This window comes from Nakamurella sp. UYEF19 (assembly GCF_040546275.1).
Taxonomy (GTDB): Bacteria; Actinomycetota; Actinomycetes; order Mycobacteriales; family Nakamurellaceae; genus Nakamurella.
This window is the reverse complement of record NZ_JBEPNO010000002.1, coordinates 171861-229531: the sequence shown is the minus strand read 5'-3', so window position 1 is coordinate 229531 and position 57671 is coordinate 171861. Positions and strand designations below refer to the sequence as shown.

The 57671-nt window shown below is 68.9% G+C and carries 47 protein-coding genes and 2 tRNA genes (1 of these 49 only partly in view); 8 read left to right on the top strand and 41 right to left on the bottom strand.

Features of this window, described 5'->3' with window-relative positions:
• The 15 genes from ABIB25_RS04220 to ABIB25_RS04150 all read right to left on the bottom strand — a co-directional run.
• Positions 1 to 1540, bottom strand: partial view of a ComEC/Rec2 family competence protein gene (locus ABIB25_RS04220; protein ID WP_354527167.1) — the 5' portion only. 875 nt of this gene lie to the left of the window's left edge; the window shows 1540 of its 2415 coding nt (coding positions 1–1540); the start codon lies at positions 1538 to 1540; its stop codon lies off the left edge, out of view.
• Positions 1541 to 1605: 65 nt separating this feature from the next.
• On the bottom strand, positions 1606 to 2334 hold the full coding sequence (locus ABIB25_RS04215) for a ComEA family DNA-binding protein (protein ID WP_354527166.1): 729 nt from the start codon (positions 2332 to 2334) through the stop codon (positions 1606 to 1608).
• 855 nt (positions 2335 to 3189) lie between these two features.
• Positions 3190 to 3690: a metallophosphoesterase family protein gene (locus ABIB25_RS04210; RefSeq protein WP_354527165.1), complete on the bottom strand. Its 501-nt coding sequence runs from the start codon at positions 3688 to 3690 to the stop codon at positions 3190 to 3192.
• A 540-nt stretch (positions 3691 to 4230) separates the two neighbouring features.
• Complete coding sequence (locus ABIB25_RS04205) at positions 4231 to 4878, bottom strand: histidine phosphatase family protein (protein ID WP_354527164.1); 648 nt, start codon at positions 4876 to 4878, stop codon at positions 4231 to 4233.
• Complete coding sequence (gene rsfS / locus ABIB25_RS04200) at positions 4875 to 5348, bottom strand: ribosome silencing factor (RefSeq protein ID WP_354527163.1); 474 nt, start codon at positions 5346 to 5348, stop codon at positions 4875 to 4877. The genes ABIB25_RS04205 and rsfS overlap by 4 nt, the downstream gene beginning before the upstream one ends.
• Positions 5349 to 5385: 37 nt before the next feature.
• Positions 5386 to 6018, bottom strand: a complete 633-nt coding sequence (gene nadD / locus ABIB25_RS04195; protein ID WP_354527547.1) for a nicotinate-nucleotide adenylyltransferase — start codon at positions 6016 to 6018, stop codon at positions 5386 to 5388.
• A gap of 74 nt (positions 6019 to 6092) precedes the next feature.
• Positions 6093 to 7412, bottom strand: coding sequence for a glutamate-5-semialdehyde dehydrogenase (locus ABIB25_RS04190; protein WP_354527162.1), 1320 nt, complete (start codon positions 7410 to 7412; stop codon positions 6093 to 6095).
• Positions 7409 to 8608: a glutamate 5-kinase gene (proB, locus tag ABIB25_RS04185; RefSeq protein ID WP_354527161.1), complete on the bottom strand. Its 1200-nt coding sequence runs from the start codon at positions 8606 to 8608 to the stop codon at positions 7409 to 7411. Before proB ends, ABIB25_RS04190 begins: the two co-directional genes overlap by 4 nt.
• Positions 8605 to 10230, bottom strand: coding sequence for a GTPase ObgE (gene obgE, locus ABIB25_RS04180; protein ID WP_354527160.1), 1626 nt, complete (start codon positions 10228 to 10230; stop codon positions 8605 to 8607). Before obgE ends, proB begins: the two co-directional genes overlap by 4 nt.
• 206 nt (positions 10231 to 10436) lie before the next feature.
• Complete coding sequence (rpmA, locus tag ABIB25_RS04175) at positions 10437 to 10727, bottom strand: 50S ribosomal protein L27 (RefSeq protein WP_354527159.1); 291 nt, start codon at positions 10725 to 10727, stop codon at positions 10437 to 10439.
• 16 nt (positions 10728 to 10743) lie between these two features.
• Positions 10744 to 11058: a 50S ribosomal protein L21 gene (gene rplU / locus ABIB25_RS04170; RefSeq protein WP_354527158.1), complete on the bottom strand. Its 315-nt coding sequence runs from the start codon at positions 11056 to 11058 to the stop codon at positions 10744 to 10746.
• A gap of 337 nt (positions 11059 to 11395) precedes the next feature.
• Positions 11396 to 14989: a translation initiation factor IF-2 N-terminal domain-containing protein gene (locus ABIB25_RS04165; protein ID WP_354527157.1), complete on the bottom strand. Its 3594-nt coding sequence runs from the start codon at positions 14987 to 14989 to the stop codon at positions 11396 to 11398.
• Between the two features lie 329 nt (positions 14990 to 15318).
• Positions 15319 to 16149 (bottom strand): ABC transporter permease, encoded by an 831-nt coding sequence (locus ABIB25_RS04160; protein WP_354527156.1) that lies wholly within the window; start codon positions 16147 to 16149, stop codon positions 15319 to 15321.
• On the bottom strand, positions 16146 to 16970 hold the full coding sequence (locus ABIB25_RS04155) for an ABC transporter permease (RefSeq protein ID WP_354527155.1): 825 nt from the start codon (positions 16968 to 16970) through the stop codon (positions 16146 to 16148). The genes ABIB25_RS04160 and ABIB25_RS04155 overlap by 4 nt, the downstream gene beginning before the upstream one ends.
• Positions 16970 to 17899 carry an ABC transporter ATP-binding protein gene (locus ABIB25_RS04150; protein ID WP_354527546.1) on the bottom strand — a complete coding sequence of 310 codons (930 nt, stop codon included), beginning with the start codon at positions 17897 to 17899 and terminating at the stop codon, positions 16970 to 16972. The genes ABIB25_RS04155 and ABIB25_RS04150 overlap by 1 nt, the downstream gene beginning before the upstream one ends.
• A 341-nt stretch (positions 17900 to 18240) precedes the next feature.
• Here ABIB25_RS04150 and ABIB25_RS04145 point away from each other — a divergent pair, with 341 nt between their 5' ends.
• Entirely contained in the window at positions 18241 to 18516 is a 276-nt protein-coding gene (locus ABIB25_RS04145) for a hypothetical protein (RefSeq protein WP_354527154.1), read from the top strand.
• A 22-nt stretch (positions 18517 to 18538) separates the two neighbouring features.
• Here ABIB25_RS04145 and ABIB25_RS04140 read toward each other — a convergent pair whose 3' ends face one another.
• From ABIB25_RS04140 to ABIB25_RS04110, 7 genes are all read right to left on the bottom strand, one after another.
• Positions 18539 to 19132, bottom strand: coding sequence for a GNAT family N-acetyltransferase (locus ABIB25_RS04140; protein WP_354527153.1), 594 nt, complete (start codon positions 19130 to 19132; stop codon positions 18539 to 18541).
• Entirely contained in the window at positions 19129 to 19539 is a 411-nt protein-coding gene (gene ndk / locus ABIB25_RS04135) for a nucleoside-diphosphate kinase (RefSeq protein WP_354527152.1), read from the bottom strand. Before ndk ends, ABIB25_RS04140 begins: the two co-directional genes overlap by 4 nt.
• Before the next feature lie 86 nt (positions 19540 to 19625).
• On the bottom strand, positions 19626 to 20054 hold the full coding sequence (locus ABIB25_RS04130; protein WP_354527151.1) for a DUF4233 domain-containing protein: 429 nt from the start codon (positions 20052 to 20054) through the stop codon (positions 19626 to 19628).
• A gap of 28 nt (positions 20055 to 20082) precedes the next feature.
• Positions 20083 to 21459 (bottom strand): bifunctional folylpolyglutamate synthase/dihydrofolate synthase, encoded by a 1377-nt coding sequence (locus ABIB25_RS04125; protein WP_354527545.1) that lies wholly within the window; start codon positions 21457 to 21459, stop codon positions 20083 to 20085.
• Positions 21460 to 22033: 574 nt separating this feature from the next.
• Positions 22034 to 24682: a valine--tRNA ligase gene (locus ABIB25_RS04120; RefSeq protein ID WP_502919754.1), complete on the bottom strand. Its 2649-nt coding sequence runs from the start codon at positions 24680 to 24682 to the stop codon at positions 22034 to 22036.
• A gap of 67 nt (positions 24683 to 24749) precedes the next feature.
• Positions 24750 to 25907 carry an acyl-CoA dehydrogenase family protein gene (locus tag ABIB25_RS04115; protein ID WP_354527149.1) on the bottom strand — a complete coding sequence of 386 codons (1158 nt, stop codon included), beginning with the start codon at positions 25905 to 25907 and terminating at the stop codon, positions 24750 to 24752.
• Positions 25908 to 26047: 140 nt separating this feature from the next.
• A complete protein-coding gene (locus ABIB25_RS04110; protein ID WP_354527148.1) occupies positions 26048 to 26323 on the bottom strand; it encodes a hypothetical protein in 276 nt (91 codons plus the stop codon).
• Between the two features lie 151 nt (positions 26324 to 26474).
• Between ABIB25_RS04110 and ABIB25_RS04105 the strand changes: the two genes are divergently transcribed.
• On the top strand, positions 26475 to 27515 hold the full coding sequence (locus tag ABIB25_RS04105; RefSeq protein ID WP_354527147.1) for a nicotinate-nucleotide--dimethylbenzimidazole phosphoribosyltransferase: 1041 nt from the start codon (positions 26475 to 26477) through the stop codon (positions 27513 to 27515).
• A gap of 55 nt (positions 27516 to 27570) precedes the next feature.
• Here ABIB25_RS04105 and ABIB25_RS04100 read toward each other — a convergent pair whose 3' ends face one another.
• The 4 genes from ABIB25_RS04100 to ABIB25_RS04085 all read right to left on the bottom strand — a co-directional run bounded on the left by ABIB25_RS04100 (position 27571) and on the right by ABIB25_RS04085 (position 32421).
• Positions 27571 to 28299 carry a YqjF family protein gene (locus ABIB25_RS04100; RefSeq protein WP_354527146.1) on the bottom strand — a complete coding sequence of 243 codons (729 nt, stop codon included), beginning with the start codon at positions 28297 to 28299 and terminating at the stop codon, positions 27571 to 27573.
• A 118-nt stretch (positions 28300 to 28417) separates the two neighbouring features.
• Complete coding sequence (locus ABIB25_RS04095; protein ID WP_354527145.1) at positions 28418 to 30802, bottom strand: molybdopterin-dependent oxidoreductase; 2385 nt, start codon at positions 30800 to 30802, stop codon at positions 28418 to 28420.
• 13 nt (positions 30803 to 30815) lie between these two features.
• The gene (locus ABIB25_RS04090) at positions 30816 to 31490 is read right to left on the bottom strand and encodes a uracil-DNA glycosylase (RefSeq protein WP_354527144.1); all 675 of its coding nucleotides are present in this window, start codon (positions 31488 to 31490) and stop codon (positions 30816 to 30818) included.
• A 10-nt stretch (positions 31491 to 31500) separates the two neighbouring features.
• Positions 31501 to 32421, bottom strand: a complete 921-nt coding sequence (locus ABIB25_RS04085; RefSeq protein ID WP_354527544.1) for a thiamine-phosphate kinase — start codon at positions 32419 to 32421, stop codon at positions 31501 to 31503.
• A gap of 557 nt (positions 32422 to 32978) precedes the next feature.
• Between ABIB25_RS04085 and ABIB25_RS04080 the strand changes: the two genes are divergently transcribed.
• Both ABIB25_RS04080 and ABIB25_RS04075 read left to right on the top strand, forming a co-directional pair.
• Positions 32979 to 33212, top strand: a complete 234-nt coding sequence (locus ABIB25_RS04080) for an Lrp/AsnC ligand binding domain-containing protein (protein WP_354527143.1) — start codon at positions 32979 to 32981, stop codon at positions 33210 to 33212.
• A 21-nt stretch (positions 33213 to 33233) separates the two neighbouring features.
• Entirely contained in the window at positions 33234 to 33815 is a 582-nt protein-coding gene (locus tag ABIB25_RS04075; RefSeq protein WP_354527142.1) for a DUF3515 domain-containing protein, read from the top strand.
• A 242-nt stretch (positions 33816 to 34057) separates the two neighbouring features.
• Here ABIB25_RS04075 and ABIB25_RS04070 read toward each other — a convergent pair whose 3' ends face one another.
• The 3 genes from ABIB25_RS04070 to ABIB25_RS04060 all read right to left on the bottom strand — a co-directional run bounded on the left by ABIB25_RS04070 (position 34058) and on the right by ABIB25_RS04060 (position 37062).
• Positions 34058 to 35137, bottom strand: a complete 1080-nt coding sequence (locus tag ABIB25_RS04070; RefSeq protein WP_354527141.1) for a D-alanine--D-alanine ligase family protein — start codon at positions 35135 to 35137, stop codon at positions 34058 to 34060.
• An 84-nt stretch (positions 35138 to 35221) separates the two neighbouring features.
• Positions 35222 to 36232, bottom strand: a complete 1011-nt coding sequence (locus ABIB25_RS04065; RefSeq protein WP_354527140.1) for an NAD(P)H-dependent glycerol-3-phosphate dehydrogenase — start codon at positions 36230 to 36232, stop codon at positions 35222 to 35224.
• Positions 36229 to 37062: a lysophospholipid acyltransferase family protein gene (locus ABIB25_RS04060; protein ID WP_354527139.1), complete on the bottom strand. Its 834-nt coding sequence runs from the start codon at positions 37060 to 37062 to the stop codon at positions 36229 to 36231. Before ABIB25_RS04060 ends, ABIB25_RS04065 begins: the two co-directional genes overlap by 4 nt.
• 328 nt (positions 37063 to 37390) lie before the next feature.
• On the opposite strand from ABIB25_RS04060, the gene ABIB25_RS04055 reads away from it, so the two are divergent.
• Positions 37391 to 39883 carry an RNA degradosome polyphosphate kinase gene (locus tag ABIB25_RS04055; protein ID WP_354527138.1) on the top strand — a complete coding sequence of 831 codons (2493 nt, stop codon included), beginning with the start codon at positions 37391 to 37393 and terminating at the stop codon, positions 39881 to 39883.
• A complete protein-coding gene (locus ABIB25_RS04050) occupies positions 39873 to 40955 on the top strand; it encodes an NUDIX hydrolase (RefSeq protein ID WP_354527137.1) in 1083 nt (360 codons plus the stop codon). Before ABIB25_RS04055 ends, ABIB25_RS04050 begins: the two co-directional genes overlap by 11 nt.
• Before the next feature lie 89 nt (positions 40956 to 41044).
• Here ABIB25_RS04050 and ABIB25_RS04045 read toward each other — a convergent pair whose 3' ends face one another.
• From ABIB25_RS04045 to leuC, 3 genes are all read right to left on the bottom strand, one after another.
• On the bottom strand, positions 41045 to 41665 hold the full coding sequence (locus ABIB25_RS04045) for an HU family DNA-binding protein (protein ID WP_354527136.1): 621 nt from the start codon (positions 41663 to 41665) through the stop codon (positions 41045 to 41047).
• A 253-nt stretch (positions 41666 to 41918) separates the two neighbouring features.
• Positions 41919 to 42512 (bottom strand): 3-isopropylmalate dehydratase small subunit, encoded by a 594-nt coding sequence (leuD, locus tag ABIB25_RS04040; RefSeq protein WP_354527135.1) that lies wholly within the window; start codon positions 42510 to 42512, stop codon positions 41919 to 41921.
• Positions 42513 to 42514: 2 nt separating this feature from the next.
• On the bottom strand, positions 42515 to 43936 hold the full coding sequence (leuC, locus tag ABIB25_RS04035) for a 3-isopropylmalate dehydratase large subunit (RefSeq protein WP_354527134.1): 1422 nt from the start codon (positions 43934 to 43936) through the stop codon (positions 42515 to 42517).
• A gap of 121 nt (positions 43937 to 44057) precedes the next feature.
• Here leuC and ABIB25_RS04030 point away from each other — a divergent pair, with 121 nt between their 5' ends.
• Positions 44058 to 44759, top strand: a complete 702-nt coding sequence (locus tag ABIB25_RS04030; protein WP_354527133.1) for an IclR family transcriptional regulator — start codon at positions 44058 to 44060, stop codon at positions 44757 to 44759.
• 34 nt (positions 44760 to 44793) lie between these two features.
• Positions 44794 to 45291: a hypothetical protein gene (locus ABIB25_RS04025; RefSeq protein ID WP_354527132.1), complete on the top strand. Its 498-nt coding sequence runs from the start codon at positions 44794 to 44796 to the stop codon at positions 45289 to 45291.
• 57 nt (positions 45292 to 45348) lie between these two features.
• Here the strand turns inward: ABIB25_RS04025 and ABIB25_RS04020 are convergent.
• The 9 genes from ABIB25_RS04020 to serA form a co-directional block, all read right to left on the bottom strand.
• Positions 45349 to 45424 (bottom strand) — tRNA-Glu (locus ABIB25_RS04020).
• 131 nt (positions 45425 to 45555) lie between these two features.
• A tRNA-Gln gene (locus tag ABIB25_RS04015) sits at positions 45556 to 45627 on the bottom strand.
• Between the two features lie 123 nt (positions 45628 to 45750).
• Positions 45751 to 46515 carry an HAD family hydrolase gene (locus tag ABIB25_RS04010; RefSeq protein ID WP_354527131.1) on the bottom strand — a complete coding sequence of 255 codons (765 nt, stop codon included), beginning with the start codon at positions 46513 to 46515 and terminating at the stop codon, positions 45751 to 45753.
• A gap of 61 nt (positions 46516 to 46576) precedes the next feature.
• Entirely contained in the window at positions 46577 to 48181 is a 1605-nt protein-coding gene (gene gltX, locus ABIB25_RS04005) for a glutamate--tRNA ligase (protein WP_502919743.1), read from the bottom strand.
• Between the two features lie 119 nt (positions 48182 to 48300).
• Entirely contained in the window at positions 48301 to 49089 is a 789-nt protein-coding gene (locus ABIB25_RS04000; RefSeq protein WP_354527129.1) for a fumarylacetoacetate hydrolase family protein, read from the bottom strand.
• Between the two features lie 86 nt (positions 49090 to 49175).
• On the bottom strand, positions 49176 to 50870 hold the full coding sequence (cimA, locus tag ABIB25_RS03995; RefSeq protein ID WP_354527128.1) for a citramalate synthase: 1695 nt from the start codon (positions 50868 to 50870) through the stop codon (positions 49176 to 49178).
• Positions 50871 to 50960: 90 nt separating this feature from the next.
• The gene (locus ABIB25_RS03990) at positions 50961 to 51983 is read right to left on the bottom strand and encodes a 3-isopropylmalate dehydrogenase (protein ID WP_354527127.1); all 1023 of its coding nucleotides are present in this window, start codon (positions 51981 to 51983) and stop codon (positions 50961 to 50963) included.
• 176 nt (positions 51984 to 52159) lie between these two features.
• Entirely contained in the window at positions 52160 to 55639 is a 3480-nt protein-coding gene (locus ABIB25_RS03985; RefSeq protein ID WP_354527126.1) for a S8 family peptidase, read from the bottom strand.
• Positions 55640 to 55883: 244 nt separating this feature from the next.
• Positions 55884 to 57494, bottom strand: a complete 1611-nt coding sequence (gene serA / locus ABIB25_RS03980; RefSeq protein WP_354527125.1) for a phosphoglycerate dehydrogenase — start codon at positions 57492 to 57494, stop codon at positions 55884 to 55886.
• Positions 57495 to 57671 lie beyond the last annotated feature (177 nt).

Below are 57671 nucleotides of genomic sequence, written 5' to 3'. Positions count from 1 at the left end.
CCAACAGCAAGGCACGCACCTTCCGATGCCGCAGGATCAGCATCCCGACCATCAGCAGTCCGGCCAGGGCCAGCACGCCGGGCACGCTGGCCGGCCAGGGCAGAGAGGCGGACTGCCAACTCGCCAGACGGTGGGCCACGAAGGCGATCCATTCCAGCAGCGGCTGGTCGATCCCGGCGAGTGACCGTGCTGCTCCCGGCCACCACGGACCGAGAAGCGCAGCCGCCATGCCGATCACCAGAGCCGGTGGAACGACGGGTGCCGCCAGCAGGTTGGCTGGGATGGAGGCCAACGAGACGGCACCGCTGAGAGCGGCGATGACCGGCATGGTGGCGACATGCGCCGCCACCGGAACGGCCAGCAGATCCGCAAAGCCGGCCGGCCACCCGCGACGCTGCAGGGCTTTGGACCAGACCGGCGCCAGCAGGATCAGGCCGGCGGTTGCCTGGACGGACAACGCGAAGCCCACGGACCGGGCCAGGGTCGGGTCGTAGAGGAGGAGCAAGATGGCGGCGGCCGCGAGCGCCGGAAGCGCCGTTCGATTGCGGCCGACCGACATCGCCAGGAGCGCAATCGATCCCATCACCGCGGCTCGGAGCACCGACGGCCCCGGTCCGACCAGTACGATCAATCCGATCACCACGACGGCGCCACCGGCGGCCGCAATCCGCGGGCCGGCTCCGCGCAGCAGCAGGACGGCCAGTCCACACAGGAGGGCGAAGTGCGACCCCGACACAGCCAGCAGGTGCGTCAGGCCGGTGACCTTCGCGTCGGCGGCCAGGTCCGGTGGAATGCCATCGGTGTTCCCCACGACCAGCCCCGGCAGCAGGCCCTTGGCATCAGGGCTGAGACCGGAAGCGCTGCGCACCAGACGTTCCCGGACCGTGGCACCGGCCCGGTGCCACCAAGGGGCGCGCGCCAGCATCTCCGGACCACTACGCGCCTTGAGCGTGACACCCGGGAGGATCGAGTAGTCGTCGGGAGTCAGGAGGCCGGCGGCACGGATCCGCTCACCCGGGACCAGGTGTGCCCATCGATCTCCGGTAGCCATCAACGAGATGTCCATCGCCGGCTCGAATTCGGTGTCGGCGATGCTGGCCAGGTCGGCGTGGCCGGACACCAACCACTGGCCCGGCGGACTTCCGTCAGGGTTCGGAGCAGCGTCAGCAGCTGGGAATCTGCTCGCGATCTGCTGCGGTGCAACACCGATGGTGATCTCGACGACCGCCCATGATCCCTTGGCGGACGCGATGGTCAACGGGTTGTGCTCGGCGAAGTGCCAGTCCAGGGCCGAGATCGTCAGCGCAGCAACAAATCCGGCACAGACGGCGAGCCAGCCGGACCACCAGACGACGCCGCGGCGATGCAGTGCGACCGCCACGGACCCGCCGAAAGCAGCTGCGCCCGCGATCACCGCCGGCCCGATCCAGCTGACGCCCGAGAGGCCGACCAAGGCGCCGGCCCACACCGCCAACGCCGTCGGAACCAGCCGGAGGTCAAGCGGAGGCGGTGTGTCCTCCTCGACCCAGCGTCTACCCACCGGCCCTCACCGGGTCGCGCTCCCCTGGCATTCAGCGGTGCTGTCGCTGAGCGCATTGTTCTCTTTCACACCGTCACCAATGGCGAGAGGGCAGCAAACTTTGCCGGACCGATCCCGGGGATCTCCTGCAGCTGTTCGACCGACGTGAATCGGCCGTTCTTGTCGCGCCACGCAATGATCCCTGCTGCCGTCACCGGGCCGACGCCGGGCAGCGCATCGAGGCCCGCCACGTCGGTGGTGTTCAGATCGACCTTGGCGGTCGGGCCACCGGTGGTGGTCGGGCTGCTCCCACCCGATACTCCCTGGCCGCCGCCACCGGACACGGTGGACCCGTCGCCGTCGGACCCGGCAACACCCACCTCGGCGACGACCACCGACGCCCCATCCGTCAACTTCTCGGCAAGGTTCAGTCCGGTCAGGTTCGCGGCGGCGGTGGCGCCACCGGCCTTGTCGATCGCATCCGCCACCCGCGCCCCGGCCACCAGCCGGACGAGGCCAGGACGATGGACCGCGCCAGTCACCGACACGACGATGATTCCGACGGATGTCGCCGGCGAGGTAGGCAGGACGCCGCCCGCTCGAACGGAAGTTCCTTTGGCGGTCGAGAAGGACCCTGAGATCTGTCCAGCCCGAGTGGCTGCACCGGTCGGCGACGGATCCGACACCGTTGACAGCGCCACCGACTGCACCGGCCGTGGGACCGGTTGGTCACGCCAGACCCCGACCGCAGCGACCAGGGCGGCAATGGCCGCGACCACCGTCAGCAGGAGTGCGCCACGCTTGCCCGGATCCACGCGGCTGTCCCGGAGCGGCTCCGGAACCCACCTCCGGGCCAGCCGTCCCCAGGGCTGGTGGGGTGAGTATCGCGACCGCCGGGCCCGATGACCAGGGACTTGATCGAACTCGCTGCCTGGGCTGCCCTCATCCACGTCGGCAATCTGTTCCGGGTCGTCGTCCCGATTCGTTTCCGCTGAACCGGTCGCTGCGGAGGCGGGCAGAGCAGGGACGGAGATCGTGGAACCGAACTCGCTGCCGTCATCGGGAATCCACCCGCCCGGCACTGGATTGTCGGAGGGACGGTCCAGCCGTTGATGCCGAGCGGTCGCAGGCCTCCGGTGCGGCTCGGCGGGAACATGCGGTGTCCCATCGCTATCGACGGGTCGCCGGACTGCGGGGATCCCCTCCGTCGGGCCCGGAAGGCCAGGTGCGACCGGCCGATCGACGGCGCTCGCAGACGCCTCTTCAGACAGCCGTCCGGCGGCGAGCTCGCTGAGCCGATGGCGGGAGTCGGGACGGATTCGCACGGCCCGGACGCTACGGACGCCGAACACGACACGTCATCCGCCGTACGACGAATGTGGACAACCCGGAGCATGGGGATGGGCGCCCACGGGTTGTCCACATCGCGGCCGATGTGAGCCCGGACCAGGGCCGCCACGATCCTTTTCGACGGCCGGTGCAACCTGGCCGCACCCCGAAGCGTCACCCACGTATCAGGAGTCGCTCTGCGTGCTCTTGAGGATCACAGGCCTGGCGGGATCACCCCCGACTGGTTCCGCCAGGCCTGGTCCGCCACCGCTTGTCACCCGCCCCCTGCCAGCAGACGATCGAAATCGCTGATGTGTCATGAGACTCAGGCGGCGGGTCCGCTACCTCCCCGCCGGGACCTCGACGATCTGCGACCTGACCAGCGTTGCGCCCTGGACGTCCAACAGCGCCATGGTGCCGGTCGGCTGCCGTCGCCTGTCGGTGGGTGAGCCCGGATTCAGGATGCGGAAGCCGGCGCAGGTCTCCTCCAACGGAATGTGGGAGTGCCCGAAGATCACCAGATCAGCGGCCGGGAACCGTCTGCGCATCCGCTGGAGCCGACCTGCCTTCTGTCCGCTGTCGTGGATCATCGCGACGGGCAGACCTTCGATGACGAACTCGACGGTCTCGAGCGCCCCGCAGGATGCGATGCCAGGGCCGTCGTTGTTCCCGAGCACCACCCGCACGGGCGCGAACTGCGCAAGCTGTTGCAGCACATCGGGTGTGCAGACGTCCCCGGCGTGCAGGATCAGCTCAGCGGTCTCCAGGTGCTGGGCCACCCCCGGCGGGCACGTTTTCCAGAAGCGGGGAGCGTGGGTGTCTGACAGGACGGCGACGCGCATCGCACCATCATGCGGTGTGAGACAGCGACCAACCTGCACCGACGGCCCCGCCCGGATCGAGCGGCGTGACTGCCTACCATGACGAGTGTGCACAACGACGCAATCATCTCGGCCGCGGCGAACCACCTCAGTCCGCATCGTCACGGCGACAGGCTGTTCGGCGATGTCGCCGCCGCTCTCATCACTGTCAGCGGGGACTGGTTCTACGGCGTCTGCATCGACACCGGCTCCGGCACCGGATTCTGTGCCGAGGCATCAGCGATCGGTGCGATGGTCACCGCGACGCAGTACCGCATCAAGCAGATCGTCGCAGTGTGGCGAGATGACACCGACGGTCGACTGTCGGTGCTCCCACCCTGCGGACGATGCCGGGAGTTCCTGAGGCAGATCGACGATTCCAACATCGACACCGAAGTAGTGCTGGGACGCGCAACGAGTGCGACTCTTCGAGACCTGTTGCCTTACCACGAATGGCCGCTGCCGCTCGACGAGAACGACGGATGGTCGGCTCAGTCCGAGCTCTCACGGTCGAGCTGGACGTCAAGCGCCGGCCAGTTCCTCGTCGCCGCCGGGCAGGATCACTCCGCCGAGGCCGGCGTTGTAGGAGTGCAGGCGCCAGGAACCCATGAACCGGTGCAGGACCACCCAGTGGCAGTTCCCGATCCCGATCAAGGTGGCCCAGGCATCCTCGGGTAGGTCCAGCAGCAGACCGGTCAGGCCGACGATGAGGCCGCCGTGTGCCACCAGCAGTGCCCGTTCGGCGTCGGACGCATCGACCTCCGCGACCACCTCGGCCGCCCGCTGGGCGACCTGCCACCGCGACTCACCCTCGGGCGGCGAGCTGTGGGCGGATGTGGTGCGCCAGCGCTCCCACTCCCCCGGCCAGCCCGCCGTCACGTCTTCCCTGGTCAATCCTTCCCAGCGGCCCATCGAGGTCTCCCGCAGGCGGACGTCGATGCCGACGGTGAGACCGAGCAGACCGCCCACCGGAGCGGCGGTCGACCTCGCCCGCGAGAGGTCCGAGGAGATGACGAGTTCCGGGGACAGCGCGGCCACCGACGGTGCTGCGGCCAGCGCCTGCCGCTGCCCCACCTCGTTGAGCGGGATGTCCCGGTGTCCCTGCAGCCGCGCCTGGGCGTTCCAGTCCGTCTCGCCGTGCCGCATCAGGATCAGATGGCGGAGAGTCACGCGGGCATGTGCCCTTCGCGTTCGTCGTCGTCGAAGTCGTCCGGGTCGTCACCGGTGTCGACGGCCGCGACGCTCACCGGAACGGCCGCGCCATCACCGTCGGCCGGCGCGTCCGCGTCGACCCACGGAATCGTCGGGCAGTCCTTCCACAGCCGGTCGAGCGCGTAGAAGACCCGCTCCTCGGAGTGCTGCACGTGGACGACGACGTCGAGGAAGTCCAGCAGGACCCAGCGCCCGTCCCGCTCGCCCTCACGACGGACCGGCTTCACACCGGCCTCGCGCATCTTGTCCTCGACCTCGTCGACGATGGCCGACACCTGACGCTCGTTGGCGCCGGTGACGATCACGAAGATGTCGGTGATGGCGAGCCGATCGGACACGTCGACCAGCAGCACGTCCTTCGCCAGCTTGTCTGCGGCAGCCTGGGCGGCCACCTTGGCCATCGCGATGGCTGAATCTGTTGCGGTCACTGCACTCCCTCGATTGTTCCGGCACGTGGTGCGCCGTTCACTGCGGTGGCCAGTTCGGCCGACTGCAAAGCCTCTCGTTCGGCGGGCCTACCGGCGCCGTGGACGGCAGGACCGACCCGGCGTAGAGCCCGTACTTCCCGATGTACTGCACGACGCCGTCCGGAACCAGGTACCAGACAGGTGCGCCGGCGGCGACCCGACGGCGGCAGTCGGTCGAGGAGATCGCCAGCGCGGGCACCTCGACCATGGTGACGGCGCCGGTCGGCAGCGGCAGATCTCCCACCACGTACCCGGGCCGGGTCACCCCGATGAAGTGCGCCAGCTCGAAGAGCTTCTCGACGTCCTTCCAGCCCATGATCGCCGACAACGCGTCGGCGCCGGTGATGAAGAACCACTCGGCGTCCGGCTCCCGGCGGCGCAGGTCGGTCAGGGTGTCCCTGGTGTAGGTCGGCCCGGCGCGGTCGATGTCGACCCTCGAGACGGAGAATCGCGGGTTCGCGGCGGTCGCGATCACGGCCATCAGGTAGCGGTGCTCGGCGGGGCTCACCTCGCTCTTCTGCCACGGCTGCCCGGTCGGTACGAACAGCACCTCGTCCAGTTCGAACCGGTCGGCTACCTCGGAGGCGGCCACCAGGTGACCGTGGTGGATGGGGTCGAAAGTGCCACCCATGACGCCGATCCGGCGCGGACGCGACGGGTCCGTACCCGCCAGCACGCCGGTCGGACGGTCCGGCCCGGGGCCGGTCACGAGGCCGACCTCGTCTGGCCGGTCCCGACGAGGATGTACTTGGTGCTGGTCAGTTCGGCCAGACCCATCGGACCTCGGGCGTGCAGTTTCTGCGTCGAGATGCCGATCTCGGCACCGAACCCGAACTCGCCGCCGTCGGTGAACGCGGTCGAGGCGTTGACCATGACGGCCGCTGCGTCGACCCGGGCGCTGAACAGCCCGGCATGCGCAATGTTCGAGGTCACGATCGCCTCGGTGTGCCCGGTGCCGTGGATGTTGATGTGGTCGATCGCAGCATCGAGGTCGTCGACGACCGCGGCGGCAATGTCGAGCGTCAGGTACTCGGTGTCGAAGTCCTCCGGGACGGCCGGGACCACATGTGATGCGCCACCGGCGATCTCGTAGATGTGGCTATCGGCATGCACCGTCACTCCGTGGTCGGCCAGTGCGCGCAGCGCCAGCGGCACGAAGACCGTTGCGATATCGGCGTGCACCAGCAGGTTCTCGGCCGCGTTGCACACGGACGGACGGCGCACCTTCGAGTTGATCAGGATGTCGATCGCCATCTGCAGATCCGCGCCGGCGTCGACGTAGACGTGGCAGTTGCCGACTCCGGTCTCGATCACCGGGACCGTCGACGACTCGACGACGGCCTTGATCAGGCCGGCACCGCCCCGCGGGATGATGACGTCGACCAGTCCACGGGCCGTCATCAGATGACGCACCGACGCCCGGTCCGTCCCCGGCACCAGCTGGATCGCGTCCCGCGGAACGCCCTGGGCAGCAGCCGCTTCGGACAGGATCTCGGCCAGCACCGTGTTGGAGAAGTGCGCCGACGCGCTCCCCCGCAACAGAGCGGCGTTGCCCGACTTGAGGGCGATGCCGGCGGCATCGACGGTGACATTCGGCCTGGCCTCGTAGATGATCGCAACCACGCCCAGCGGAACCCGCACCTGGGACAGCTGCACACCGTTCGCCAGCACGCTGCCGCGGACGACGGTGCCGATGGGATCGGGCAGTCCGACGAGAGCTTCCAGCCCGGCCGCCATCGACTCGATCCGACCGCCGGTGAGCCGCAGGCGGTCGACCAACGACTCCGGGGTGCCGGCCAGCACGGCCAACTCGACGTCACGATCGTTGGCCGCCAGCACCTCAGAAGCTCTGACGCGCAGGGCTTCCGCCATCGACAACAGGGCGGCGTCCTTGACCGGGGCGGACAACAGCCCGACGGCGGTGGAGGCGACCTTCGACCGGCGGGCGGCGTCCAGCACCTGCTCGCGGCTGGCCGGCCCTGACGTCGCATCCACGGCGCGTGGCGACGGATCGGTCTTCGTCATGTCAGTCCTCCAGCGGCATCGGTGGTGGCGATCAGATCGTCGGCGTGGACGACCTCGTGACGCAGATCCGGGGGCAGATCGGCGAGCGTTTTCCCGATGATGCCAGGGAGGGCGGCGGCATCGTGCCCGACGAACCCTCTGGCCACCCGGACGCCGTCGGGACCGAGCAGGTCCACCACGTCGCCCGACTCGAAATCACCGACCGCACCGATGATCCCGGCCGGCAGCAATGACTTCCGCCGGTCGATGACGGCAGCGACGGCGCCGGAGTCCAGGGTCAGCGAGCCGGCACTGGTCGCGGCGTGGCGCAGCCAGAACAGCCGCGCACCGGTCCGCCGGGTGGCCGGGGCGAAAGCTGTACCCACCAGCGGGATCTCGTCCGGCGAGTGAGGGTTGCCGATCAATGCGGACGCGGCCTGGGCGGCAGAGGCGAGGAGCACCGGGATACCGGCTCCGGTGGCCATCGCGGCGGCCGACAACTTGGACGCCATGCCTCCGGTACCGACATCGCTGGAGGGCGCTGCGATCTCGATGTCGACGAGATCCGCCGGGCCGTCGACGTGATCGATGCGTCGCGATGCGGGCAGCCGCGGATCACCGGTGTAGAGGGCATCGACGTCGGAGAGCAGGACCAGCGCGTCGGCCGCGACGAGGTGGGCCACCAGGGCCGCCAGCCGATCGTTGTCGCCGAAGCGGATCTCGGCGGTCGCCACCGTGTCGTTCTCGTTGACCACCGGCACCACCCCGAACGACAGCAGCTTGGCGAAGGTGCGCTGCGCGTTGCGATAGTGGGCCCGACGCACGACGTCATCCGTGGTGAGCAGCACCTGCCCGACCTTGAGCCCGTGACGCGCGAATGATCCGGCATAGCGCTGGGCGAGGAGTTGCTGGCCCACCGAGGCGGCAGCCTGCTGGGTGGGCAGGTCGCGGGGCCGGCGCTTGAGACCCAGCGGCGCCAGGCCGGCAGCGATCGCGCCCGAGGACACCAGGACCACCGAGGTACCGGTCGCGGCCCGGAGCGCAACGGCGTCGACCAACGCGTCCAGACGAGCCGGATCCAGACCGCCGGCCGAGGTCGTCAATGACGAGGAACCGACCTTCACGACGATGGTTTTCGCTGCGCCGATGGCTGCTCTGGTGCCACTGTGGCCAGCAATCGGGTCGACCCCGGCCGCTGACACGGCCGGCACCGTCATCGCCGTTGCTCTTGCTCCCGGGGTTGCTCCCCCTCGGCCGCAGGCTCGGTCTCGTTCCGCGTCGATTCCGTCGCTTCGTGCAAATCCCACTTGGGATCGGCCCAGCCCTCGTCGTCCCAGGCCGCCTGATCGCCTTCACGCGGCGCCAGCCGGGCGCGGAGCACCTCGATGTCGGTGTCGACCAACTCGGGGTTCTCCACCTCCAGGCCACGTCGCAGCCGGTGCAGAGCCTTGCGGTCCGCGGCGCCGACACGATCGATCTGCTCCAGGCGCGGGTCGAAACCGCGCTCGATCGGCTCGAGATTGACGCCGGCCAGCGTGGTCGGCTCCCAGTCGAAGCTGATCGGCCCGATCTGCACCGGAGCACCGGCCTTCGCGCCGAGCTTGGAGAGCTTGTCCTCGACACCCAACCTGGCCAGCCGGTCGGCCAGATACCCGACCGCCTCGTCGTTGTTGAAGTCGGTCTGCAGGATCCAACGCTCCGGACGACTGCCGGTGACGATGAACCCGCCGTCGACCTCGGGATCGACGACGACCTTGAACTGCTCCTCGTCGAATGCCGCGGGACGGACGATCAGGCGCGGTGCGACCTTGACCGGGCGGGCCGTGCGGTCGGCGGCGACCACCTCGGCCATCGCGTACTTCAGGGCGTTCAGGCCCTCGTGGCTCGCGGTGGAGATCTGGAAGACCCGGTAGCCGGCCTCCTCCAGATCGGCCTGGACGAACTCGGCCAGCTCGCGTGCCTCCGGGACGTCGATCTTGTTGAGGACGACCAGCCGGGGACGCTCGGCGAGATCGTCGGACAGCGACGGCGTGTACTGGGCCAACTCGGCCTCGAGGGCCTCGATGTCCGAGACGGGATCGCGGCCGGACTCGAACGTCGCGCAGTCGACGACGTGCACGAGGACCGAGCATCGCTCGATGTGGCGGAGGAACTCCAGTCCGAGTCCCTTGCCCTGGCTCGCACCCGGGATCAGGCCGGGGACGTCGGCGATCGTGTAGATCTCGCCGCCCGCGGTGACGACGCCGAGGTTGGGCTCGAGGGTGGTGAAGGGGTAGTCGGCGATCTTCGGCTTCGCCGCCGACAGCACGGACACCAGCGACGACTTGCCCGCAGAGGGGAAGCCCACCAGGCCGACATCGGCCATCGACTTCAGTTCGAGCGTGATGTCGGCGACATCGCCCGGCTCGCCGAGCAGCGCGAATCCGGGGGCCTTGCGGGCCCGGGAAGCCAGCGCCGCGTTGCCGAGACCACCGCGCCCACCCTTGGCGGCGACATAGCGGGTGCCGGCGCCGATCAGGTCGGCCAGCATGTTGCCGTGCCCGTCGAGCACGACCGTGCCCTCGGGCACGTTGAGCTCGAGGCCGGTGCCGTTGGCGCCCTCGCGGTGATCACCGGCGCCGCCCTTGCCGTTGCCGGCCTTGGCGTGCGGGTGGAAGTGGAAGTCCAGCAGGGTGTGGACGTTCGGGTCGACGATCAGGGTGACGTCGCCCCCGTTGCCGCCGTTGCCGCCGTCAGGACCACCGAGTGGTTTGAACTTCTCCCGATGGACGGACGAACAGCCGTGACCGCCATCGCCGGCCTGCAGATGCAGGACGGCCCGGTCGACGAATCGCGCCATGGGCACCTCCTACCGACAGTTGTTGCAGGGAAAAATGCGGGTGTTGCAGGAACAATCGTGATGACGCACGGCTCAACAGTGGGCTGCCACGCCAGATTCCGCCGTGACGCCGTTGCCTCTTGAATGCCGAAGAGGGGCGGGCCCGGGAAGCCCGGATCCGCCCCTCTGTCAAAGTGCTCGCTCGACCGCCGAAGCGGTGAGAGCCGTCAGGCGCCGACTGCCTCGGCGGCAACCGTCTCGACCACCGCGGCCGGGACGATGTTGACGGTCTTGCGACCGCGCTTGCTGCCGAACTCGACGCTGCCGGCCGCGAGGGCGAACAGCGTGTCGTCCTTGCCACGTCCGACCAGATCGCCCGGGTGGAACTTGGTGCCGCGCTGGCGGATCAGGATCTCGCCGGCCTTGACGACCTGGCCGCCGAAGCGCTTGACGCCGAGGTACTGGGCGTTGGAGTCGCGACCGTTACGAGAGCTGGAAGCTCCCTTTTTGTGTGCCATGTCTGTTCAGCCTCTCTCAAGCGCCAGCGGTGATGCCGGTCACGCGCACCTGGGTCAGCGGCTGGCGGTGCCCCTGGCGCTTGTGGTAACCGGTCTTGTTCTTGAACTTGTGGATGACGATCTTCGGGCCCTTGGTGTGGGCGACAACCTCGCCCGACACCGTGACTCCGGCCAGTTCGGCGGCCGTGGTGGTGATCTGGATGCCATCGACGAGGAGAACAGCCGGGAGGGTGACGGCAGCGCCGGGCTCGCCCTCGAGCTTCTCGATCTCGATGACGTCGCCCTCGGCGACCTTGTACTGCTTGCCGCCGGTCTTGACGATCGCGTACATCGTGGACGCGCCTTCCTCAACTGTTGTCAGTGCTGGTTCATGTGGCTGATGCTCATGTCGGTGCGCCTCCGGCTGCCGCCAAGAGTTGCGGCGACCTTCGGTGACCCGTGCCCCGAGGTCTGCTCGTGGTGCGGAGTGGCCCTGCGCTCCGGAGACCGCGCGTGACCTGCACCTTCGAGGTTTCCCCCACCGATGCCGGCGATGCCGCAGTCCCAAGATGATGCAGGGCAGTACAAAACCCGCTGCTGTGCAGCGGGCAGACTCCCTACTCTACCTTTGGCAGGGCTGCCAGGACAAACCAGCGATCACCAGCCGCTGAACCGCCCGTATTCCAGGCTCAGCTGGTGGTCGCGCCGGCCGGTCCGGCGGGACGGGACGCGGCCCGCCGACGACGGGGCGCAGCCTTCACCACGACCGGTTCCGCCTCCGGCGCAGCAGTCGCTGCGCTCTCAGGGGGTCCTGCTACTGCTCCGTTGATCTCGACCGAACCGTTCGCGAGCCCGCCGCTCACGGTGGATCCCGCCTCCGGCGCTGACACCTCGGGAACCTGCGGAGTGGAGATCTCCGGCGCGGCGGTCGCTGCGCCGGCAGCCCGACTGCCCCGGCGCCGCGGCTGCGACCGTCCGGCGCGGGCCGGCTGGTCGGGGGTCGCCTCGGGCGTCACCGCCTCGGACTGCGTCACTTCGAGCTCGGTCACTTCGAGCTCCGTCACTTCGGGCTCCGTCACTCCAAGTGCAGCCACCTCCACCGGGACGACCTCGACGACGTCGGGGACCTCGGCGGCAGCGACCACCACCTCAGGGATGGCGGCTTCGCGAACGTCTGCTTCCGTCGTCGGGATGTCCAGGACTTCGGCGGTCAGCGCAGCATCGGCCGCTACCTCGACCGGCGTGATCTCGACCGCACCGGTCGCGTTCGGCGCACCGGCCGGACGACCGGCGGCCCGACGACCACGACGCCGCCCGCTCGGAGCGGACGCCTCCTCGGCGGCCGGTGACGCAGCCGGGGCTGCCGACGACTCTGCGGCAACCGAGCTCTCGGCCTGACGCACTGCGCGTGCATCCAGAGCGGCCAGCACTGCGGATACCGCGTCAGACGCGTCTCGGGACAGCGGCGCGTTGAACGAGGAGTCCGGCGCCGAGGACTGGGCGTCCGAGGATGCATCTGCAGCGGACGCGGCCTGCGCAGACTCGGACGCAGCGATCGGCTCGGCGTGCTCGTCATGGGATTCGTTGCTGCCACGGGTCGGCGGCTTGGGCCCACGCGGGTCCGGCGGCCGGACCGTGGCCGCCACGATCTTCACGATCGGCTCGGCCTCGGCCACCGCGTCCTGGCGACCACGGCCACGACGACCACGCCCGGCGCGGCGATCGGCGTCGCTCTCGCCCTGGTCCTGGCCACCGGAGCGGTCCTCCATCGGCACGTCGTGCAGCACGATGCCACGACCGTGGCAGTGCGGGCACGGCTCCGAGAACGCTTCGACCAGGCCGGTTCCCATCTTCTTCCTGGTCATCTGGATGAGGCCGAGCGAGGTGACCTCGGCGACCTGGTGACGGGTGCGGTCGCGGCCGAGGCACTCGGTCAGCCGTCGCATCACCAGTTCCCGGTTCGACTCCAGCACCATGTCGATGAAGTCGACGACGATGATGCCGCCGATGTCACGCAATCGCAGCTGACGGACGACCTCCTCGGCCGCCTCCAGGTTGTTCTTGGTGACGGTCTCCTCGAGGTTGCCGCCGGATCCGGTGTACTTGCCGGTGTTGACGTCGACGACCGTCATGGCCTCGGTGCGGTCGATCACCAGCGAACCACCGGAAGGCAGATAGACCTTGCGCTCCAACGCTTTCGCGATCTGCTCGTCGATGCGGTAGGCGGTGAAGACGTCGTTCGGGCCGTCGTAGCGGGAGACCCGCTCGGACAGCTCTGGGGCCACTGCGTCGATGTAGGAGGCGACCGGCTCGTAAGCGCGTTCGCCGTCGAGGACGAGCCGGGAGATGTCGGAGTTGAACAGGTCGCGGACGACCTTGATCAGCGTGTCGGGCTCGGCCGAGAGCATCAGTGGCGCATTGGACTTCTTCTCCGCCTGGCGGGAGATCTCCTCCCACTGGGTCTTCAGCCGTTCGACGTCGCGCGCCAGCTCTTCCTCGGCCACCCCTTCGGCCGCCGTCCGGATGATGACGCCGGCGTCCTCGGGGACGATCCGGTCCAGGATCGACTTGAGACGCTTGCGCTCGGTGTCCGGCAGCTTGCGAGAGATGCCGGTGGCGCCGCCACCTGGCACGTAGACCAGGAAGCGACCGGGCAGCGAGATCTGGGTGGTGAGACGCGCGCCCTTCTGGCCGACCGGGTCCTTGGAGACCTGCACCAGCAGGGTGTCGCCGCCGGACAACGCGGTTTCGATGCGCCGGGCCTTGCCGGCCAGACCGGCCGCGTCCCAGTTGACCTCACCGGCGTAGAGCACCGCGTTGCGGCCCTTGCCGATGTCGACGAACGCCGCCTCCATCGAGGGCAGCACGTTCTGCACCCGGCCGAGGTAGATGTTGCCCATCAGCGATTCCGAGCCGGCCCGCGAGACGAAGTGCTCGACGAGCACACCATCCTCGAGCAGCGCGACCTGGGCGAGATCGCCGCGCTGGCGTACTGCCATCACCCGGTCGACGGCCTCGCGGCGGGCCAGGAACTCGGCCTCCGTCAGGATCTGCGGGCGGCTGCGCGAACCGCGGGAGTCACGGCGGCGCTGGCGCTTGGCCTCCAACCGCGTGGATCCGCGAACGCCCTGCACCTCGGAACTGCTCGAGCCGGCCGGCTTGTCGCCGCCGCCCGAGGAAGAACCGGCGGAACGCGGTTCGCGGACGTGCACGACGGTGTTGTCGGGATCGTCCTCGCGGCCCGATTCCTCGCCACCGGATTCTGCGGACCCGGTACGGCGACGGCGACGACGACGACGACGGGTGCCACCCTCGTCACCTGCATCGTCGTCGACGGAGTCTTCCTCGTCGTCCTGTCGCGCGGGACTGTCCGAGCTCGTGCCGTCGGCCTCGCTCTCGCCTTCGGCCGTGCTGCTGTCGGACTGCTCGTCCTCGGCGGCGTCGTCCTGACGATCGTCGCCGGTCCGGCCGCGACCGCGACGTCCACGACGACGACGACGCCTGGCGGCCTGGTCGTCCTCGTCGGTGCCGTCGACCTCGGAGGCTTCGGTGGAATCGTCTGCTTCCGACGGGGAGTCGGAGGACAGGTCGGCCGAGCCGATGCTCGCGACTGCTTCGACTGCTGCGCCTGCATCACCTCTGACCGCCTCGGCATCGGCGTCCTGGTCGCTCTGGGCGTCGTTCTGACGTCCACGCGACCCGGAGCGTCCGCGCCGGCGACGGCCGGAACGCGAGGTACCGGTCTCCTGGCCGGCAGCATCGGGCGCGGTGTCGTCCGCGCTTCCGTCGGCATCGACCAGAGCCTCCGGTGTCTCCGGTGATTCGAAGACAGGAGCCGTGACGTCCGGGGGCGAGGCCGCCTCGGCAAGTGTCGGGTCGGCCGGAGCGGCCGACCGGGTCGCGCGGCGGCGGCGCGGGGCGGGAGCTTCGGTGGGAGGCAGGAACAGCGGCGCCGCGAAGAAGCCGGGATCTTGCTCGGGCGCAGCCTGCTCGACCGCGTCTCGAAGATCAACCGGCTCGGGCGCTGCGACGGCGTCCGGCTCCGGCGAGGCGTCCGGCTCGGCCGACAACAGCGAGGTGAGGACCGCGGTGGCGTCGGCGGCGCCAACGGAAGAAGCCGCCGACGAGACCACGACGCCGGCAGCGGCCAGCGCTGCGATCAGGTCCTTGGAGGCGAGCCCGGCCCGTTTGGCCAACTCGTGGACCCGCAATTTTGCCGGTAGGTCGACGAGCGCCTGCTCCAGGGAAACGACGGTGGGTGATGCGTTCTTGGTGGGTGACACGATGAGTTGGTTCCTCTCTCAAGACCCCCGGGCGCGTTGTGAAACGCGTCCGCACAGGGGCCTTCATGAATATGGTGTCCGGAACGCGAGCGTTCCGGGGAAGTCTGCGGTGGTCCAGCCGTTCCGTCCGCCCCGGTCCCCCGACCGAAAGCTGCCGATGTCTCACTCATCGGGAATCTTCTCGTCACAGGTGCTCGTCTGGCGCACTGGCTGAGTTCGGAACCGGGTTGTTCCCGATGGCGAACCGACTCCACTATCCCATACGCACGCCGCGACCCTCCGACCAACGGCCTGTGGCGCGGCCGATGGGGTGGGCCGGCGCGTGCCCGTCAGCGCAGCAGCAACCTCTCCAGACGTCGGGACGCAACGGTCACGCCGACGCCGATCATGCCGGCGAAGTAGAGGAGATGCAGGAAAAGACCGGGCGAGACCAGACCGAGGCACAGCCCCCGGATCAGCTCGATCCCGTGGTAGAGCGGCAGGCACTCGACCAGGATCTGGACCGCCCTCGGATAGACGCCGAGCGGGTAGAAGGTGGTCGAGAACAGGAACATCGGCAGCAGCGCTGTGGTGATCCAGTCCATCTGCTGGAACGTCTTCATGAACGTGGTGATCGCCATGCCGACCGCCGCGAACCCGAACGCCACGATCAGTGCGACCGGCACGGCCAGCAGCGCCCACCAGGAGGCCAGCAGACCCATGACGAGCATGACCAGCACGAACGCGACGGAGTAGAGGCCGCCGCGGATCAACGACCAGACGATCTCCCCGAGCGCGACATCGACCGGCCCGAGCGAGGCTGCCAACATGCCGTCGTAGAGCTTGGCGTACTTGAGCTTGAAGAAGACGTTGATGGTGGAGTCGAAGATCGCGCCATTCATCGCCGAGGTGGCGAGCAGCCCGGGAGCGATGTAGGCCGCGTAGGCCACTGGGCCGGCCACCGTCGACACCTGGCCGATCAGGGATCCGAGACCCTGACCCATGGCCAGCAGGTAGAAGACCGGCTCGAAGAAACCGGTGAGGACCACCAGCCAACTCCGTTGGTAGGCCAGCAGCGAGCGTTCCAGGATCACGTGGGTACGGCCCGCGTACAGGTGCAACGGCACGATCCGCAGCAGCAGCGTGGTCCGGACCTGCGGTTGCAGCGTTGCCCCTGTCACACGATCAACCTCGTCGAGAAGGCATGGCGTGCGGTCACCAGGCCGGCGCCGCCCAGCACCACCAGGAACACCAGATGTCCGAGCACGGCCAACCCACTGCCGGTACCGAGCATCGCAGCCCGGGCCAGTTCGTTGCCGTGCCACAGCGGCGAGATATATGCCAACCAGCGGATCGCACCCGGCATCCGTTCGATCGGGAAGAACGACCCGGAGAAGAGGGTCATCGGGACGACGACGAACCGGAACACCACGTTGAACGCCGTGCCCTCCCGCCGCATCCTCCCGGCCAGGGCCATCACCCACACCGCACAGGACGCGCCGGTCAGCACGGCGATCGGGATCACCAGCAGCCCGGCCCATCCGCCGGCCGCCCCGAAGACCAGTACGACGACGTAGTAGAGGGCGGAACCGATGGCCAGTCGCGTGGCCAGGAACAGCAACTGGCCGTTGGTGATCTGCGCGGTCGACACCGGGGTCGACGAGATCCCCCAGAACACCCGCGACCACTTGAAACGGCTGTAGACCGGGTACGCGGCCTCGCCGACGCCCGCCTGCAGTGCTGCAGCCGTGACCAGCGCCGGTGCCAGGTACTTCACGTAGCTGACGCCCCCGAGCGAAGCCGCCCCGGGACCGGAGTTGACCAGCGTCCCCAGCCCGAAGCCGAGTGCGAGCAGGTACAGCAGCGGCGTGACGATGCCGGCAATCACCGTGGAGAGGGCGGAGCGTCGCCAGACCAACATCAGGTACTGCCAGACGAGCACCGTGCCCGACGTCCGCGAGGGCGACGCCTCGGTGACAAGAGGCCGCAAGGTCGGTGCCATCAGTCGACCAGACTGCGGCCGGTCAGCCGGAGGAAGACATCCTCCAGGGTGGACCGGCGCACCAGGGTGGAAACCGGTCGCAAACCGGCGGCGAGCACCGTGTTCAGTGTCGCCTCGCCGTCCGGGGTGTAGAGCAGCAGTCGGTCCGGCAGTACCTCGATGCGTTCGGCCAGGTCTGCAACCCGCGGTTCGGCGGCCTCCTGCGCCCCCGGCGTGAACCGCAGCTCCAGCACCTCTCGCGTGGAGAAGCGCTCGATGAGCTCGGCGGGTGATCCCTCCGCAGCGATCCGGCCGTCGTCCATCACCACCAGGCGGTCGCAGAGCTGCTCGGCCTCGTCCATGTAGTGGGTGGTCAGGATCAGCGTCACTCCCTGCTGCTTCAGCCGGAACAGTCGGTCCCACAGCACGTGACGCGCCTGCGGGTCCAAACCGGTCGTCGGCTCGTCGAGCAGCAGCAACTCCGGATCGTTCATCAGGGACCTGGCGATGGTCAGTCGTCGCTTCATCCCTCCGGAGAGCGCATCGACCCTGGCCCTCGACTTCTCCTGCAGCTGGGCGAATTCCAGCAACTCGTCCGCCTTGGCCCAGCAGGCCCGGCGGGGGATGCCGAAATAGCGGCCGTAGATGAACAGGTTCTCGCGAACCGAAAGCTCCTCGTCGAGGTTGTCCTGCTGCGGCACCACTCCCAGCCTGGCCCGGATCCGCACGCCGTCCCTGGCCGGATCGAGACCGAGGATTCGCAGGTCACCACCGGTGCGGGGCGAGACGCAGGCAATCATCCGCATGGTGGAGGACTTGCCGGCGCCGTTCGGCCCGAGGAATCCGAAGGCCTCCCCCCTGGGGACCTGCAGGTCGATCCCTCTGACCGCCTCGACGTCGGGCCCTGACTTCACCGGGAAGGACTTGCGCAGGCCGATGGCCGAGATCATCGAATCGGTCGACTGCGACCCCTGAGCGGGTTCGGCCCCCGGCTCCCGGCTGTCCAGTTCCGGGCGTCCCCCCGACGGCGTGCTCTTCACGACTGCGGAGGCTACCCCCGACCACCGACTCTCGACATTTCCTATCCATGGCCGGTGCTGTCGGTTCATGGCGCAGCTGGACCAACACCACGCCGTCAAGACACGGTCAAGAAGCCGTCGTGACGTCCGATCGGCAGTAGGATCAGGCGAAGGAATCACCCGAATGGACGCAACCCCCTGGCCCCCGCCATGCGTCTTCAGACGAGCACCGTTCACGAACAGCCATCGAAAGCAGCAGGAGGTGACCAGCAATGAGCCGCATCCGACGGATTTCCGCCGCAGCGGGCCTGCTGGTCTTCACGCTGTTTGCGCTTCTCCTCGTCACCCCCGCCGCGACCGCTGCCACCATCGACGACCTCAGCCCGGCGGTCACCCCCAACGGCCTGCCCCGCGAGCCGATGGCACTGGCCACGACGGGTCTCGACATCACCGTGCCGGTCATCATCGGGATCACCATGCTGATCCTCGGGATCGGTGTCGTGTCCTGGGCCTTCCTGCGCACCGGGTCCACGCACCAGCGTCACTGACCGATACGGGTCACCGCACCGATCACCGCACTCGCGCGCCCACCTGCTTCACCATCAGGATCTCGTCTCGATCGTCCCCGGGGCCGACTCTGATCCAGCCGGGTAATCGCCCGACCTCCACGAAACCCATTGCCGCGTAGAACTTCTCCAGACCGACGCCGCCCCGCGCCCCGATGCTCACCTGCTCCAGCCCGAGCTCCGCGGCGAGCCCGACGATCGCCTCCATCAGCGAGACGCCGAGGCCCTTGCCCTGGTGCGCGGGATCGACCATCACCGAGGTGATCGCCCCGATGTGAGCCTGGGTGCGGACGCCGGGGGTGATCATCGCGAAACCGATCACATTCCGCTTGCTCGTCAGAGCGAACGCCGACGCGCGACCGGACCGGAGACCGTCGATCACCACCGCGACCGCCGGGCCGACGTCGGAGCGGTCGACGGGCGGTACGAATCCGACCGCGCCGCCCGCCTCTGACACCCTGTGCCACAACGTCAGGAGCGCGACGGCGAAGGCATTGTCGGAGGCCATGGATCCGCCGGGACCGACCCGCCGGACCTGGACAGCCTCCTCGGTGGCGGCCGGGCCGACCTCGGTGACCTCCGAGAGCTCCTCGCTCACAGGTTGGGGAACCACAGACCGATCTCGCGAGCGGCCGACTCGGCCGAATCCGAGCCATGCACCAGGTTCAGCTGCGTCTGCAGTCCGAAATCACCGCGGATGGTGCCAGGGGTCGCCTTCTCGACCGGGTCGGTGCCACCGGCCAACTGTCGGAACGCCGGGATCGCCCGATCGCCCTCGACGACCATCGCGACCAGCGGGCCGGAGGTGATGAACTCCAGGAGCGAAGGGAAGAAACCCTTGCCCGCGTGCTCGGCGTAGTGCGCGGTAGCCGTCTCCTCGCTGACCGACCGGAGTTCCAGGGCCGCCAGGTGCAGGCCCTTCCGCTCGATCCGGGCGATGATCTCGCCCACCAGACCGCGGGCGACGCCATCGGGTTTGATGAGGACCAGGGTGCGTTCGGACACGACAATTCCCATTTCTCTTGCTCGGCGCCGGCCGGTGCCGACGCGGATGACGGATCAGCCGGTCGTGACGATCTGGGCACGAACGCTCAGGCCGCGCCACCGGCGGCGGGTGGTAGAGGCCCCGGCAGCGTACCGGCCGCGAGCCGGCGCCGGAATTCGTTCCGGAACCAGATGACGAGCGCCCAGACCAGACCGAAGACGACACCCATGATGCCCAGCGTGGGAGTGATGAACCAGCCCAGCACCATGAGCCCCTGCAGCGTGAGGACCACCGTCAGGAACCACGGCCGGCTGACGTACACGCAGGCGGCGATCAGGGCGAGCGCCAGCAGGCAGATCAGGACGACACCGAGTGCGCTGGTACCGGACCCGACGTTCTTGGCCACCGGGATCGCCAACAGCGCGACGATGGCCTCGAGGACCAGGGTCGCCGACATGACACCGCGCAGCCCGCGTTCCGGGTCGTAGGGCCGGGTCGACGGCGGCTCGTCGGGTGTTTGCGATGCAGAACTCATACCTGATGATGCCCTTCCGTGCAGGCACTCACGCCGGCATCAGCCCGGCGAGGGAGCGACCGTCGCCCGCGGAGACCACCGAGCCCGTGACCACGACGCCAGTGCCGGCAGCGCCCTCACCGGGTTCGGCGGAACCCTCCGCCAGGTCGACCGCCAGCGCGATCGCATCGTCCATCCGGTCTGCGGTGTGCACCTTCTCCTCACCGAAGATTTCGACGGCCAACTCGGCCAGATCAGCGACCGGCATCGACCGGGGCGACGAGTTCGTGGTGACGACCACGTCGTCGAACGAGTCGGCGAGCGCCGTCAGGATGCCCGCGACGTCCTTGTCCGCCATGACGGCAACCACGCCGACCAACCGGGAGAAGGAGAACTCCGCCGCCAGGGCAGCCGCGAGAGCGGTTGCTCCATCAGGATTGTGGGCCGCATCGATCAGGATGGTCGGCGAGGTCCTGACCCGTTCCAACCGTCCGGGCGAGGCCGCGGCCGCAAAGCCGTCCTGGATCGCCGGCACGTCCAGCTGCCGCCCGGCCCCGGCACCGAAGAAGGCCTCGACGGCAGCCAGCGCGACCCCGGCGTTGACGGCCTGATGCTCGCCGGCGAGCGGCAGGAAGATGTCGTCGTAGACGCCGCCGAGCCCCTGCAGCGTCAACCGCTGACCGCCGACCGCGAAAGAGCGCTCCAGCACATCGAACTCGCTACCCTGCCTGGCGACCGCGACGTCCAATGCGACGGTACGCCGCAGCAGGGCATCCATCGCCTCGGGCTTCTGGAGCCCGATGATCGCGACCGAATCCTTTTTGATGATCCCGGCCTTGTTGCCCGCGATCTCGCTGATCGTGTCGCCCAGGAAGTCGGTGTGGTCGATCCCGATCGGGGTGATGACGGCGATCTTCGCGTCGGCGACGTTGGTGGAGTCCCAGGTGCCCCCCAACCCGACTTCGACGATCGCCACGTCGACCGGGGCGTCGGCGAAGGCGGCAAAGGCCATGGCGGTGAGGATCTCGAACTTGGACAGGGCGATCCCGCCATCCTGCGCGCTGGCCGCGTCGACCAGGTCGACGTAGGGCGCGATGTCGCTGTAGACGGAGACGTAGTGCTCGGGGTCGATCGGTACCCCGTCCAGACTGATCCGCTCGGTGACCGACTGCAGGTGCGGCGACGTGAACCGGCCGGTCCGCAGGCCGACGCGGGTGATCAGCGAGTCGATCATCCGGGCTGTGGAGGTCTTGCCGTTGGTTCCGGCGATGTGGATCACCGGGTAGGCCTGCTGCGGGTTCCCGATCAGGTCCATCAACGCGACCATCCGCGCTGTCGTCGGCGAGATCTGGGTCTCGGAGCGGCGGCCGTTCAGCAGCTCTTCCACCGCGGCCAGCGTCAGCGGCGGTGAATCGGGCACGATCATCCCTGCGTCCTCGTCGAGATCGGCCGTAGCAGCTGCGATCTCGGCATCGTGGTCGATCACGGCGCCGACCAGGGCAGGCTCGAGCCCGTCCGGGTTGTCGTCGTCCCAGTCGTCGTCGGCATCGCGGGCCGGCGGGATCGGCGTTCCGCCTCCGGGAGCCTCGGGTCGGTCCTCCGGGTTGACGTCGTCGGGGTGGTCGCCCGGCTCGATGTCGCCCTTGGCGCGGCGGCCACGGTCGTCCTTGCCGAAGGCGTCACGCTCGACGCCGGACTGGTCGTCGTTCACGAAAGGTCGAAAAGCCCCGTCCGCCTGCTCGTCATCCCACTCGCCGGTTGTCATGCTGTGACACCACTCTTCGCACAGGCGCTCATCGTCCGGTTCGCTCCGCTCCTCGCTCGTCCCTCGCCACGATGCTCACTCAACGCTGATGGCTCTTCGCGCAGGCGCTCATCGCTCTTCGCTCCGCTCCTCGCTCGTCCCTCGCTACGATGCTCACTCAACGTTGACGGCTCTTCGCGCAGGCGCTCATCGCTCTTCGCTCCGCTCCTCGCTCGTCCCTCGCCACGATGCTCACTCATGCGCTACCTCTCAAATCCCTGATGCGTGCACTCAGTCGCTCGACGTCGGCGGCTGCCTTCGCCGCCCTGGTCCTGATCTTGTCGACCACCGGCGCCGGCGCCCTGCCCATGAACGATTCGTTGCCCAGCTTCTTGTCGGTGTCCTCGATCTCCTTCTTCGCGACGGCGAGATCCTTCTCCAGCCGGGCGATCTCGGCCGGGACGTCGACCGTCGACGAGGTGTCCAGCTCCACGTGCACCGAACCGCGTACCAGCGCCGCCTCGATCGACGCGGTAGCGGCGAACTGCTCGCCGGCCTCCGTCAGCCGGGTCAACGCTGCGGCGAAAGCGCTCACCGTCTCGTCGCCGCCCACCAGTCGGGCCGGCACCTTCCGCTTCGGGTCCAGACCCTGGTCAGAGCGGAACCGCCGCACCTCGGTCGTCAACGTCTCGACGTCGGCAACCCACGCCGCGGACGCGCTGTCCGTCGACCGCCCGGAGGGCACCGGCCACGGCGCGATGACCAGCGACTCGCCTCCGGTCAGCGCGGTCCACAACGTCTCGGTGACGAAGGGGACGAAGGGGTGCAGCAGTTTGAGCAGCGCGTCCAGCACGGTGCCGAGGACTGCTTTCGTGGTGGCCAGGCGTGCGGGATCGTCTGCGCTCGCGGAGATCTGGATCTTCGCCAATTCCAGGTACCAGTCGCAGAACTCGTCCCAGGCGAAGTGGTAGAGCCCCTCGGCGGCCTTGCCGAACTGGAAATCGCCGAGCAGGTTTGTGGTCTCGGCGATCACCTGGTCGAGCCGGTCCAGCACCCAGCGGTCGGCAGGAGCCAGATCCTCGGCGGCCAAGGGGCTTTCGGGGAGTACCGCACCGTTCATCATCGCGAATCTGGTGGCGTTGAACAGCTTGGTGCAGAACCTGGCGGAGCCGCCCACCCAGTCCTCGGCGATGGCCTGATCGGCCCCGGGGTTGGCGCCGCGGGCCAGCGTGAACCTGACCGCGTCGGCGCCGAACTTCTCGATCCAGGCCAGCGGGTCGACGCCGTTGCCCTTGGACTTCGACATCTTCTTGCCGAACTGGTCGCGGACGAGTCCGTGCAGCGCAACGGTTTCAAAGGGCACCGACGGCAATTCCGCCTTGTCCCCGAGGTAGGTGCCGAACATCATCATCCGGGCCACCCAGAAGAACAGGATGTCGTAGCCGGTGACGAGCACCGAGGTCGGGTAGAACGCCTCGAGCGTGTCCGACTGCTCGGGCCAACCCATGGTCGAGAACGGCCAGAGCCCCGAGGAGAACCAGGTGTCGAGCACGTCGGGATCCTGGACCCAGCCGTCGCCCGGCGGGGTCTCGGCCGGCCCCACACAACGGATCTCGCCATTCGGACCGTAGTACACCGGGATCCGGTGCCCCCACCACAGCTGACGGGAGATGGTCCAGTCGTGCATGTTGTCGACCCAGTCGAAGAACCGCGGTGCCAGCTCCGGCGGGTGGATCTTCGTCCGGCCCTCACGCACGGCGTCACCCGCGGCCTTCGCCAGCGGCGCAACGTTCACGAACCATTGCAGGGACAGGCGCGGCTCCACCACGTCGCCCGAGCGCGAACAGTGTCCGACGGCGTGCAGATACGGCTTCTTCTCGCCGACGATCCGGCCCTGCCCGCGCAGCGCCTCCTTGACTGCGGAGCGCGCTTCGAATCGATTCATCCCGTCGAAAGCGGTTCCGGTGCTGACGATGTCGGCTTCCTCGCTCAGGATGGTGATGGCCTTCAGGCCATGGCGCTGCCCGATCTCGAAGTCGTTGGGGTCGTGGGCGGGTGTCACCTTGACTGCGCCGGTCCCGAACTCGGGGTCGACGTGGGCGTCGGCGACGATCGGGATCTGCCGACCGACGAGCGGGAGTTCCACCGTCGTCCCGATCAGGTGCGCATAGCGTTCGTCGTCAGGGTGCACCGCGATGCCGGTGTCGCCGAGCATGGTCTCTACCCGGGTGGTGGCCACCACGATCGCGGAAGATCCGTCACCGTAACGGATCGAGACGAGTTCGCCCTCGTCGTCGGAGTGGTCCACCTCGATGTCCGACAGCGCTGTCACACAGCCTGGACACCAGTTGATGATCCGCTCGGCTCGATAGATCAGGCCGTCGTCGAACATCTTCTTGAAGATGGTCTGCACCGAGTCGGACAGTCCGTCGTCGAGGGTGAACCGCTCGCGACTCCAGTCGACGGAGTCGCCGAGGCGCTTCATCTGGCCCAGGATGGCGCCGCCGGATTCGTGCTTCCAGTCCCAGACCTTCTCGATGAACAGTTCACGGCCGAAGTCGTGACGGGTCTTGCCGTCGACGGCCAGCTTCTTCTCCACCAGGTTCTGGGTGGCGATCCCGGCGTGGTCCATGCCGGGCAGCCACAGCACCTCGTCGCCGGACATCCGGTGCCACCGCGAGAGGACGTCCATCAGCGTGTGGTCGAGGGCATGCCCGACGTGCAGGTCGCCGGTGACGTTGGGCGGCGGCAGCACGATGGAGAATGGCTTCCGCTCGCCGGACAGGACCTTCTGCTCATCCGCCTTGAAGTAGCCGGCAGCAAGCCACCGCTGGTAGAGGGGTACTTCGACCGCCGCCGGATCGTAGTGGGTCGGGAGGACCTGTTCGCCTGGGTTCGAGGGCAGCGGAGATGCATTCACCGCTCCAGTTTAGGTCCGCAGGCGAACGCGTTCTCCCGGCGCGCAATCGCCTCTAGTACGAGCGGGGCAGCCCGAGGGTGTGCTGAGCGACGTAGTTGAGCACCATCTCGCTGTTGACCGGGGCGATCCGCAGCAGGCGAGCCATGCCCCACAGCGGGACCAGTCCGTACTCGACGGACAGTCCGTTGCCTCCGTGGGTCTGCATCGCGGCATCGACAGCCGCCAGGGCAGCCTCGGACGCCGCGTACTTCGCCATGTTCGAGGCCTCGCCGGCAGGGAGTCCGTTGTCGTGCTGCCAGGCCGCCTTGGCCGTCATCAGGGCCGCGACCTCGACTGCGATCTTCGCGCGGGCCAACGGGTGGGACACGCCCTGATGGGTGCCGATCGGCGTGCCCCAGACGTTGCGGGTCTTCGCGTAGGCGGCCGCGACCTCGACGGCATAGCGGCCGATGCCGACACAGATGGCCGCCGTGGCGATGCGCTCCGGGTTGAGACCGTCGAACAATGGCCGCAGCCCCTCCCCCTCGGCGCCGATCAGCGCCGACGCGGGCACCCTGACCTGGTCGAAGAACACGGTGAACTGCTTGTCCGGGATCTGCGCGGCGACCGGGAGCACATTCCAGCTCAGGCCGGGAGTGCTCGTCGGCACGACGAACAGCGACATCCGGGCCTTGCCCGTGACCTCGTCGACGCCGGTCCGGACGACCGTCAGGATTGCCGCCGACTCGTCGACCCCGGAGATGTAGTACTTGCTGCCGGAGATCAGGTAGTCGTCACCGTCACGCACGGCGGTGGTGGTGATCTGGTGGGAGTTGGACCCGGCGTCCGGCTCGGTGATGGCGAAGGCCATCTTGATGCTGCCGTCGGACAACTGGGTCAGCCATTCCTGCTTCTGGGCGGCCGAACCGTGCCGGGCCAGCACCTCGACGCCGATCGCGCTGGAGACGAGCAACAGCAGCAGGGGGCAACCGCCCGCTGCCGATTCCTCGGTGACGATGGCCAGCTCGCTCATCCCGGCGCCACCACCGCCGTACTCGGTCGGCACGTTGATGCCGATGAACCCGGCCTTGCCCAGATCCGACCACAGGCCCGACTGCGGGGTGGCCGTCCTGGCGTGCTCGGCGTACTCGGCGGCGCCGTGGGCGTCGGTGATCTCCCGGACGGCAGAGCGCAGATCTGCGTACTCGGACGGATCGGAGAAGTCGGCCATAACTGTCATTCCCTTTCGGACCGCCCGGTCGGCGCACGGCCAGGTAATCCTGGCCGTCTCCGGCATCGTCGCCGGAAGCGGTCACCCCAGCGTGCCAGATGTGAACGGCGGTTAACAAGAGCAGAGCTGTTACGAACCGGTCAGAATTCGGCCTCGGCCACAGCTCCGTCGCCGTCCGGCGCAAGGAACATGGGGCCGTACACGGCGTGCTCCCCGTCCATCAGCGTGACAGCGGCGATCCCGTCATCTGCCAGTTGCGCGAAGCTCTCCCGCAACCAGTCCTCGGCCGCCTCCTGCGACTCGAAGGCAACATCCGGCTCGGCGACCGCCACCCCGGCGACGTCGGCGAAGAGCCATCGCCAGGCCGGTGTTCCGTCTCCGTCGAGGAGAGCGGGCAGGTCGGGTTCAACGGTCATCTGCGGCTCCGGGTCTTGTTGCGGGGGATGTCTGGGCTCGTCACGGATCTGCTCGCGGGCGACAGCCCGAGTCCAGGTGCGGACCGGCGCACAGACCGACGGTAGCGTGATCGCGAGGCGCGCACCCGCGCAGCCGGTGAAGGGAAGTCGAGTGACCGTCGAATTCGGACAGGTGAAACCGCCGTTCCAGGGCAGTAGTGGACCATCGCACCCGATGCTGGGTAGCTTCGGACCGCTGGTGCGGCTGCTGGAGGCCTGCGTTCCGGTCGGTCACAGCATGCTCGAGCGCCCGCGGCTGGTGGTCTTCGCCGGCGACCACGGAGTTGCGCAACTGGGCGTCTCCGCCCATCCGGCCACCGAGACAGCCAGGCGCGCCATGGATCTGGCCATGGGCTCCGGCCCGGTCGCGTCGATCGCGGCAGACGCCGGGGTCGGTGTCCGGGCGGTCGACATCGCCGTCGACTCCGATCTCACCGGCACCGGTGTCGACACCTCGGTCAAGGTCCGCCTCTCGTCCGGCCGGATCGACGTCGAGGACGCCCTGAGCTACGACGAACTCGATGCAGCACTCGAGGCCGGCAGGAAGATCGCCGACACCGAGATCGACGAGGGCGCCGACCTGCTGATCGGCGCGCTGTGCGGGGTCGGGGCAAGCACCGCGACCGCCGTCATCACCGCCGGGCTGACGGGCATGGAGCCGGTGGAGACGACTTCGCGGGGCTCCGGGATCAGCGATGCCGCATGGATCCGAAAGGCCGCGGCGGTCCGGGATGCGCTCTACCGCACCCGGTTGTCCGGCACCAATGCGCTGATCATGCTGCGGTTGACCGGCGGCGCAGATCTGGCCGCGCTCACCGGTTTCCTCGCCCAGGCCGCAGTCCGCGGAGTACCGGTGATGGTCGACGACGTCGCCAGCACCGCGGCTGCCGTCATGGCCAACCGACTGGCTCCCGGCGCCGATGCGTTCGCCGTGGTCACCTCGTCGGCACCCGAACGAAGCCACCGGAGGCTGCTGGATCTGCTCGGGCGCGATCCACTGACGGCCTGGTCGCTCCGCCTGGGTGACGGCGTCGGCGCCATGCTGCTGGTGCCGGTACTCCGGGCCATCACCAGATCGGCCGCCGCCACCGACGGCGCACTGGGCAGCAGGACGAGCGACGCGATCGACAGCTGGGACCCCGACCTGTTCTGACGGGCCGTCGTGTTGTCGAGAAGTTCTATCGGAAAGCCGTTCTCGATCGTCCTGACTACCGGCTGACGACGATGGGCAGCCCGAAGGTGGTGCGCACCCCCGGCGAGAACAGTGGTCGGAGCATCTCCCCTGTCACCGGAATCCCGGTACCCGCGACGAGATCGTCATCCAGTCCGAGGATGTCGGCCGAGTGCAACGGCCAGGCACCGTGTTCGTTGGGGATCCAGACAGTCCGTCCGGCGAGTCGGGTGTGCAGACCCCAACGTGCCGTGAGCCACACCTCCAACGGCGTCGGCTCGACGGGATCGCCCACCCGGACGGTCAATTCGCTGCGCAGCGGGTGGCGTCCCGTTCTCGGCCAGCGACGTGCCGACGTGTAGCGCCAGAGATCACCCGCATGCACCGCCCGCATCTTCGACCAGGTGTAGGGCAGCCCCAGGCCCCACCTGGCCAGCAGGGTCGTCGAGAGGCGGTCCGATTCCAGGGTCCGGAAGACGATGCCGCTGCGGCCCTCGTCATCCACCGAGTAGAGACGGACGTTGGTCTCGCAGAAGTCGCCGAAGTACGGAACCCGGAGGCGGCCGCCGGGACCGGCGCCGCGCATCTGGAACGGCACCAACGCCACGTAGGTGACGCCGTCGATGACATCAGGTCGCACCCCGGCGGGCATGAAGCGCTGCACCGCGTCCGGCTCCACCGGCCAGTGCAGGAAGGTCAGGTTCGCCCACCGCTGTGCGGACAGCGCCGCCCCACGCAGGGGCGGGGCGACCGCTTGGACCACCACCTCGCGCCCCGCTCTCCCACTACCAGTGTCTGCTGCTGAAGTCCGATGTCGCCGTCGGCGGATGATGTGCAGGATCGATGCGCACAGCCGACGTCCGGTCTCGAGTGTGCCACCGGTTTCAGCCGGGCAGGGGCCCGAAGACGGTGACGGGCGGCACCGGCCCGGTCCACGCCTCCGCCTGCACCAGCGCACTGTGGGCGCTGGGCCCCTGGGCCAGCGCGGACGTACCGTGATCCGCCGTCAGGACGTTGGGATTCCCGTGGACGTCCAGACCGCCCGGCGTCAACGGGTCGTACCAGGCTCCGGTGGAGAGCCGGACGACCCCTCGCCGCACGTCGGCCGAGACCACGGCTCCGGCAAGGCATTGACCGCGGTCGTTGAACAGCCGCACCACCGAGCCGTCGACGATCCCGCGCTCGGCAGCGTCGTCGGTGTTGATCGTGACCGGTTCGCGGCCGTGGATCTTGCCGGCCCGGGAATGGGCTCCGTTGTCGAACTGGGAGTGCAGGCGGCGCTCGGGCTGCCCCGAGACCAGGGCCAGCGGGAACCGTTCCGCCGCTGTGGATCCCAGCCATTCCTGGGGCTCCAGCCAGGTCGGGTGCGGCGGGCAGTCGGCGTAGCCGAACCCCTCGATGGTCGTGCTGAAGATCTCCAGCAGCCCGGACGGGGTGCCGATCGGATGAGCCGACGGATCCTCGCGGAGAGCCTCGTAAGGCTTCGCCGGACGGTCCAGATCGGGCAGCGCGATCCGACCGACCTCGACCAGCTCCGGCCAGTCCGGGAGTTGGACGTCGAGGGTGGCAGCACGTTTGCGGGTGCGCTCGTAGAGTTCGGCGACCCACTCCCCGGCTGTTCGGTTCTCGGTGAACCTCTCGGCGAGCCCGAGTTCACCGGCGATGCCGGCGAAGATCTGGTAGTCGGTCAGCACGTCGCCCGGCGGCTCGGCGGCCTGCGCCATCGCCATCAGGAACGGGTCCTCCCGGCCGGCGGCGAAATCGGTCCGTTCGGCGAAAGTAGCTGCCGGCAGCACGATGTCGGCATGACGGGCCATCGCATTGGCGAAGTGCTCGTGCACGATCACGGTGTCGGGCCGCTGCCAGGCCCGCACCAACCGGTTCAGGTCCTGGTGATGGTGGAAGGGATTCCCGCCGCACCAGTAGACGAGGCGGATGTCGGGATAGGTGTGGCGGCCGCCGTTGTAGTCGAACTGCTCGCCCGGGGAGGTCAGCAGGTCGGAGATGCGCGCCACCGGGATGAAGTCCGGAACAGCGTTGACGCCTTGTGGGAACGAGGCGACCGGGACCTTCGCCAACCGCATCCCGTTGCGGTGCAAGGCCCCGAGTCCGCACCCGAAGCCGCCGCCAGGACGGCCCATGGAGCCCGAGAGAGCGGCCAGGGTCAGCGCCATCCAGGGCACCTGCTCGCCGTGATCGGCGCGCTGCACCGACAACGACGCGGAGATCACCGTGCGTTCGGCGGCGATCCGCAGGCCCAGGGCGCGAATCGTCGCCGGCGGCAGTTCGCAGATGGCCGCGGCCCAGTCGGCGTCCTTGGGCACCCCGTCCGCCCGGCCCAGCAGGTAGGACTCGAAGGTCCCCCACCCCGTCGTGCAGCGCGTCAGGAAGTCCAGGTCGTGACGGCCGGCGCTGACGATGGTGTGGGCCAAGCCGAGCATCAGGGCGACATCGGTCCCCGGCCGGATCGGCAGCCAGGTGGAGTCCAGGAAGTCCGCGGCGTCGGTGCGCAGCGGAGACACCGAGATGAAATCGACCCCGGCCAGTCGGGCGCCCCGTTGCGCGCCCGGAGAGGTGTGCGCCCCCAGGCCTCCATCGTTGACCTTGCTGTTGCGCAGGGCCAGGCCACCGAAGGCGACGACCAGCGAGCCGTGTTCGGCGATCTCGTCGAACGTCGGCGTCGAGTCCATCGCGGACTGCCAGCCGCCGGCCACCCGCGACAGCAGCACCGAGACCGCCGCCGAACTGTAGGTGTCGACCGACCGGGTGTAGCCGCCGACGGTGTTGAGGAAGCGGTGGATCTGGGACTGCGGATGGTGGAACCGCCCGGCGGACCCCCAGCCGTACGATCCGCCGAAGATTGCCTTGTTCCCGTGCACGGTCCTGACGCGGTCGATCTCGCCGGCGACGAGGCCGAACGCCGTGCCCCAGTCGACCGGGACGTAGTCGTCGTCGCCTCTTCGGCGACGGCCGTCACCGTCCGCCGGGGCGGGACCGTTCTCCAGCCAGTCGCGGCGGATCAACGGGACGGTCAACCGCCCAGGGCTGCGCAGTGCATCGACCACCGAGTCGCCGAGCTCGGTCGGTGCCGGGTCGTCGGGATGCGGTTCGAGCCCCAGCAACTCCGACCCATTGGTGCGCGCCAGATAGGTACCCCAATGGGTGGACGTCGGCACCGTCCGGATCGACCGGTCGACGGCGGTCGGGAAGCCCTGGTCCGTCGTCATGTGATCGAGCTGCCCGGTCGGGTCATGTGCGGGTCCCTTCATCGGATGGTCGCCGTCATCGAACGGCCCAGTCGACGGGTTCGGCCCCTTGTCCGATCAGCAACGCGTTGACCTGGGAAAAGGGTTTCGACCCGAAGAACCCGCGGTCAGCCGACAGCGGCGACGGGTGGACAGAAGCGACGTGCGGCACCGAGCCGAGCTTCGGGATCATTGACTGCGCGTCGCGGCCCCACAGGACGGCGACCAGCGGGCCGCCGCGCGCGACCAACGCCCGGATCGCCTGTTCGGTGACCTTCTCCCAGCCCTTGCCCTTGTGCGCGTTCGACTCTCCCGGCGGGACCGTCAGCACCCTGTTCAACAGCAGCACCCCCGATGCGGTCCAGGACGACAAGTCACCGTGCGGCGGTGTTTCGATGCCCAGGTCGGACCGCAACTCGCGGTAGATGTTGGCCAGCGACCGGGGCAACGGCCGGACCGACCGATCGACGGCGAACGAGAGCCCGATGGCATGACCGGGCGTCGGATAGGGATCCTGTCCGACGATCAGCACCCTGACCTCGTCGAACGGCGCCTGGAAGGCACGCAGCACATTGGGTCCGGCCGGTAGATAGGTTCTGCCGGCCGCGATCTCGGCGCGCAGGAAATCACCCATCGCGGTGATCTGGTCGGCCACCGGCTCCAGAGCTCTCGCCCAACCGGGATCCATGGTTTCGGCGAGGGGACGCGGCATGCCGGCGACGTTACCGGAAGTGGTCCCAACCGCCGGGCTCGTCACGCGGGGAGCCGTCGATGGTGACCGTTGCGCCCAGATCGCCGACGACGCCGACGGTTCCGATCGGCTGCCAGCCCGGGGGCAGGGTGGAACCGTGCGGGAAGGTGGCGACCAGCGGATGGTCGTCGCCGCCGGTGAGCACCCATTCCATCGGATCCTTGCCGAGCGCCGAGGCCACCTCGACGAGTCGGGGATTGACGTCCAGAGCAGCCGTCCGGATGTTGATCGAGACGTCGGAGGCCTTCGCGATGTGGCCCAGGTCGGCCAGCAACCCGTCCGACACGTCGATCATGGAGGTGGCGCCGGAGGCAGCGGCGATCACCCCCGCCTGCAGCGGCGGCTCGGGAACCCGGTAGGCGCCGACGATGACCGCCGGCGACCGGAATCCGCGGGAGAGCACGGCGAGACCGGCTGCGGCCCATCCCAGACGGCCGATGATGGCCACCTCGTCGCCCGGTCGGGCGCCGGAACGCAGTACCGGGCGGGCCCCGCGGAGGTCGCCGAGCACGGTCACCGCGATGGTCAGCGTCTCCGATCTCGTCATGTCCCCTCCGACGACTGCGGCGCCGGCTTCGTGAGCAGCATCGTGCAGGCCCTTGCCGATGCCCACGATCAGCTCGGTCGGGGTGGTGCCGGGGGCCGAGATGGCCACCACCAGGGACGTCGGAGCAGCGCCCATGGCGGCGATGTCGGACATGGAGGCCAGCGCGGCACGCCGGCCGATCTGCTCGCCGGTCGCCCAGTCGGACCGGAAGTGGACCCCGTCCACCAGCATGTCGACGCTGACCACCACCCGGCCGTCGCCGGCAGCGACCACGGCGGCGTCGTCCCCGGGCCCGACGGACGTGTCCGGCAGCTGGGGCTGGTCCCTGGTGACGACGGCGATCAGGCCGAACTCGCCGATCGCCGCGAGCGTGCCCGGCTCCGGCTGATTCCGGGGGGCGGCGTTCCTGGCTGCGGCCCTGGAGCCGGGCTGGCCCGGTGTGCGCGTCTGCGCCGGTACCGCCTGCTTCGTCGCAGAACCGGCGCTCGTGTTCGGGGCGCTCGTGTTGGTGGTCGTGTTGGTGGAAGGGGTACTGATGGAACACCTCCGGATCACACCGGACGCTCGGTCCGGCCACTGCCTGCGGGTTGATGGCCTGCGGACTCCACGCCTGCGGATTCCGGTGGAAGAGAAGTCGGCCGGGTCCTTCGACGGCCTCACCTCATCGTGCCCCACCCGATCGGTGCCGTCCGTGACCGGCGCGCTGCACGACGATGGCCTCCGGTCGAACTCGCGCCTCGTCACGGTCTGGCCCGTGCAGGAACTGTGGTCCGACACACGGAATCGTTGGCGACGGCCACAGACCGATAAACTCCCCTCACCGGGAGTGCGGTCGCACAGCGGGCCGCCGTCCGCCGATCGAACAAGCGGACCAGCTAGAGACGCAGAGACAGGAGCACACCGTGGTGCAGGCATTCATCCTGATCCAGACCGAGGTCGGGCAGGCAGCGGCGGTCGCGAACGCGATCGCCGAACTTCCCGGGGTCACCAGCGCCGAGGACGTGACCGGTCCGTATGACGTGATCGTCCGTGCCGAGGCGGAGACGGTGGACGAACTGGGCAAGCTGGTCGTGGCCAGGGTTCAGGCTGTTCCTGGTATCACCCGCACGCTGACCTGCCCCGTCATCCGGCTCTGAACTTCGTTGGACAGCGGCCCGATGGACGTCACCACCGACCAGCAGCCGGGCACCGCGCCGGAGCAGCGCTCGCGCCCGTCGTGGCAGGCGATCGCCGCCCTGGTCGTGGTGGTGGCCGCCATCGGCGTGGCGGTGGTGCTCGGTTACGTGCACACCAGGAACCCGGTGGTCGTGTCCGGCCCGCTCGCGGTGTCCACGTTCGATCAGCCCGGAGCGAATTCGGCGGCCTGCAAATCTCTGATGCCGGCGCTACCCGGCAAACTCGGCGACGGGCCGCGTCGTCAGATCGACGGCGAGCCGGCCGGGATCGCCGCCTGGGGTGATCCGGCGGTGATCCTGCGCTGCGGGTTGGAGACCCCGCAGGACCTGACCTGCAGCTCCGCGTTGGTCCAGGTCAACGGAGTGTCCTGGCTCCAGCTCACCGAGGCCGGACTCGGGTCCACCACCTACATCGCCGCCGATCGATCGGTCCGCGTCGCGGTGACGGTGCCGGACGGCAGCGGTACTGCAGCGATCCAGCAGGTCTCGAATGCCGTGTCGACGACGCTGCAGTTCCGCCAGCCCTGCAGCAACGGCGTTCTCCTGCCCACCGACACCCGATAGCCCGGCCCCGGCCGCCTACCCACCCCACCCCACCCCCACAGCGCATACAGAAGTCCCGTGCGCATACCGAATGCCCCAGAATGCGTGCCAAATCGCTAGGAATGGGCAGAACGGTATGCGCCGGGCAGTGCCGTCTGCGCCGACCCGGGGCCGTCTGGGCTGGGCGGTGCTGTCTGCGCCGGGCAGTGCCGTCTGCGCCGACCCGGGGCCGTCTGGGCCGGCCCCGGGCCGGACGGAACTGGTCAGCGCAGGCCGGTGCCGCGGGCGACGGCGGTCCGGATCAGGATGGTCAGCAGCTCGGGATAGGACACCCCACCGACACCCCACATCCGCGGATACATCGAGATCGGGGTGAAGCCCGGCATGGTGTTGACCTCGTTGATCACCACCCGGCCGCCGTCGGTGACGAAGAAGTCGACTCTCGCCAGACCCTGGGCGTCGAGGGCCTGGAACGCCCTGACGGCCAGATCCTTGATCTGCGCGGTGATCTCGTCCGGAAGATCGGCTGGGATGTCGAAGGTTGCGACGTCCTCGAGGTATTTGGCGCTGAAGTCGTAGAAGTCGTACCCGGCGGCAACGTGGATCTCCGCCGTCGGCGAGGCCTCGATGCGTCCATCGGGGAATTCCAGTACCCCGCACTCGATCTCGCGCCCGATCATGGCCGCCTCGACCAGCACCTTGGGGTCGGTCTCCCTGGCCAGTGCGATCGCGGCGTCGAGGTCGGCCCAGCTGTCGACCCGGCTGACGCCGAGCGAGGACCCGGCCCGCGCCGGCTTCACGAAGACCGGCAGTTGCAATCGTTCCCGCTCCTCCGCGGTCAGCGTGGCCCGGCCCCGCCGCAACACCACGTAGTCACCCTGGGGCAACCCCTCCGCGGCCAGTAGCTTCTTGGTGAATTCCTTGTCCATCCCGGCGGCGGAGGCGAGCACACCGGGGCCCACGTAGGGCAGATCGGCCAGCTCCAGCAGTCCCTGGATCGTCCCGTCCTCCCCGAAAGGACCGTGCAGCACCGGGAACACCACGTCCACGTCCAGGGACGGACCGCTCACGCCGAGCGGCACCAGAGATGCCGACGTCGGGTCGGCCGGGAGCACCACAGCCGATCCACCGGACACCGAGGGCAGCATCCGGCCCCTCTTCTCCAGCACCAGCGTCGGGTCCACCTGAACCCAACCGCCCTGCGGGGTGATGCCGATCGCCGTCACGTCGAAGAGTGCGGGATCCAGGTGGCCCAGCACGCTCCCGGCCGAGATGCAGGACACCGCGTGCTCTCCGCTCCGTCCGCCGAAGACCACTGCGACCCTGATCCGTTGGGAACCCATGGCGCAACCCTACGGTCGAGGACGCCCCTCGCCGACCCTGACACGACGGGACGACTACGCCGCCTGACTCGTCGGGCAGGGCGACTACTCGGGCGAGTGCGGGCGTTCCATCAGCGAACGGATCATGTCGGCCGGGCGCATGTCCAGATAGCAGACCCCGTAGACCACCTCGGTGATCGGCATCTCGATCTGGTGGCGGTGGGCCAGATCCCGGACCGAACGGCAGCTGACCACCCCTTCGGCGACCTGACCGCCGGCCGCCTCGGTGGCCGCGTCGAGGGAGAGACCGGCCGCCAGCCGGCCGCCCAGCGTGCGGTTGCGCGACAGCGGAGACGAGCAGGTGGCGACCAGGTCGCCCAGGCCGGCCAGACCGGCGAAGGTGGCAGGGATCCCGCCGAGGGCCTGACCCAGCCGGGTCACCTCGTTGAGTCCCCTCGTCATGAGGGAGGCCGAGGTGTTCAGCCCCAGCTGCAGGCCGGCCGCGATGCCACAGGCCAGCGCGATGATGTTCTTGCCAGTGCCGGCGATTTCCGCCCCGATGACGTCGGTGATCGTATAGGGCCGGAAATATCCTGTGCCACAGGCTTTCTGCACCAGGACGGCTACATCGTGATCGATGCACGCCAGCACCGCGGCGGTCGGCTGGGTCCTCGCGATCTCGACCGCGAGGTTCGGTCCGGTCAACACCACCACCCGCCGCGGATCGATGTGCCCGACCTTGGTGATGACCTCGCTCATCCGGAGGCCGGTACCGATCTCCACGCCCTTGGCCAGCGAGATGACAGGAACCGCCGGCGGAATCGCGTCCCGGAACACCGTGAGGTTCTCCCGCATCGACTGGCTCGGTACACCGAGGGCGACCGCGTCCACGCCCGCCAGCGCCTCGTCGATGTCGGAGGTCGCGCTCAGGTTGTCCGGCAGCCGGACCCCCGGCAGGTAGGCCTGGTTCACCCGGTCAGCGGTGATGCCCGCCGCCACCGACTCACGACGCGCCCAGAGCACCACCTCGCGGCCGGCATCGGCCATGACCTTGGCGAAGGTCGTCCCCCATGATCCGGCGCCCAGTACGGCAACCCTGCCCAGTGGGCTATTCACCGATCCTTTTTCTCCGCCGCCGGTTCGACGGCGGCCACGGGGTCGGTCGCGACCACGGTCTCGATGTTCGCGGCGGTCCCGGCGGCCTCGGCCCTGGCGCGCAACCGGTCGGCCTTCTTCTGGTCGTAGAACTCGACCGGCGGCGTCTCGCCCCGCACCTCACCCAGCAGATCGCGCACGGCGCCCTGGATGACGTAGGAGACGTCACGGATCAGGCGTGCGTCGACCGGTCGCCCCCGGAAGGCGGACAGGTCGACCGGAGGGCCGGCCACCACACGGATGTTCTTGCGCGGCAACGGGTGGAAGCCACCCTTGACATAGGGCACGTACACTTCCTGGGTCCCCCAGTGCACCACCGGGATGACCGGGAAATCGCCGGACAGAGCCATCGCCGCCACCCCGGGACGAGGCTTCATCGGCCATTGGTCGGGGTCACGGGTGACGGTCCCGTCCGGATAGATCAGGACCATGTGGCCGTCGTGCAACATCTTGATCGCCGCCTCCAGGCCGACCTGTCCCTGGCCGCCACCACGCTCGACCGGGATCATCCCGGTCCCCGTCAGGATCTTCCCGACGACGGGGATGCGGAAGAGCGAGGCCTTGGCCATGATGTGCGGAAGCCGTCCGGATTTGCGCAGATAGACCGCGGTGTAGACCGGGTCCAACTGGGAGATGTGGTTGGCGACCACGAGCACCGGCCCGGGAATGGCGACAACTTCGAGGCCCTCGAAACTCCGCCGTCCGAGCACCCGCGTCAACGGGAACATGACGAACTCGCAGAACCTGATCCAGCCGTTGGCCTTCTCGAACACGGGACCGCGACGGCGCACGACCACTCCTTCTCCTCGGCCCTGACACGCGCGTCGCGGCATCGGGCTGACCGGCGAAAACGGCGGGCCGCCCATGACGACTCCGATCGCCGGCCCGTGATCACCCTAGGTCAGCCGCCGCGTGCCTGCTGCCGGTCGAGCCCTGCGCCCGTCGCGGCGGCCGGAGATCCGCGGATCAGCGGATCCAAGCGGAACGCTGCAATGCCCTGCAGGGGAGTTTCTTCCGGCGCAGCACACCGTCGTTTCGACCCGCCGTGAGGAGCCGTACATCCATCCGTTCCCTGCCGTTCACCCCCCTTGCTGGTTTCGGTCCCTGCGGCGCGGAACAATGAGCCCCGTGACCACCACCAGAAAGCCCACCCCGGCCCGGCGCCGACCGTCCATGGCCGCCGTCAAGCGTGATGTCCCGACGGCCACCGCCGCGACCGACAGCCCGACGCCGAAGGCGGCGGCCACCCGCTCGTCGGTGACATCTCCCGCGGCTTCGCCCGCCCCGGCGACGTCTCCCGCGGCTTCGCCCGCCCCGGCGACGTCTCCCGCGGCTTCGGCCGTCCCGGTGACATCTCCCGCGGCTTCGCCCGCCTCGGCGACGTCCAACGGCCGTGCCGTCCGGAGGACCGACGTCACAGCACCAGACGTCCCGGGTGCGCCGGCTCCGGACGCCAGGCCGAATGTCACGGCCGAGGTCCAAGCCGAAGTCCCGGCCGAGGTCGCAGCGGTCGAGCCGTTCCACAGCGCCGAACCGGACGTGGCAGTCGTCGTCCACGACGACGAACCGCTGCCCGAGGACCGTTTCTACAACCGGGAGCTCAGCTGGCTCGACTTCAACGAGCGCGTGCTGGCGCTGGCCGAGGACCCGGAGCAGCCACTGCTGGAGCGGGCGAAATTCCTCGCGATCTTCGCGTCCAACCTCGACGAGTTCTACATGGTGCGGGTGGCCGGCCTGATGCGGCGCCGCGACATGGGTCTCGCTCTCGCCAGCGCCGACGGACTGACCCAGTCCGAGCAGCTCGCCCTCATCTCGGCCCGCACCCAGGAATTGGTGGAGCGCCAGGGACGTTGCTTCACCGACGAGGTGATGCCGGAGCTCGAGGAGGCGGGCATCCGCATCGTCCGGTGGAGCTCCATCGAGGACGAGGACAAGACCCGGCTTGCCGAGTACTTCACCGCGCAGGTGTTCCCGGTGCTGACGCCGCTCGCGGTCGACCCGGCTCACCCGTTCCCGTACATCTCGGGCCTGAGCCTGAACATGGCGATCATCGTCCGCGACCCGGAGACCGGGGCCGAGCGGTTCGCGCGCGTCAAGGTGCCCAACAACGTCGACCGGTTCATCCGGGTGCGTCGTGGGCTGCTGGACTTCCTGCCGATCGAGGACCTGCTGGCAGCCCACCTCGCCGAACTCTTCCCCGGCATGGAAGTCATGGAGCACCAGATCTTCCGGGTCACCCGCAACGCCGACCTGGACGTCGAGGAGGATCGCGACGAGGACCTCCTGCAGGCGTTGGAGCGAGAACTGGCCCGGCGCCGGTTCGGTCCGCCGGTGCGGCTCGAGATCACCGACACCACCAGCGAACGCATCCTGGACCTGCTCATCACCGAGTTAGATGTCGATCCGTCGGATGCCGTCGAAGTGCCTGGGCTGCTGGATCTGTCGGGCCTGTGGCAGCTGTACGGCCTTGATCGTCCCAGCCTCAAGGACCCGCCGTTCGTCCCGGCCACCAACCCGGCGTTCGTCGAGGGCGAGAAGCCCAAGAGCGTCTTCGCGCGGCTGCGCGAAGGAGATGTGCTGCTGCATCACCCCTATGAGTCCTTCGTGACCACGGTGCAGCGGTTCATCGAGCAGGCGGCAGCGGATCCCCACGTGCTGGCCATCAAGCAGACGCTGTACCGCACGTCCGGTGATTCGCCGATCGTGGACGCCCTGATCTCCGCCGCCGCGGCCGGGAAACAGGTGGTGGCGCTCGTCGAGATCAAGGCCAGATTCGACGAGCAGGCCAACATCACGTGGGCGAAAGCCCTGGAGCGGGCGGGGGTTCACGTCGTCTACGGTCTTGTCGGCCTCAAGACCCACTGCAAGACCGCCCTGGTGATCCGGCAGGAGGGCAACACGCTTCGTCGCTACTGCCACATCGGGACCGGCAACTACAACCCCAAGACCGCCCGCATCTACGAGGATCTCGGCCTGTTGTCGGCCGATCCGGACCTGGGCGCCGACCTGACGGATCTGTTCAACGTGCTCACCGGGTACTCCCGGCAGACCGAGTACCGCAATCTGCTGGTAGCCCCCCATTCGGTGCGGACCGGGATCGTCGACCGCATCGAGCGGGAGATCGAGCACCTCCGGGCGGGGCGTGGGGGTGTCGTGCGCCTCAAGATGAATTCCATCGTGGACGAAGGAGTCATCGATGCCCTGTACCGGGCCTCCAGGGCCGGTGTCGCGGTCGATCTCACCGTCCGTGGCATCTGCGCCCTCCGGGCCGGTGTGCCGGGCCTTTCCGAGAACATCACGGTCCGGTCGATCGTCGGGAGATTCCTCGAGCACTCCCGGATCTTCTACTTCGGCGGGGGCGGGCAGGAGGAGTACTGGATCGGCAGCGCGGACATGATGCACCGCAACCTGGATCGTCGGGTCGAGGCGCTCGTGCGCATCACCGACCGATCCGCGACCGACAAGATGGCCGCCTTGCTCGCCGCGATCGCGCGGCCCGACACCAAGTGCTGGCTCCTTGGTCCGGACGGATGGACGAGGTCCCCTGCCGACGGCCAGGGCCGAGATCTGCAGGCCGAGCTGCTGCGTCGGGGAGCTGCTGGTGCGGAATGATCTTCCGCTGGTGAAGGCCGCTGGTGCGGTGCTCTGGCGACCGTCGCGAAAGCACGGGATCCGGGTGGCGCTGGTCCACCGCCCCCGCTACGACGACTGGTCCCTTCCCAAGGGCAAAGCCGATGCCGGGGAGACCATGCCGATGACGGCCTCGCGAGAGGTGCAGGAGGAAACCGGGTTCCGGTCCGTCCTCGGTCGTGCGTTGACCACCGTGTCGTACTCGGTCGGGGGCGGGGCCAAGACCGTCGAGTACTTCGCTGCCCGACGCACCACCGGGGCCTTCGTCCCCAACAAGGAGGTGGACCGGCTGGAGTGGCTGTCGCTGTCCGCCGCCCGGGCCAAGATGACCTACGACTTCGACAAGGCGGTGCTGGACACGTTTTCGCTCGAGCGTCCCGATCTGACCGGGGTGCTGCTGGTCCGTCATGCGCGGGCCGGGCACCGCGAATCGTTCGAGGGCAACGACACCGACCGTCCGCTGGACGCCAAGGGGCGCAAGCAGGCTCAGGCACTGGTGAGCCATCTGATGCCTTTCGGGCCCGGCTCGGTGCACAGTGCGCCCGTCGAGCGCTGTCTGGCGACCGTCGCCCCCCTGGCCAGGGCCCTGGGTGTCACCGTGGAGATGGAGCCGCTCCTCGCCGAGGACGCCTACCGCGACGACCCGGCCGGGGCCCGGCGCCGGCTCGTCGAACTCGCCACGGCCCAGTCGATCCCACCGACCGGATCGTCAGCCCCGGTGGCGTCGTCGGGCATCCTGGTCGCCGGACGCCCGGGCGGGGCCGGCCCGCCTGCGGCCGGTCCCCGATCCGGCAAAGACGGCGGCGTTGCCCCTTTCACGGGCGGCGGCTCACCTCTCACGGGCGCAGCGGTGGCCGAGACGGTCCTGGGAACATCGGGCGCGGTCGTCACCTGCAGCCAGGGCGGGGTCATCCCCGGCGTGGTGAAATCCCTCGCCGGGCGCTCCGATGTGGTGGTACCCCGCACCGGGACACCCAAAGGTGCCTATTGGTTCTTGAGTTTCGACGGTCGGCGTCTGGTGCAGGCAGACCCCTATCCGAGTCCGGTGATCTGAGAAGGCGGTCCGGAACGCAGAACGTCCTGCAAAGTGATCGCAATTGCGACCACTTTGCAGGACGTCAGGAACTACTGATCAGACTCTGATCACTTCTTCTTGGCGGGGGCGCGCTTCGCGACCGGGGCCTTGGCGGCCGGGGCGGCCTTGACCGCAGGAGCTTTCGCGGCCGGAGCCTTGGCAGCCGTTGCCCTGGGCGCTCTTGCGGCCGGAGCCGCGGCGGCAGCGGGCTTGGCCGCCGCTGCTCTGGTCCGGGTGGCGGGCTTGGCGACAGCAGCCGCCGGGGCAGCGGATGGCTTCGCGGCGGCCGCTCTGGTCCGCGGTGCGGCGGGAGCCTTCGCAGCCGGCGCCGACTTGGCGGCGACCGGAGTCTTGGCGGCGGCCGCGGCGGCGCGAGCGGTGGTCGGCTTGGCCGTCACCTTCGGCAGCTTGACGGTGCCGGCGATGACATCCTTGAAGTACTTGCCGGGGCGGAACGCGGGCACGGTCGTCTTCTTGACCTTGACAGCCTGGCCGGTGCGCGGGTTACGAGCCGTACGGGCAGCACGGGCACGCTTCTCGAAGACGCCGAACCCGGAGATCGAGACGTTCTCGCCGCGCTGCACCTCCCGCTGGACGAGGTCGATGATGCCCTCGACTGCGTTCTGGGCCACTTTCTTGTCACCATCAAGTCGCTGCGCGAGTTGATTGATGAGATCGGTCTTGTTCACGGTCCCTCCCAGGACTTTCCGGCCGTCGGGGATGATCGGGCCGACTGGACGCCCACGTTAGGCCGCAAACGCCCATAATGCCAACCGCCACGCCTGCCGATGCCGTTCACTTCCAACGGATTTCGACCCCGAGCGGGCCGTCCGACGGGCCTGGGACTGCATACCGATCTACCAAGCAGGAGGGGGTTTGATACACCACATCCATTGCAGCACAGCAGCTATCCAGCAGGCAAGTTGCTGCGAACCGACCCGGTCAGACGGCTGTGGTGGTCGGCAGGAAGGCTGGACGAGAAGTTTCAAAATTTGTGATCTCGTCGGCATGTCGCAGGGTCAAAGAGATGTCGTCCCAGCCCTCGAGCAGACGCCACTTGGTGTACGGGTCGATCTCGAATTCGATCACCAGCGACCCGGCCGAGATCAGTTGCTGGGTCAGATCGACCGTCACCTGAGTGCCCGGTTCGTTCTCCAGGAGCTTCCAGAGAAGCTCCACATCCGACTCGCTCACCTGAGCCGCCAGCAGTCCGCCCTTGGACGAGTTGCCCCGGAAGATGTCCGCGAACCGCGGGGAGATGACAACCTTGATGCCGTAGTCCATCAGGGCCCAGACGGCGTGCTCGCGGGAGGATCCCGTCCCGAAATCAACACCTGCGACGAGGACCGAACCGGCGGCGAAAGCCGGCTGGTTGATCACGAAGGTCGGGTCGCTCCGCCAGGCGGCGAACAACCCGTCCTCGAAACCGGTGCGGGTGATCCGCTTGAGATAAACCGCCGGGATGATCTGGTCGGTGTCGACATTGCTGCGTCGCAGCGGGATCCCGATGCCGGTGTGGGTGGTGAAGGCTTCCATCGTCAGGACTCCTGGGTCGAGGCGCCGACGAGATCGGCGGGAGAGGACAGAGTTCCGCGCAGTGCGGTCGCGGCCGCCACCAACGGCGAAACCAGATGGGTGCGACCGCCCTTGCCCTGCCGACCCTCGAAGTTGCGGTTGGAAGTCGAAGCGCTGCGCTCCCCCGGCGCGAGCTGATCCGGGTTCATCCCGAGGCACATCGAGCAACCCGCGCTGCGCCATTCCGCTCCGGCGTCGGAGAAGATCCGGTCCAGCCCTTCGGCTTCCGCCTGGGCCTTGACCCGCATGGACCCAGGAACCACCAGCATCCGCAGACCGGCATCGATGTGCTTGCCCTGCAGGATGGCGGCCGCGGCCCGGAGGTCCTCGATGCGCCCGTTGGTGCAGGAGCCGAGAAACACCGTGTCGACCCGGATGTCGCGCAGCGGCGTTCCGGCCGTCAGGCCCATGTATTCCAGGGCACGTTCCGCGGCGGTCCGCTCGTTGTCGTCAACGATGAGTTCCGGATCGGGCACCGAGGCCGAGAGCGGCAGCCCCTGACCGGGATTCGTCCCCCAGGTGACGAACGGCGAAAGCTCGGCGGCGTCCACGATCACCTCCGCGTCGAACACGGCGTCGTCGTCGGTGGGCAGCGAGGACCAGTAGGCGACCGCCGCGTTCCAGTCCGCGTCGGCCGGTGCGTGCGGCTTGCCCTTGATGTATTCGAAGGTGGTCTGGTCGGGCGCGATCATCCCGGCCCTGGCTCCGGCTTCGATCGACATGTTGGCCACCGTCATCCGGGCCTCCATGGACAACGCACGGATCGCCGAACCGCGGTACTCGAGTACATAGCCCTGACCCCCACCGGTCCCGATCTTGGCGATGACGGCGAGAATGATGTCCTTGGCCGTCACGCCGGGGGCCAGTTCCCCGTCGACGGTGATCGCCATGGTGCGGAACGGCTTCAGCGGCAGCGTCTGGGTGGCCAGGACGTGCTCGACCTCACTGGTGCCGATGCCGAAGGCCAGCGCACCGAACGCCCCATGCGTCGACGTGTGCGAGTCACCGCAGACGATCGTCATCCCGGGCTGGGTGATGCCGAGCTGCGGCCCGACCACGTGGACGATGCCCTGCTCGCGGTCGCCCATCGGGAAGAGGCGTACCCCGAATTCGGCGCAGTTGGAGCGGAGTTTTTCGATCTGGGTGCGCGAGACCTCGTCTGCGATCGGCAGATTGATGCCGATGGTCGGAACGTTGTGGTCCTCGGTCGCGAGGGTCAGATCGGGCCGCCGGACTTCTCGTCCCGTCAGCCGAAGACCCTCGAAGGCCTGCGGGCTCGTCACCTCGTGGACGAGGTGGAGATCGATGTAGAGCAGGTCGGGCTCGCCCTCCGCTCGGTGCACGACATGTGCTTCCCATACCTTCTCGGCGAGAGTGCGCCCCATTGCTGGCCTTTCGAGATCTCAGACGGCCCGGTCAGCGGCGATGCAGCGGACGGGTCGGTGTGGCGGACGGCGGATTTCATCCAGGTGGACATCCCACGATACGGGAATCTAGTATCGCTGCATGGGACAGTCTAGCGGTATCGGCGTGTTGGACAAAGCGGTGCAGGTACTACGCGCCACCACCGCGGCGCCGAGTGGACTGGCCGAATTGTGCGCCGCCACCGGGCTTCCGCGCGCGACGGCCCATCGTCTGGCGGTCGGACTGGAGGTCCACGGACTGCTGGCCCGGGACTCCAACGGGCGCTGGCGCCCGGGGCCGATGCTCGCCGTGCTGGCCGCCGGCGCACCGGACCTGTTGGTAGCCGCCGCAGCCGGCGTCCTGCCCCGGCTACGCGACCGCACTGGCGAGAGCGTGCAGATCTACCGACCCGACGGCTTCTCCCGCGTCTGCATCGCTGTGGCCGAACCGACTTCGGGCCTGCGCGATACGGTCCCGCTCGGGGCGCGCCTGCCGATGACGGCCGGTTCCGGCGCGAAAGTACTGACCGCGTGGGCCGATCCGGCGACCATGCGGGCGATCCTCCTCGAGGCCTCCTTCACCGAGCGGGTTCTGGTGGAGGTACGCCGCCGTGGCTGGGCCCAGTCCGTTGCCGAACGTGAGGCGGGCGTCGCGTCGGTTTCGGCCCCCGTGCGCGATCAGCGCGGCCAGGTGATCGCCGCCGTGTCGGTGTCCGGGCCGGTGGAACGCATCGGACGCCGGCCCGGGGAACGCTGGGCCGGTGACCTGATCGAGGCCTCGGAGGCCCTGACCGCGCGGCTCTGACCAGCCGATCGACACGCACGCCTACGATTCGCTGGTGCCGACAGCCATCCGATTCAGACTCTTCCACGCGGGCCGCTACCCGACGGAATGGACGCAGGCTGCCTCGGAACCAGGGGTTCTCCTGGCCCAGGAGGGCATCCCGGTCACCTCGATCAGCACCGCCCTACGGCTACCCGGGCGGAACCGGACCAGCGGCCGGCGAAAACTGGTCGGCTCGCTGGTGATCCGGCCCGATCACCTTCGTGTGAGCCTCGGACCGCTGATCCTCTCCGACCACCGGCTCGACGCAACCGGAACTGCCGCCGCGATCGACTCGGGCACCGGTACCACCCATGCCGCTGTCGTCTACCTCGAACCGGCGGGCGTACGCATCCACATCGAGGTCGCCCACCTCGTCCATCCCGGGGGCGGCACGGCCGAGATCGTCTACCACGCACCGTTGGGCCCGGAAGTCCTGGGCCGGCTCGTCAGCCAGTCCTGCGTGCTGGATCCCACACCGGTGACGGCGCAGCGTCTCTCGGTTCGGCTGTAGCCAACATTCCAACGCAAGAAGTCCAGCGGCTCCCTGTCGAGAACCGCTGGACTTCGCTGGTAGCCCCGAAGGGATTCGAACCCTCGCTACCGCCGTGAGAGGGCGGCGTCCTAGGCCGCTAGACGACGGGGCCCTAGGTGACTGCACAGATGAATGCGAGCCGTTGAGATACTACCTGACGATCCGGTCGGGCTGGGCCAACCGGACCGGCTGGTGGCCGACGATCCACCGTTCCGCTGCTGCGACCAGCACCGGAGACGATCGCTGGGGTACTAGGACTCGAACCTAGAATGAGGGAATCAGAATCCCTAGTGTTGCCAATTACACCATACCCCAAAGCTGTTCGACTGCAGGAGCTTTCAGATCGAATACTCGATCGGGGAAGGCACCGAGAGACCATCCTACGCACCCGAGGCCGTCGTGGCCAATTCGGCCGCTCGGGCCCAGCCATCGGTGGAATCAGGCACTGACCAGACGCCTGGCCAGACCGACGTCCAACCCGGTCAGGTCCGGCAGTTCGACCACCCGCACCGCCGAGCCCGGCAGACCGTCCAGCCGCTGCTGCGCATCCGCCGGGCGGGACGATCCGTCGCGATTCACCCAGACCGCGGCCAGACCGGCGCCCAGTGCCCCGAGCGCATCGGTGGCCCACCGGTCGCCGACGTAGAGCACCCGCTCCGGCGGCATGCCGATCGAGCGGGCGCCGGCCAGAAAGATCCCCGCCTCGGGCTTGGCGATGCCGACATCCCCGGAAAAGACGCCACCGGGCACGAGTTCACCCAGACCGGCGGCCACCATCTTGCGGCGCTGGTAGTCGCCGTCGCTGTTGGACAGCACGCCGACCGGCACGTCGGCGTCGCGGAACCGGCGGAGGGTGTCCGTGACATCGGGGTACTGGCGGTAGTGGGTGAAGATCGACTCGTTGCGCAGTCGCTCCAGCACCACCGGATCGAGGCCGAGGTCGCCGGCCGGATCCATCTCCGCCGTGACGGCCGCCATCCTGGACACCAGCATGGCGTCGAACGTCAGCTCGTCGGCCAGGAAACGGCCGTACTCCCGCTCGCTGACCACCTCCCAGGACGCCAGGACGAGATCTGCGATCGAGGGTCCCTCCCCCAACCGGGGAGGGAACATCGCCGCGACGTCCAGGAGCGCCGACCGGGCGGCACCGGAGAAATCGACGAGCGTGTCGTCGACGTCGAAGAGCACGCCGAAGTCGGTCACCCGGACCGCCTGCGGGTCACCCCGGAAAACGGCGCGTGCCGGTGCGACACCCGGCGCCCGCTCAGCGCTGGGCCAGCCGCTGGGCGGCGCGGAGCCGCAGTAGGGTGCGGTCCCGTCCGAGCAGCTCGAGCGATTCGTACAGCGGCGGCGATACGGTACGCCCGGTGGCGCCCACCCGGACCGGGGCGAAAGCCACCTTCGGCTTGAGCGCCAGACCGTCGATCAACGACGCCTTCAGCACCCGCTCGATGTCGGCCGCGACGAACTCGTCCAGCGATTCCAGCGCGGTGATGGCGACGCCCAGCACCTCGCCCGACTCGGGTTTGAGCACCTTGACGGCGGCCGTCGGGTCGACGTCGAAGGCGGCTTCCTCGACCAGCAGGAAGTCGATCATCTCGGCGGCGTCCTTGAGCAGGATGCACCGCTCCTGGACCAGCGGTGCCGCCTGGCCGATCAGCGTGTGCTGGGTGGAGCCGAGCTCCTTGACCCGGCCGGAGGAGACGACGTAGTCGGCCAGCCGGGCGGCGAAGTCGGCAGGGGTCAGCATCCGCAGGTGGGTCGAGTTGATCGACTCGGCCTTCTTGCGGTCGAAACGCGCCGGGTTGCCGGAGATCCGCTTCCCGTCGAACGCGGCGACCAGTTCGGCAGGGGTGAAGATGTCGCGGTCGTCGGCCAGCGACCAGCCGAGCAGCGCCAGGTAGTTGATCATGCCCTCGGCGATGAACCCGTCCTCGCGATACTGGAAGAGATTCGACTGCGGGTCGCGCTTGGACAGCTTGCGGTTGCCCTCGCCCGTCACGAACGGCATGTGCCCGAACTCCGGCGTGAACTGGGCGACTCCGATGTCGGTGAGCGCCTCGTACAGGGCGATCTGACGCGGGGTCGACGGCAGCAGGTCCTCTCCGCGCAGCACGTGGGTGATCCCCATCAGCGCGTCATCGACCGGGTTGACCAGCGTGTACAGCGGTTCGCCGGTTCCGCGCACCATGACGGGATCGGGCACGGAGCCGTTCGGGAAGGTGACCTGGCCGCGCACCATGTCGTCGAAGCCGATGTCCCGGTCGGGCATCCTGAGCCGGAGGACAGGGGCACGTCCGGCCTGGACCGCAGCGGCGACCAGCGCGTCGTCAGGAACTCGGTCGTAGTTGTCGTAACCGAGTTTGGGATCGCGACCGGCCGCCAGATGACGGGCGGTGACGTCCTCCGTCGTGGAGTAGGACGGGTACAGGTGCCCGGCCTCGAGCAGCCGCTGGGCGATGTCCTTGTAGATGTCCTTGCGCTGGCTCTGCCGGTAGGGCGCGTGTGGCCCGCCGACGAGTGGGCCCTCGTCCCAGTCGATCCCGAGCCAGTTCATCGCCTCGATCAGCGCCTGGTAGGACTCCTCGGAGTCCCGGGCCGCGTCGGTGTCCTCGATCCGGAAGATCAGCTTCCCGCCGTGATGCCGGGCGAACGCCCAGTTGAACAGGGCGGTCCGGGCGAGGCCGACGTGCGGGGTGCCGGTCGGCGAGGGGCAGAACCGGGCGCGAACAGGGCGGGCAGCGGCCGCGACGCGGACCAACGGCTCGCCTGAGTGGTCGCCGAGACCGTCGGCAGGTGATGGCCGTTGCGAAGGCGAGGAGCCAGTTGGTCCGGCGGGGAGGTCAGAGGTGCTCAGCAGGTCAGTCATAACTGCTTCAGCCTAAGCCTGGCGATGCGCGCTCATGAACGTCGCGTGTTTGGGACCGGTGTGACAGAAATCGACCCGATCATGAGCGCCGTCGAAGTTGATAAGCGCGGGGGTGGGGGTCAGCGGGCCTGGACGGGGTTGGTCAGGGTGCCGATGCCCTCGACGGTGACGGAGACGGTCTGGCCGGCGAGCATCCGGCCGACGCCGGCCGGGGTGCCGGTGAGGATCACGTCCCCCGGGAGCAGCGTCATGATCGCCGAGATGAACTCGATCTGGTGAGCGACGGTGTGCACCATGTCCGAGGTGCGGCCGTCCTGCATCAGCTCCTCGTCGAGCTCGGTGACCACCGACAGGTCACTCGGGTCGAGTTCCGTCTCGATCCACGGGCCGAGCGGGCAGAAGGAGTCGAAGCTCTTGCCGCGGGTGAACTGGACGTCGGCGCGCTGCAGGTCGCGGGCGGTCACGTCGTTGGCCACCGTGTAGCCCAGGATCACCGACTTCGCGTTCTCCGCGGACACGTCACGGCAAGGACGACCGATCACCACGGCCAACTCGCCCTCGAACTCCACCCGCTGGGAGGACGGCGGGATCAGGATCGGGGCGCCCGGCCCGATCACCGAGGTCGAGGGCTTCAGGAAGATCAGCGGTTCGTCGGGGACAGCGTTGCCCAGCTCGGCGGCATGGTCGGCGTAGTTGCGGCCGACCGCAACGACCTTCGACGGCAGAATCGGTGCCAGCAAACGGGTCTGGCCCAACGGCCACTCCCGCCCGGTGTACTCCGGGGTGCCGAAGGGGTGGTCGACGATCTCCTTGGCGACCAGGTTGTCGATGTCGTGACTGCCGTCGCCCTCACCGTCGATGACGACGAAGGCAACGCCCGACGGGTGGGCGATCCGGGCCATGCGCATGAAAGATCCTCCAGGTACCGGCGGCGGAGCAAGGTGGTGGTGCAGGGTGGGGTGGCCGACAGCGCCGGTCGACCCCGAGACCGCGGCTAGGCGCCGGGCGTCGGACCGACCGGTTCCGGCGCCGACCGCAGGGCGTAGACCAGCGAGTCGACCAGAGCCTCCCACGACGCCTCGACCACGTTGGCGTGCACGCCGACGGTGGTCCATTCCGGTGCGCCGGCGGCCTTCGTCGACGACGAGGCGACCAGCACCCTGGTCACCGAGTCGGTGCCCGCGTGGCCGGCCAGGATCCGGACCTTGTAGTCGATGAGTTCGACGCCGGCCAGGCCGGGCAGGTGGTCGGCGAGCGCTGCGCGCAGCGCGGAGTCCAGCGCGTTGACCGGGCCGTTCCCCTCGGCGGTGGCGACCACCCGCTGCCCGCCGACGTGCACCTTGACGGTGGCCTCGGACAGGACGATCCGGCCCTGGCCGACTGTGTTCGCGGTATTTTCGACGATCACCCGGTACGACTCCAGTCGGAACGGAGCCGTCACCTCCTCGCCGCGGGCGGCGGCCAGCTCGTCGCGGAGCAGCAGCTCGAAGGACGCGTCGGCGGCCTCGTAGCTCCAGCCGGACGCCTCACGCTCCTTGACCGTGTCGACCACCCGGGAGACCACCTGGGGCAGGCCCGCGAGGTCGATGCCGAACTCCTTGGCCTTGAGCTCGACCGACGCGCGACCGGCCATCTCGGTGATCAGGATGTGCATGCCGTTGCCGACGACCTCCGGATCGAGGTGGTTGTAGAGCTCGGGATCGACCTTGATGGCGGAGGCGTGCAGGCCGGCCTTGTGCGAGAACGCCGACGATCCGACGTAGGCCTGGTGGGTGTTCGGGGCGATGTTGGCCAGTTCGGCCACCGCGTGCGAGACCCGGACCATCTCACCCAGGCGCCCGTCGGGCAGGACGGGCAGTCCCATCTTGACGACCAGGTTGCCCAGCACCGCGAACAGGTCGGCGTTGCCGGCGCGCTCGCCGTAGCCGTTGGCCGTGCACTGCACGTGCGTCGCGCCGGCCTGGACGGCGGCGACGGTGTTGGCCACGGCGCAGCCGGTGTCGTCCTGGCAGTGGATTCCCAGCCGGAAACCGGTGCGCGCCTTGACTTCGGCGACCACCTGGTGCAGACCGACCGGCATCATGCCGCCGTTGGTGTCGCACATCACGATGACGTCGGCGCCTGCCGTGGTCGCGGCCTCGGCCACCCGCAGTCCGTAGTCGTGGTCGGCGACGTAGCCGTCGAAGAAGTGCTCGCAGTCCAGGAACACCCGTCGCCCCTCCCCGACCAGGAACGCGACGGTGTCGCCGACCATGCTCAGGTTCTCCTCGAGCGTGGTCCGCAGGGCGCGCTCGACATGCCGGACGTCGGACTTCGCCACCAGCGTGATGATCGGCGCCTGCGAGTCGAGCAGCGCCCGCACCTGTGGGTCGTCCTTGGCCCTGATCCCGGCCTTCCGGGTGGACCCGAACGCCACCAGCTGCGCCGAGCCGAGCGTCAGCTCCCCGGCCGCGGCCCTGGCGAAGAACTCGGTGTCCTTGGGCATGGCCCCGGGCCAGCCACCCTCGATGAAGCCGACCCCGAGCTCGTCCAGCAACGTGGCCACAGCGATCTTGTCCGCGACCGAATAGGTGATGCCCTCACGCTGCGCACCGTCGCGCAGGGTGGTGTCGAAGACGTGGAAGGCGTCGCCGAGCGGAGAGACCTGCAGGAGGTCCGACCGCGGCGCTGCGGATGCGGTTGTGGTCATCGCCGTACTCCTGGTTTCACGAGGGACTCGCGGTCGGCGTGCCCTGGTCCTGGGAACCGGGAGAACGCGCAGAGAATGATTCTGCCTGACTCAGCTGGACGCCAACGCCGCCAGGCGATCGCCGACCGCGGTGGTCTTGCCGGCCGACCCGGGCTGACGGGTGGCCAGGTCGAAGGCGACCGCCGCCTCCACCCGGCGGGCCGAGTCCGGCAGTCCCAGGTGGTCGAGCAGCAACGCGACCGACAGGACGGTAGCCGTCGGATCCGCCGTTCCGGCTCCCGCGATGTCCGGTGCCGAGCCGTGGACCGGTTCGAACATGCTCGGGTTGGCCCCGGACACATCCAGGTTGGCCGAGGCGGCCAGGCCGATCCCGCCGGACACGGCCGCGGCCAGATCGGTCAGGATGTCGCCGAACAGGTTGTCGGTCACGATGACGTCGAACCGTCCAGGATCGGTGACGAGGTAGATCATCGCGGCGTCGATGTGTGCGTAGGCCACCGACACGTCGGGGAACTCCATCGACACCTCTTCCACCACCCGGCTCCACAGCTGCCCGGCGTGCACCAGCACGTTCGTCTTGTGCACCAGCGTCAGGTGCTTGCGAGGACGGCGCGCGGCGCGACGGAAGGCGTCGCGGACGACCCGCTCCACTCCGAAGTAGGTGTTCAGCGAGACCTCGGTGGCGATCTCGTGGGGGGTGTCCTTCCGGAGCAGACCACCGTTGCCCGCATAGGGGCCTTCGGTCCCCTCCCGCAGCACCAGCAGGTCGATCGCCTGGTCGCCGGCGAGCGGCCCGACGACGCCTGGGTACAGGCGCGCCGGACGAAGGTTCACGTGGTGGTCCAGTTCGAAACGGATGCGGAGCAGCAGACCGCGTTCCAGGATTCCCGACGGAACCGTCGGATCCCCGACGGCTCCGAGCAGGATGGCGTCGTGATCGCGCAGTTCCCGCAGGACCGAGTCGGGGAGCAACTCACCCGTGCGGTGCCAGCGGGCCGCACCCAGGTCGTAGGTGGTGGTCTCCACCGAAGGGACGACGCCGGTCAGGACCTTCAGGCCTTCGGCGACAACCTCGGGACCGATGCCGTCACCCGGAATGACCGCAAGCTTCATGTTCAACCATTTCTGTCCTGGATTGCCTTGGATTCACTGCGAAGGGTAACGGTATCGGGGCAAAAGGTGGACACCTGTGTCGGGTGGCATGCGGAGCGAAGCGCGCGGACGACACCCTCAGACGCTGGACCAGCTGGTCCACCCTGGCGTACCGAACCCATCGCCCCGCTGGGCCATCAACCGGTCGCACCCGAGAGAGTGAGGGTCTCGGCCCGCGACCCTGACGCCCCGTGTAGGTGGATGACAAGTGCATCGGCACTGGTCAGGCCAGGTGCGAGGCGATAGCCGACACCGGCGCCACCCTGGTCCTGCCAGAGCGGGGACGTGGTGAGGATCTTCGGCTGGGCGACGTCGAAGGTGATCGCCGGGGTGGTATCGATGGTCCCCTCGTGCTCCGGCGCTCCATAGGCCGAATAGGTGGCCACCGAGTATCGGATCGGGAAACTGGTGTCCGTGGCCCGGTAGCCGATCGCCGTCGGATCGATCGGTATCAGCAGCACGTTCGAATCGAAGACGTTCGTGTCCACGTTCCCGAGATTGAAGTTGACCGGATAGATACCGATCAGTGAACCGGCCCCGCGATCGTCGAACAGCATGGCGTACAACAGGTCCGACTGCCCCCCGACGGTCTGCACCTGCACCGTGTAGTCCGCGGTGTTGTCGCCATCGGTGTCGATGTCCACCGTCGGGAAGACGCTCCGACCGACGGTCGCCCAGTCGCCGTAGGTCGACAGGCCGAACCAGAGGTAGCCGGGACCTGATGCGTCCGCAGCCGTCCGGCCGGCGCCGACGGCCTGGAGGTCGCCGCCGCTCGCAGCACCCGACGCGGCGGCGGCACCCGACGCGGCGGCGGTACCCGACGCGGCGCCGGCACCCGATGCGGCGCCGGCGGGGAGGATCCGGGTACTGCGGTAGCCGAGGTCCAGCACCGAGACCAGCGAGCTGTAGGTGGTGCTCACCGGGTCCGACGGCGCGGACAGGGCAAAGCCCTGTCCTGACAGCACGATCGCCGGCGCTCCGGCGACGGTGCCGTCCGCCGAAGTGGTGGAGGACTCGGGTTTCGCCGCGCCGTAGACGGGGACCCGAAGGTCGGGCGCCCCGGGTGAGCTCAGCAGCAGCCGGCCGGAGGCTGCGGAGACGTACTGGCGGGCCTCGTCGAGACCGGTGAGGATGTTGGTCTGCTGGGCCGGCGTCGATGGATCCGGGGTGTGGCGCAGCGCATCCGGGAGCACCGTCATGGTGACCGTGGCCAGCGCACTCGACCCGGCCGGCAACGTCATGCCGGACGGAGTGACCTGGTAGCTGACTCCCGGTTGCGCAACGAGCGCCTGGTAGCCGATCGACAAGGTCGACGTGGCGGTGCCGGCGTTCTGGACCACGACGGCGGCGGTGGCCGTGACCGTGCCCTGACGCACGTCGGCGGGCAGGACTCCGAACGACACCGACACCGCCCCGGGCGTGGTGGAGCTGTAGGCCAGGAGGCGCGTCGCGACGGCTGCCCTGGCGTCCACCCGGCCGGCGCCGACCCGATCAGGGCCCAGCGCCGGGCCGGTCCGATCGGGCAGCGCGAAGACATCGTGATCTGCGGTGTTCATCACGGCGGCCTTCACCTGCTCGGTCGTCCACGCCGGCCGCTCCTGCCGGACGAGTGCGGCCACCCCGGCGATCTCTGCGGCGGCCATCGAGGTCCCGGACCGCAGGGCACTGCCGTGGCCACTGCCCATCGCTGCCGAGGAAATGGTGTCGCCCGGCGCCGAGACGTCCGGCTTGATCGCACCGGGAACGGCATGCGGTCCGCGGGCGGACGCCGACCCGACGAGATCCGTGATGGAGTCGTCGATCTCGGGCTTCTGACCGATCAGGTCGGCCGAGAAACCGACCTGCAGACCCTTGTCGACACCGCCTTCGAGGGCCGCCGTGGCGGCCGGGGTCAGCTGGACGACGGGAAGACCAGGGTCGCCGACGATCGGGCCGGCGAAAACCGGTGTGCCGCTGGTGAGCAGGGCGCCGACCGCTCCGGCAGACCTGACGTCGGCCGATCGCAGAGCGGAGCCGCAGTGCCTCGTCGAGTCGTCGTCGTCCCAGGTCAGCCAGACCACCTTGCCCGCGGCCCTGGCCCGGTCGGCGGCGGACAGCGGCGAGCACCCGTCCGCGTTGTCCGCCGACAGCGAGACGACCTCGCCGCTGACGTCCGCCGACCCGGTCCACGGGTAGGACGTCGAGACCTGGCCGGCGACGATCTGACTCGCGCCGCCGGGTAGCGTCGCGCGCAGTCCGTCGAGCTGCTGGTAGGAATCGACCGACGAACCGACCGCGATCGATTGCACCGAACCGGCCAGCGAACTGGCAGCGTCGGTCTGGTCGCCGCCGTTGCCCGCGGCCACCACCGGCACCACGCCGAACCGGGCGATGACGTCGAGGACGGCGTTCTCGGGATCCTGCGGAGCCGGGGCCACGCTCGCCAGCGAGAGATCGACCACATCAAGGCGGTCCGAGAAGTTTCCGTCGCCGTTCGGGTCCAGGGAGCGGTCGAGCGCCGGGATGACGGCGTCCGTCGTGCCGGAGCACCCGAACACCTTGTAGGCATAGAGCGAGGCCTCCGGCGCCATGCCCGGTGCCACCGACATGCCGTACAGGTCTGCTCCGGACAGCGAGCCGTACTCACCGCGGAAGGTTCGGCCGGCGGCGTCGACCCCCTGCCCGGCGATGGTCCCCGCCACGTGCGTGCCGTGACCGTTGCAGTCCAGCGGGTTGCCGTCGGGAGCGGGGATCGGCTGCGCATCGGCCGAGTACCCGTCGCCGACGAAGTCGTAACCGCCGGCCACCTTGCCGTTCGGCCGCCACGGGGCGGTGTCCGTCGACAGGGCTGCCTGATAGGCCTGCGTCGTACCCCAGCCGCCGAAATCGGCGTGGGTGTAGTCGATCCCGGTGTCGATGACCCCGATTCGGACACCTTTCCCGGTCAGCCCCAGGTTGGTCCACGTCTGCAGCACCCTGGTGAGTTGCGCGGCCCCGGCGTTCGCGGGACTCTTCGGCACGATCTCGGAGATCGCCAGCACGTCCTTGCGGTCGCCCAGGGCCCGGAGGGCCGCCGGGTCGGCGATGACACCGAACCCGGGGACGGCATTGGAGACCCGGAAGATCGTCACCGATCCGGGATCGACCGCCTTGGCTGCGGTCGACACCTCGATGGACAGGGCCTGGATGGCCGCCCGCTGCACCGCCACGTCCCGTGTCGCCGTCGCCGCGCTGACGTTCTTGGCCAGGGCGGCCGTCCAGGTTGCGGCGGCGCTCCGGACCGCCAGCTGGACGAAGACGGTCCGTCGCGCCGACCCGTTGACGCGGTTCGGCTGCAGGACGGCCGAATCGTCGATCAGCCTGCTGTAGCCAGGCTTGGTCGGTCCGGGGATGGCGGAGAAGGCCGCGGCCGGTCCGGCGGCCACGCTCGGATCGCTCGACGAGATGGCTCCGGCCGACACCGGGCCGACCGAGACCGCGAGACCGGCGACCAGCAGCAGCGTCAGGGACAGCAGGCCCACCCGCTGCCAGGTGCTCCGACCGACGAGGCGATGGCTGTGACGACGACCGATCCGATGGCAGCGGGGCTGCCGGTGCCCGCTGCCGCGGGGGGACGCGTGATGCCGAACTGGTGCCACCGCGTCACCCTCCTCCGCCGGTCGGCGCGACCGGGTCGCGTGCCGGCTGAACGGCGCTGCGCCACCGTCAACAGAATTGACCCAACCCATTGCACAAAAGGGTGACGCTAGATGGTCTCCGACCCAACCGGTAGCCCCGGCCGGGAGATTTGATGGCGACCGTTCGACTCGGCCTGGGAAAGAGCCGCCGCGGCGCACCCGCCGCCCAGAATCATACGTTCGGCAATGGTGCCGGCGACGGGCCTCAGCCGGCGGAGATCCCCCGGATGGCGCTGGCCGAGACCGCTGCACCGATGGTGTCCAGGAGCTCCGGGGCGGGCAGCGCATCCACCCGCAGCACCATGATCGACGCGTGCCCGGAGATTTCCTGGGAGATCTGGGCCGCCAGGATGTTCACCCCGGCATCGCCGAGCAGGCCGCCGACGACGCCCATCACGCCGGGGCGATCTGCGTAGGCGACGAGCACCAGGTCGCCCTCGGCCCGCAGGTCGAAGTGGCGGTCGTTGATCTCGATCAGCTTGGCGACCAGGTGCGCACCGGACAGCGTGCCGGACACCGAGCGGCTCGACCCGTCGGCCATCGCCGCCCGCAGCGTGATCGAGGACCGATAGTCCCCGGTCTCCGCGGTCGAGGTGCCGGACAGCGTCAGTCCGTGTTCGGCGGCCAGGGCGGGCGCGTTGACGAACGTGACCGCCTCGGTGATCACCGGGCCGAAGACGCCGCGTACCGCCGCCAGCTGCAGGATCGTGGTGTCGGCGGCGGCCAGGTCGCCGCGCACCTCCACCACCAGCCTCACCGGTACCTGGCCGGTGACAGCCGTCAGGATGGTGCCGAGGCGCGACGCCAGTGGGATCCACGGCCGGACGTCGTCGGCCACCGGACCGGCGGCCTGGACGTTGACGGCGTCAGGCACGAAGTCGCCGCGGAGCGCCAGCTTGACGGACTTCGCCACCGCGGTGCCGGCCTTGTCCTGGGCCTCGGCGGTCGAGGCACCAAGGTGCGGGGTCAGCACGATGTTCGGCGCCGTCAGGAGGGGGTTGTCCTTCGCCGGGGGCTCGGTGACGTACACGTCGATGCCCGCACCGGCCACCCGCCCCTCGGTCAGCGCGTCGGCAAGCGCCTGCTCGTCGATCAGCCCGCCGCGCGCGGCGTTCACGATCAGCACGGTGGGCTTGACCGTGGCGAGTTCCGTGGCACCGATCAGACCGAGTGTCTCCTTGGTCTTCGGCAGATGGATGGAGATGACGTCGGCCTCCCGCAGCAGGGTGGGTAGATCGACGAGGGTGACCCCGAGCGCCGCGGCTCTTGCCGGCTGCAGGTACGGGTCGTAGGCGATGACGTTGGTGCCGAAGGCCGCGATGCGGGCGGCGAAGAGCTGCCCGATCCGGCCCAGACCCACGACACCGACTGTCTTCTCGGCGATCTCAACGCCGGAGAACTTGCTGCGCTTCCACTCCCCCGCCGCCATCGTGGCGTGCGCGGCCGGAATCTGCCTGGCCACCGACATCAGCAGGGCGATGGCGTGTTCGGCCGCCGTGATGATGTTGGACTGCGGCGCGTTCACCACCAGCACGCCGCGCGCGGTGGCGGCGGGAACGTCGACGTTGTCCAGACCGATCCCGGCCCTGGCCACCACCTTCAGGTTCGGGGCGGCGGCGAGCGCTTCGGCGTCCATGGTGGTGGCGGACCTGATCAGCACGGCGTCGACCTCGGCGAGGGCCGGGAGGAGCGCAGCCCGGTCGGCTCCGTCGACGTACCTGATCTCGAAGTCCGATCCCAGCACGTCCATCGCGGACTGGGCGAGCTTCTCGGCGATCAGGACAATCGGTTTGCCAGGCTTGGACACCTTGTTCATCTCCGTCTTGACTCCTCGGCCGTGAGGCGATCCCTGGCCGCATTCCGTCCGGTGGGAGAACCCCGGCGATCTGTCGATCCCCCTGTTTCCCACTGATTCGGTTCCACTGATTCGGATGCGTCGGTGCACCCGGGCGGCCCATCGTATCGACTCGTCCACGACGCTCGATCCCCCTCC

Coding starts and splice junctions, on each gene's coding strand:
- ABIB25_RS04000 (WP_354527129.1), bottom strand. CDS start 49,089: ATGCGCATGGCCCGGATCGCCCACCCGTCGGGCGTTGCCTTCGTCGTC.
- ABIB25_RS04055 (WP_354527138.1), top strand. CDS start 37,391: ATGAGCCCCGTGACCACCACCAGAAAGCCCACCCCGGCCCGGCGCCGA.
- cimA (WP_354527128.1), bottom strand. CDS start 50,870: ATGACCACAACCGCATCCGCAGCGCCGCGGTCGGACCTCCTGCAGGTC.
- ABIB25_RS03990 (WP_354527127.1), bottom strand. CDS start 51,983: ATGAAGCTTGCGGTCATTCCGGGTGACGGCATCGGTCCCGAGGTTGTC.
- leuD (WP_354527135.1), bottom strand. CDS start 42,512: ATGGAAGCCTTCACCACCCACACCGGCATCGGGATCCCGCTGCGACGC.
- ABIB25_RS04030 (WP_354527133.1), top strand. CDS start 44,058: ATGGGACAGTCTAGCGGTATCGGCGTGTTGGACAAAGCGGTGCAGGTA.
- ABIB25_RS04130 (WP_354527151.1), bottom strand. CDS start 20,054: ATGAGTTCTGCATCGCAAACACCCGACGAGCCGCCGTCGACCCGGCCC.
- serA (WP_354527125.1), bottom strand. CDS start 57,494: ATGAACAAGGTGTCCAAGCCTGGCAAACCGATTGTCCTGATCGCCGAG.
- ABIB25_RS04145 (WP_354527154.1), top strand. CDS start 18,241: ATGAGCCGCATCCGACGGATTTCCGCCGCAGCGGGCCTGCTGGTCTTC.
- ABIB25_RS04190 (WP_354527162.1), bottom strand. CDS start 7,412: ATGACGAAGACCGATCCGTCGCCACGCGCCGTGGATGCGACGTCAGGG.
- rplU (WP_354527158.1), bottom strand. CDS start 11,058: ATGTACGCGATCGTCAAGACCGGCGGCAAGCAGTACAAGGTCGCCGAG.
- ABIB25_RS04155 (WP_354527155.1), bottom strand. CDS start 16,970: ATGGCACCGACCTTGCGGCCTCTTGTCACCGAGGCGTCGCCCTCGCGG.
- ABIB25_RS04095 (WP_354527145.1), bottom strand. CDS start 30,802: ATGAAGGGACCCGCACATGACCCGACCGGGCAGCTCGATCACATGACG.
- ABIB25_RS04110 (WP_354527148.1), bottom strand. CDS start 26,323: ATGACCGTTGAACCCGACCTGCCCGCTCTCCTCGACGGAGACGGAACA.
- obgE (WP_354527160.1), bottom strand. CDS start 10,230: ATGGCGCGATTCGTCGACCGGGCCGTCCTGCATCTGCAGGCCGGCGAT.
- rpmA (WP_354527159.1), bottom strand. CDS start 10,727: ATGGCACACAAAAAGGGAGCTTCCAGCTCTCGTAACGGTCGCGACTCC.
- ABIB25_RS04075 (WP_354527142.1), top strand. CDS start 33,234: ATGGACGTCACCACCGACCAGCAGCCGGGCACCGCGCCGGAGCAGCGC.
- ABIB25_RS04210 (WP_354527165.1), bottom strand. CDS start 3,690: ATGCGCGTCGCCGTCCTGTCAGACACCCACGCTCCCCGCTTCTGGAAA.
- gltX (WP_502919743.1), bottom strand. CDS start 48,181: ATGACTGACCTGCTGAGCACCTCTGACCTCCCCGCCGGACCAACTGGC.
- ABIB25_RS04150 (WP_354527546.1), bottom strand. CDS start 17,899: ATGATCTCGGCCATCGGCCTGCGCAAGTCCTTCCCGGTGAAGTCAGGG.
- proB (WP_354527161.1), bottom strand. CDS start 8,608: ATGACGGTGCCGGCCGTGTCAGCGGCCGGGGTCGACCCGATTGCTGGC.
- ABIB25_RS04125 (WP_354527545.1), bottom strand. CDS start 21,459: ATGATCGTGCCCGATTCACCGCCGCTGACGCTGGCCGCGGTGGAAGAG.
- ABIB25_RS04115 (WP_354527149.1), bottom strand. CDS start 25,907: ATGGCCGACTTCTCCGATCCGTCCGAGTACGCAGATCTGCGCTCTGCC.
- ABIB25_RS04090 (WP_354527144.1), bottom strand. CDS start 31,490: ATGCCGCGTCCCCTCGCCGAAACCATGGATCCCGGTTGGGCGAGAGCT.
- ABIB25_RS04070 (WP_354527141.1), bottom strand. CDS start 35,137: ATGGGTTCCCAACGGATCAGGGTCGCAGTGGTCTTCGGCGGACGGAGC.
- leuC (WP_354527134.1), bottom strand. CDS start 43,936: ATGGGGCGCACTCTCGCCGAGAAGGTATGGGAAGCACATGTCGTGCAC.
- nadD (WP_354527547.1), bottom strand. CDS start 6,018: ATGGGTGGCACTTTCGACCCCATCCACCACGGTCACCTGGTGGCCGCC.